This window comes from Paracoccaceae bacterium Fryx2 (assembly GCA_032334235.1).
Classification (GTDB): Bacteria; Pseudomonadota; Alphaproteobacteria; order Rhodobacterales; family Rhodobacteraceae; genus JAVSGI01.
The window spans coordinates 1,301,614-1,358,026 of record JAVSGI010000005.1; the positions used below are offsets into that span (position 1 = coordinate 1,301,614).

The following is a 56,413-nucleotide window of genomic DNA, read 5'->3' on the forward strand; positions in this document are numbered from 1 at the left end:
TCAACCACGTTGGCCGGTTTTAGGCCGCTGGGTTGGCGTATCTGGAATTGTTTTTCGCTCAGCCTTCTCCTTTGTCCTTGTTGTCGGCGATGGTTGTCGTTGGCGGTCTGCTCAGCGCCTCTTTGTTGGAGGCGGCCGCGCGCTGGCGGAAGCTTTCGGCATTCATCTCCAGGATCGCTGCGTGATGAACCAGCCGGTCGATGGCGGCGACGGTCATCGCCTTGTCCGGGAAGATCTGGTCCCAGCCGCTGAAGGGCTGGTTGGCGGCGATGGCGATGCTGCGGTATTCGTAGCGCCGGGCGATCAGTTCGAAGAGCACGCCGGTTTCGGCCTGATCCTTGTGGGCGTAGGTGATGTCGTCGAGGATGATCAGGTCGAACTTGTCGAGCTTGGCGAGCGCGGCTTCGAGCACCAGATCGCGGCGGGCGGCCTGAAGTCGCTGCACCAGATCGCTGGTGCGGGTATAGAACACGCGGTGTCCCCGCTCGATCAGGGCATGGCCTATCGCGCAGAGAATGTGCGTCTTGCCCGTGCCGGAATTGCCGATGGCGATCAGATTGCCGCCACCCTCCAGCCAGTCGCCGGCCGCCAAGGCCTCGATCCGGGCGCGCGGCAGGGTTGGCAGCGCCTTGAAGTCGAAGGTCGCCAGCGTCTTGCCAGCCGGTAGCTGTGCCTCGTTCATGTGGCGCTGAATGCGGCGCATGTCGCGTTCGGCCAGCTCGTATTCCGCGAGGACGGCCAGAAAGCGGGCAGCGGGCCAGCCTTCGGCATCGGCGCGGGTGGCAATCTCGGTCCAGAGTTTGTGGAAGCTGGGCAGGCGCAGCGCGGTCAGCATGCCGGGCAGCGTGTGGATGTCGATCTCGCGGGAGGTCATGCGCAGGCTCCCAGAAGGGCATCGAAGCTGTCGAGCGAGGGATGGGCGACGGCAACATCTCTCGGCAGCGCCGTTTGCCGCGGGTTCAGGCAGGATGCCAGAGGTCCGGGATCGGGCACCCGGCCCGCGTCCAATTCTGCTGCCAGCAGATGTGCCAGTTCCGCCTCGCAGGCCCGGTCGTGGGCGATGAACAGCAGGTCGACCATGCGGCGGCAGGCGTCGCGGCGGGGCAGATCGCGCTGCAGCACCTTCCAGGCCTCAGCGTATTCGGTTCGCGGGAACAGGCTGTCGCGGTAGATCGAACTCCACAGGGCTTGCGGTTTGCGCCGCAGCGCATGGATGACGTGATGGTAGTTGATGACATGCACGCGATGGCCATCGCCGCGACCTCGCGCCCTTGTATGGCTGACGACCAGGGTGCTGCCGAGAAAGGCCTCAAGGCGATCGTCGTAAAGGTGGACCCGCAAGCGCTGCCCGATCAGCTGCGACGGGGCGCTGTAGAAGATGCTCTTGACCAGAAAGCCGCTGGTGCGGGTGACCGGAACCACGGTCTCTGTAAAGTCGGTGGTGCGCCGGCGCGGCAGGGGCTTCAGATGCGCCCGTTCCACCTGCGTGGCCGCCGCCCGCTGCCGGTTGCGCCGTGCCACCAGAATGTCGATGAAGCGGCGGTAGTCCTCAATGCTGGCGAAGTCGCGGCTGCCGCGCAGGATCAGCGCCTGTTCGATGGCTTTCTTGAGGTGCCGGTTCTGGGATTCCACCGCGCCGTTCTCATGAGCTTCCCCGCGGTTGTTGCGACTGGCCTCCATGCCGTAATGGCCGACGAAGGCATTGTAGCGCGTGGTGATATCCTGGCGCTGGTCAGCCGTCAGGTTGCGGAAAGCGGCCGAGAGGCTGTCGGTGCGATGCTCCTGTGGTGCCCCGCCGAGCGACCAGAGCGCCTGCTGCAGGTTCTCGGCCAGGGCCGTGAAGCTCTCCCCGCCCAGGACCACCCCGACATGCTCCCACCGGCTGTAGACCATGACGAAGTGGTAGAGCAGATGCGGGAATAGCTGGCCCGCGATCGTCACCTCCAGCTCCTCGGCATGAGTGAAGTCGGACTGGGCCATGCGGCCCGGCTCCGGCGTCTGGCGGAAGATGATGTCGCGCTCGGGCCCGTTCAACGCCCGCCACTGCCGCACCCGCCGTTCCAGGGTGCGCCGGATGCCGGTCATCGGGGAAGGCCAGCGGGTGCAGGCCCTGAAGGTGGCGCAGCAGGGTGACGGCCTGCAAGGCGCTGTCCCTCTCCAGCAAGGGAAGGATGTCGCCCTCCCAAAAGCCTTCGAGGGGATCGGCCACCGTGCGCCCGTGAACGATCTTGCGGTTCGAGGGCAGCGTCGGATCGGCATCGAACCGTCGGGCCGTGCGCTCACTGAACCCGGCGCGGGCGGCCGACGTGCGCTGACTGTGATATCGGAGGTCGGACATGTATAATCTCAATTGCTGGTCGTTGATGGGTTTGTAGGCCAACCCGGATCCTCCGTTTGACGGCAGAGGAACCCGGCTTACCAACCCGCAGCGACCAGCACCTTCCCCGAAATCAATCAAGCCGGTGGGGCTGCCCTCCAGACGGGCATGCCCGTCTTCCGTTCAGCCCCACCGGCCAAGGTGGTTGTCGGCACCGGCCAAGATGGTTGTCGCGCAACACCACGGCGTCGATGCAGGCGTCCGGGCCCCGGTTGCTGGTCCGCACCATCAGTTCGTCATAGACATCGGTTTTCGAGAAATCGATCGTCTCGGCGCCGCCGGCCTCGGCCATCGCCAGCCGCTCGGGCACCTCGTCGATCGCGATCACCCGGCCTGCGCCCATCATCAGCGCACTGCGGATGGCGAACTGCCCGACGGGGCCGCAGCCCCAGACCGCGACGGTATCCCCGTCCTGGATCTGCGCGTTCTCGGCGGCCATGTAGCCGGTCGGAAAGATGTCGGACAGGAACAGCGCCTGCTCGTCGGTCAGGCTGTCGGGCACCTTGATCGGCCCGACATCGGCCATCGGCACGCGCAGGTATTCGGCCTGACCCCCGCTGTAGCCCCCGAGCATGTGGCTGAAGCCGAACAGGCCCGCAGGCGAATGGCCCATGGCCTTGATCGCCATTGCGGCGTTGGGGTTGGTCCGGTCGCAGGCCGAGAACAGGCCCTTCTGGCAGAACCAGCATTGCCCGCAACTGATCGTGAAGGGCACCACGACCCGGTCGCCGACCTTGAGGTTGGTGACCTCGGAGCCGACCTCCTCGACCACGCCCATGTTCTCGTGGCCGAGGATGTCGCCGCTTTCCATGGTCGGCTGGTAACCGTCGAACAGATGCAGGTCCGAGCCGCAGATGGCGCAGGCGGTGATCCGGATCACGGCATCGCGCGGGTGCTCGATCTTCGGATCGGGGACGGTATCGACGCGAACGTCGCCCTTCCCGTGCCAGCAAAGCGCGCGCATCTAGCGGTTCCCGCGGGGGTCGGGCGCATCGACGCGCGGCGCGCGCCGGGACTTTTGGCCGGTATGGAACATCGGTTTCATCCTTGTGATCAGTTGCTGCCGGGATGCGGCGGCGACCGGGTGGCGCTGCCACCACGATCGCCGTTGCCCGAAATCAGGTGTCCGACGACCTGTCGGCGGGCGTGGCGGGCCGCGGCGCGGCACCGGCTGCCGGCGCCTGATCTCCGGACGGGCGGGGTGTTGCAGGGGCCGGGGCCGCGGCCTTTTCCTGCGCCGCCGCGGCTGCCTTCGCCTCTTTCACCGCCTTGACCTCGACGAAGCGGTGCGTGATCGCATCAAGGTTCTGGTCGAACCATTCCGCCATCGCCTCCTCCTCGCGGAGTGACGCTTCCAGTCGGGGGCGCAGGTCGGGCTTGCCCGCCATGTCGGCCAGCACGAGCAGCGTGCGGTAGGTCGCGATTTCCAGATGCTCGGTCATCATGTCAGCAACCACGGCCTTCAGCACCGCATCGTCGCTGAAGCCCTGGATCGAGGACTGGCCGAACCCCATCACGCTCAGCAGCGCGTCCTTCACCATCGAGGTCGAGGCGCCACACGTCTCGAGGCCGGCCTCAAGCCTGCGCGCCTGTTCGCGGGTCTCGCGAACATGCTCGGACAGTCTGGCGTGCAGTTCGGGAAAATCGGTCAGCTGCTTGAGCTGCGGTTCCAGCACTGCGATCACCTGCTTTTCCAGCGCATGAGCGTTGCGAAGGCTGGTGACCAGCGTTTCATGGGCAACGGCCTTCAGGGCCGTCGGCGCGGGGATGGTGTCGGTGGGCATGGGACGATTCTCCATTGGGTTGTCCCAAGGAAACTGACAGATCGCCATTTCGTTCCGGATCATCTTCGGCAGTCGTTCCGGTTGTCCGGTTTTCGTTGACCGGGGTCCGTGCGCAAGGCCCGCGCTGCGCCAGAATGACCACATGTCGTTGAAACCGGCAGCAACCCTTCCCGAAACGATGTGAATGCCCTCGGGCGAGCCGGGGGCCAGCCTCCGGACCCCCGGGATATTCGGGCTAAGGTGAAAGCCGCAGCAGGGTCCAATTGCGCCGGGCGTCCGGGTGGAGCGGTGCCTTGCGGAAACGTCAGTCGGGAATCATGGCCGTGGCGTCGATTTCCACCAGCCAGTCCGGCCGGGCGAGCGCGGTCACCACCACGCCGGTCGAGACCGGATGCACGCCTTTGATGTATTCGCCCATGGTGCGATAGACCGCCTCGCGGTGGCGCACGTCGGTCAGGTAGACCACCACCTTGCAGAGGTGTTCCATCCGGCCGCCGGATTCCTCGATCAGCTGGCGGATGTTCTGCATGACCTTGTGGGTTTGTTCGACCGGATCGTGGCTGTTGATGTTCTGCGCGGTTTCGAGGTCCTGCGGGCACTGGCCGCGCAGGAAGATCATGGTGCCGCGTGCCACCACGGCCTGGCAGAGATCGTTGTCGAGCTTCTGCTCGGGGTAGGTGTCGCGCGTGTTGAACTTGCGGATGCGGGTGTGGGCCATGAAGTCTCTTTCTGGTCGTCGGAACGGGCGGAACAGGGCGGAAAGGCCGGGGGCTGCCTGCCCCCGGACCCCCGGGGATATTTGGAAACAGAAGAATGGATCATGGGATCATGCCCGCAATGTAGCGGGCGAAGTCGTAGTTCGGGCGTTCGAGGTGGCTGAGGGGGCCGGGTTCGGAAAGCCCGGCGCAGAGGCCGCGGTAGACCTTCTCGACGCAGCCCTTGTCTTCGACGTTGACCGCGTCAAGCAGGGCCTTGAGGCGGGCAAAGTGATCCTGCGCCCTGGGGTCGGTGACGAATTCGGGGGCAAGGCCGCCACCGAACACCACGTTGACGTGGCCGGGGCCGTCGGGCGTCAGGCAAAGGTACCAGAAATAGCCCGGGCTGAGGGTGATCAGGAGGGACGGGTAGACCGAGATCAGCCAGGTGGTGCGGCGCTCGTCGCCATCGAGTGTGGTGTTGGTCGGGTGGGCCAGCGTCAGGTCGAGCGCGTCGTTCTTCAGGATGAAGTGGTAGTTGAAGGCGGGCAGCCCTTCGGGACAGGTCATCTGCAAAAGATCGACATGGCCGCCGATGGTGCCCGCGTGGCAGACCGGCAGGTGGTAGCTTTCCATGAAATTCTCGGCCAGCACCTTCCAGTTGGTGGCCCAGCGGAAATCCTCGCGGAACGCCTCGACGTAAGCCTCCATGTGGTATTTGCCGACCAGCGCCGCGACCCCGGCCAGCTTGTCGTGCGGGCTGGCGGCATCAGGGTTCAGGGTGACCATGATCCAGCCCAGCCAGTCTTCGCAGCGCACCTGCGGCAGGGCGATCCGGTCCTTGCAGAAGCCGGTGTTCAGGGTCATCGCCGGGGCGCCGCGCAGGGTGCCGTCGAGGTTGTAGGTCCAGGCGTGGTAGGGGCACACGATGGCGCGGGTGTTGCCGCGACCGGACAGCAGGGTCGACATGCGGTGGCGGCAGACGTTCGACATGGCGCGCAGCGTGCCGTCGCGGTCGCGCAGCACGATGATGGGCTCGCCCGCGATCTCCATCGTCAGGTAGTCGCCGGGGCTGGGCAGGGCGTCGGCCCGCCCGGCGCAGAGCCAGTCTTTCGCGAAGATGTGCTGCAATTCCAGCGCGACGAAATCGGGCGAGGTGTAGACCGATTTAGGCATCGCGCGGGCCTGGTCGAACGGCAGGGCGACGTTGGCGCGCAGTTCGGCAAGCGGGGTCGGGTCGGGCGGGGTCAGGTCGGGTTTGTGCCGGGTAATGGGTCACTCCGCTGCCGATGCCGCACTTGCGCGGTGGACCGTGCCGAATCGCCGCGCACGGCGGGTCGGCCCCGTCAGCTTGTCGCAAACCCCGGCGGATTTCTGCAGAAATCCGCGTGCGAGGCATGGCACGACCGCGCAAGGATCACGCCAGCAGCCCCGCTGCCCCGAAGTGGCGCGGGAAGAAGGCGGCGGCGCAGGTGTGCACCGTCGCCAGCGCCTCGTCTCGGCTGTAGGGGCTGCGGATGGTCATCAGGTCCAGCCAGACGCCCTCGATGGTGACACGCAGCACACGGGAGGTGCGCGTCGGGTTGCCGGGGTAGCCGCCCTGCCCCATCAGGTCGGCGCAGATCGCCTCGATCCGGGCGTTGTAATCCTCGTCGTTCGATCCGCAGCGTTCCTGATAGAGCGGGCGGCTTTGCGCCTCGCCCCAGAAGGAACACCACGCCGACAGCCTGCCTTGCGTGCAGATTGCCGGGTTGAAATCGGCGCGCAGGAGGGCGTCGAGTTGCGCGGCCGGGTCTTTCGGCGCCGCCTCCAGTGCTGCCAGCCAGTTGTCGCGGTATTCCTGCGCCAGATAGAGCAGCGTTTCGGTCAGCAGCTTTTCCTTGGTCTGGAAATGGAAGTTCACCAGCCCGTGCGACAGCCCCGCCAGCCCCGCCACCTCGGTCAGGGTGGTGCGGGCGTAGCCGCGGGTGGCCAGCACCTCGATGGTCGCCTCGATCAGCTGGCTGCGGCGCGCCTCGCGCGACAGCTTGCGCGGCGCGGGGTCGGCCTTTGGCGGATCGGGGTCGAAATCGGGGGCGGTGTCGGGGTTTGTCACGGGGAATGCTCCGGCCACGGGCGGCGTGGGGTCATATCTAGGCAATTGCGCACCGGATGAAAGGGGCGGATGCGGCGGGACGATAGCCGCATTCTGATTGACAGGCCAGTCAATACGGGGTCATCCTGAGCCTGCCGGGGCCATTTCTGGCCATGACCGGCATGAACCCGGGGGCCGACGCCCCTGCCCGGATGCGCGGCATCCGAACCGAAAGCCTGACCGATGCGCAAACCGATCCGCGACCTGACGAAATCGAACGCCCATTACGCCCGGGCGGTGAAACGATTGCCGCTGGGGGTGGCGTCGAGCTTCCGCTACTGGGGCGAGGACCGCACGATCTATGTCGATCACGGCAAGGGTGCGCGGTTCTGGGACATCGACGGCAACGGCTATGTCGATTACCGGCTGGGCTATGGCCCGGCGATCCTCGGCTATGGCGACCCGCGCGTCGATGCGGCGGCGGTGCGCGGCATGAACGTCGGCGGCGTCTTCGCGCTGTCGACCGAGCGTGAACTGGTCGTGGCCGACCGGATCGCCAGGATGGTGCCGGGGATGGACCTCGTGCGCTTTTCCAACTCGGGCACCGAGGCGGTGATGGCGGCCCTGCGTCTTGCCCGGGCCCACACCGGGCGGGAAAGCTACCTGCTGATCGAGGGGTCGTATCACGGGCTGTTCGATGCCGCGATGTGGATGGTCAATCTGGCGGACTGGCAGCCGGGCGGTGCGGACGAGCCGCAGGTCGTCGCCTATTCCAGGGGCATCCCGCAAGACCTGAAGGCGCTGGCGCACCTGACGCCGATGAACGACCCGCAGCGGCTGGAGGATGCGTTCAGAAAGCACGGCAACACCCTTGCCGCCATGCTGATCGAGCCGATCCAGGGCAACTGCTGCGGCATCTCTGCCACCACCGAATTCGTCCGGCTGGCGCGCAGCCTGTGCGACAGCTACGGCGTGCTGCTGATCATCGACGAGGTCAAGACCGGCTTTCGCGTCGCGCGGGGCGGCGTGCAGTCGCTGCACGGGGTGGTGCCCGATGTCGCCTCCTTCGCCAAGGCGATGGCCAACGGCTACCCCATCGCCGCCATTGCCGGGCGCGAGGAGGTGATGCGCACCTTCCGCTTTGGCGGCGCGGCGCATGGCGGCACCTATACCGCGCATTCGGTCAGCCTTGCCGCCGCCGAGGAATGCCTGCGCATCCTCGACGAAACCCCGGCGCTGGAAACCATTGCCGCCTATGGCGAAAGCCTGAAGGCGGGGTTGTCGGCCATTCTGAAGAGGCGCGGCATCGTCCATTCCTTCACCGGGCATTCCAGCATGTTCGGCCTGTTCTTTGCCGAGCAGGCGCCCGACAATTACCGCGACTGGAAGCTTTCGGACTACACCTTCTACGACACCATGGCGCTGCACCTGCACGACCTTGGCATCATCTGCGAACCCGACAGCCGCGAGCCGTGGTTCATCTGCGAGGCGCATGACGCGGCCTGCCTGTCCGACACGCTGGCCGCGTTTGAAACGGCGGTGGACCTGACGCTGGAACAGGTGGCGGCGGCATGATTTACGACGCCGTGATCATCGGCGCGGGGCACAACGGGCTGGTGACGGCCTGCTACCTCGCCCGCGCCGGGATGCGGGTCTGCGTGGTGGAAAAGAACGACTGGATCGGCGGCGCGGCGGCGCGACGGTCAGCCGCGAGCTTCATCCGGGCTTCACCTACTCCAACTGCTCCTACGTCAGCAGCCTGTTCCGGCCCGAGATCATGCGCGATCTGGAATTGCCGAAACACGGCCTGCAGATCCTGCCCTACGAGGGCGGCGCGGTGCTGACGCAAGGTGGCGGCTATCTCGCGATGTTCCGCGACCACGACGCCAACCGCCGCGAATTCGCCCGCCATTCGGCGCGCGATGCCGAAAGCTACGACCGCTACGCGCGCGACATCCTGCGCCATTGCCGCTTCATCCGCCCGCTGCTGATGCGCACCCCGCCCGACCCGGCCAGCTTTCGCCCGCGCGATCTGGGCGAACTGGCCTTTCTGGGCCGCCAGTTGTTCGCCCTGTCGGAAAGCCAGATCTGCGAGATGATCCGGTTCTGGACCATGAGCATTTCCGACTATCTCGACGAGTATTTCGAGAACCCGGTGATCAAGGCCTATCTCGCGGTGTCGGCGATCATCGGCACCGCGCTGGGGCCGATGTCGCCGGGGTCGGCCTATGTGCTGCTGCACCACTACATGGGCGATGTCGATGGCAACGTCGGCGCCTGGGGCTTCGCGCGCGGCGGCATGGGGTCGGTGACGCAGGCGCTGGCGAAATCGCTGGCGGCGGCGGGGGGAGAGATTCGCGCAGGTCAGGGCGTCGAGCGGATTCTGGTCCGCGCAGGCCGGGCGGTGGGGGTGGTGCTGGAGGATGGCACCGAGGTTGCGGGCCGCCGGGTGATCTCCAACATGGATGTCAAGCGCACCTTCCTGAAACACGTCGATGCCGCCGAGTTGCCCGGCGACTTCCTGCGCCGGGTCAAGGCGTTCAAGATCCGGGGATCATCCGGCAAGCTGAACATCGCGCTTGATGGCCCGCCCGAGTTTCCCGCCCTGCCCGCAGGCGCGCCGATGCTGAAGGGCGACCTGCATTTCACCGACTCGATCGAGCGGATGGAGCGCGCCTATGACGACTGGAAAGACGGCCGTTTCAGCCGCGACCCTTTCCAGGACGTGATGATCCCGACGATGATCGACCCGACCATGGCGCCGCCCGGCAAGCACTTCATGTCATGCTTCGTGCAATACGCCCCGCCCCGGATCGGGGGTGAGGACTGGACGGATGCCGACCGCGACGCCTTCGGGCAGACCTGTCTCGACCAGATCGAGACCTACGCACCCGGATTTAAAAACAAGGTGTTGCACGTCGAAGTTCGCACGCCACGCGAACTTGAGGCCGAGGTCGGCCTGACCGAAGGCAACATCTTCCAGGGCGAACTGACCTTCGACCAGCTGCTGTTCAACCGCCCGGTGCCGGGATATGCCAACTATCGCAGCCCGATCCGCGACCTGTGGATCTGCGGGTCTTCCACCCATCCCGGCGGCGGGGTGATGGGCGCGCCGGGGCGCAATGCCGCCGCCGAGGTGCTGCGCGAGGCCCGCCTGCCCGCGAAGATGAGCGACGCTTATGCCGTGCTCTGACGCGATCATCATCGGCGGCGGCAGCAACGGGCTGGCCTGCGCCGCGCGGCTGGCCGGGTCGGGGCGCAAGGTCGTGGTGCTGGAGGCCGGTGCGGTGCCGGGTGGGGGTGCTGCCACGGTTGAATTCGCGCCGGGACCGCGTGTCGGGGCTGGCGCATCTGGTCATGAACCTCGATCCAAGGGTGACCGAGGGCATGGGGCTGGCGCGGCACGGGTTGGCGCTGGGGGCCGCGCTGCCGACCGTGGCGCTGGCAGCCGGGGAGCCGCTGACCATCCGGGGCGCGCAATTGTCGGGCGGGCCGGACGGGGCAGCATGGGCCGCGCTGCACGCCCGCCTGCTGGCCTTTGCCGGGGTGCTGGCCCCCTTCCGCGCCATGACACCGCCGCGCCTGGCACGTGGTGCGGGCAACGACTGGCTGCGGCTGGCGCGGGCGGGCTTCGGGCTGCGCGGGTTGGGCAAGACGGAGTTCCGCGAATTCCTGCGGATGATCCTGATCAACGTCGCCGACGTGCCGGAAGACGAGCTGACCGACGACCGCCTGCGCGGCGCGCTGGCGTTCGATGCTACGCTTGGGGCCTGGCTCGGGCCACGCTCGCCCAATTCGCTGATGCTGCTGCTGAACCGGCTTTCGGTCGGCGGGGGCGCGGTGCGGCTGCCGCAAGGCGGCATGGGGGCGGTGGCGCAGGCCATGGCGCGGTCGGCCGAGGCGGCGGGCGTCACTTTGCACTGCGGGGCAAAGGTGGCGCGGGTGCTGGTCGAGGGCGACCGCGCGGTGGGCGTGCAGCTTGACAGCGGCGAGGAGATCCGCGCGCGCACGGTGGTCAGCGCCATCAACCCCGCCACGACATTCCGGCAACTGGTGGGGCCTGCGCATCTCGATGCCGGGTTCTTCCGGCGCACGCAGCAGATCCGGTCGCGCGGCGGGGCGGCCAAGCTGCATCTCGCCTTGCGCGGCACGCCGGATTTCCGCGGCGCCGACCTGACGGCCCGTCTGGTGATCGCACCCTCGGTGCGCGCGGTGGAAACCGCCTTCAACGCGGTGAAATACGGCGAGGTGCCGACGGTGCCGGTGCTGGAGGCGGTGCTGCCTTCGGCGCACGACGCTGCGATGGCCCCCGACGGCCATCACGTCCTGTCGGCCATCGTGCAGTTCGCGCCGCACGCCCCCCGCGCCGGGCGCGATGCGGCGAGGGCGCAGATGCTGGAAAACACCCTGAGCGTGCTGGAGGCCCACGCCCCCGGCCTGCGCGGGCTGATCGCCCATGCCGAACTGCTGATGCCCCATGACGTCGAGGACCGCTTCGCCATGCCCGGCGGCAACTGGCATCATGGCGAGCTGGCGGTGGAACAGATGCTGTTCCTGCGTCCTCTGCCCGGGGCCGCGCAGTATGCCACCCCCCTGCCCGGCCTGTGGCTGGCGGGCGCGGGCTCGCACCCCGGCGGCGGCATCTCCGGCGCGGCGGGCTGGAACGCGGCGGAGCGGATGGCTGCTGGATTCCGCGCTGGGGTATGACGTGGCGGTGGCCGAAGTCACCGACAACATCGCGACGCTGAGCCTGCAGGGGCCGTGCAGCGCCACGGTGCTGGGGCTGGCAGGGTTCGATGTGTCGGCGCTGAAGCCCTTCCGCATGGCGCGGTTTGTGTTTCAGGGCGGCGAAATAACCATTTCGCGCACCGGCTTCACCGGCGATCTGGGGTATGAACTCTGGGCTAAACCTGATCAGGCGCTGCCGCTCTGGGATGCGCTGATGGACGCCGGGGCGCTTTATGGTATCCGGCCGATTGGCACCGACGCGCTGAACCTCGCGCGGATCGAGGCCGGGTTCCTGATCACCAACATGGATTTCATCCCGGCCGATCAGGCGGTGCGCGAGGACCGGGCACGCTCGCCGTTCGAACTGGGCCTTGACTGGATGATCGACTGGGACAAGGGGCATTTCACCGGCAGGCGCGCCCTGCTGGCCGAACGCGATACGGGCAGCAGCCGCTGGGCGCTGGTCGGGCTGGATGTCGCGGGCAACGTCGCGGCGGAGGGGGCGCTGATCTACCTCGACCGGCGGATCGAGGTTGGCCACATCACCGCCGCCGCCTGGTCGCCCGCCACCAAGCGCAACATCGCCATCGCCCATCTTCGCCGCCCGCATCAGACCAGCGGCAACCTTTGGGTCGAGATCTACGCGCTGCGAGAACTGCAATATGCCAAGCTGATGCTGCCGGTCAGCGTGACGCCGCGCCCGCTTCGGGCTGAAGCCGGTCGAGTTGGCGCTGCGGCATGGCTTCATCTTCCTGCGCTTCCTGCCGGGGCCGCAGCCTGCGCTGGCCGACTGGCTGGCGCCCTTCGACGCCGATTTCGCGGCCTACCGGACGACCGAGGTGCTGCCGGTGCAGACGGCAGGCTGGGGCACCACGCTGCCGGTCAACTGGAAATCGGTGCGCGACGTGGATAACGAGGGGTATCACGTCGCGATGGCGCATCCGGCGCTGCAAGACCTCTATGGCCGGACCTACCGCGACCTGACCTTTCCCGACGGGCTGTCGCAATCCATCGCGGAGATCGGAGATCAGCCGGGTCGGCGCTGGTCGGTGCGGCACTATCTGGCACTGGCCCCGGTGCAGGACTGGCTGCCGCCGCACCTGCGCCGGGCCTGGACGTATTACGGCCTGTTTCCCAACGCGGTTTTCGCCTTCACCCCCGAAAGCGTGCAGTTCTATCAGGAAGTCCCGGTCTCGCCGGGACTGACCCGCCTGACGGGCCGGATCTACCGCCGCCCGCACGAAAGCCGCGCGATGCGGGTGGCGCGCCATCTGGCCTGCCGGATCGACCGCGAAACCTCGGCCGAGGACCGGCAGCTTTCGATCTGGTCCAACGAGTCGATGAAGTCGCAGGCGTTCGACGCCTTCCACCTGTCGGATCTGGAATACGGCGTGCGGGCGCATCACGACCAGTTGCGCCGCATCCTGCCGGTGATGACGCTGGACCATGCGCCACCAGAGGTTGCAATGGCCGCCGCCAACGCGGAAATGCTTGGCAGAACCGGCCACCGATCCTAACCTTTCCATTGAAAGAACCGGAGGTAGTGCGATGAGACGACCCGACGTTCCACCCTGCTGGGCCTTGGCAGCGCGCTCGCCCTGCCGCATGTGCGCCCGTCCTGGGCGCAGGCGGGCACCGTCAACGTCTACAACTGGGCCGACTACATCGGAGAGACCACGCTGGCCGATTTCGAGGCGGCCACCGGTATTGGCGTGACCTACGACACCTATCCGTCTGCCGAGGAGATGCAGGCCAAGATGCTCGCAGGCTCGACCGGATACGACGTGGTGTTCACCGCGGGCATCAGCCAGCCGCAGATGATCACGGCCGGGGTCTACAGCAAGCTTGACCGGGCGCGGCTGACTGGCTGGGACAACCTCGACCCCGCGATCCTGGCCGTGATGGAAGGCTGGGACCCGGGCGTGCAATACGGCGTGCCCTACATGTGGGGCTCGGTCGGGTTCACCTACAATGTCGATCTGGTGAAGGAACGCATTCCCGACGCCGACCTGGCCAGCCTCGACCTGCTCTTCAAGCCGGAGAACGCAGCCAAGCTCGCCGATTGCGGCATCTCGATCCTCGACAGCCCGACCGACATCATGCTGGTGGTGCTGAAGTATCTGGGCCTTGATGGCGACACCACCGATGTGGCCGACTACGACAGGGTGATCGAGGCGTTCAGGCCGATCCGCGAGCATATCCGCACCTTCGACAATGCCAACTACCTGAACGCGATCCCGAATGGCGAGCTGTGCGTGGTCAACAGCTGGTCGGGCGATTATGCGGTGGCCAAGGCCCGCGCGGCCGAGGCGGGGATCGAGATGAACCTGGCCTACCATGTGCCAATGACCGGCGCGCCCGCCTGGTTCGACGTGATGGCGATTCCGACCGACGCGCCGAACAGGGACAATGCCTATGCCTTCATCGACTTCCTGCTGCGCCCCGAGGTGATTGCCGCCTGCACCGATTTCACCGGCTACGCCAATGCCAGCAAGGCCGCGAACGGGCTGGTCGATCCGGCGATCTTCAACGATCCGGCGGTTTACCCCGATGCGGAAACCACGGCACGGCTCTGGGCGCCCAAACCGATGAGCGACGCGCAGGAACGGGCGCTGACCCGGGCCTGGACCACGATCAAGTCCGGCTGAGCATGGACCCCGCTGCGCCGCAGCCCTTCATCCGGATCGAGGGGGTCAGCAAAGCCTTCGGCACCTTTCAGGCGGTGCGCAATGTCAGCCTGGAGATCGGCAAGGGCGAGATCTTCTCGCTGCTGGGCGGGTCGGGCTGCGGCAAGACCACCCTGTTGCGGATGCTGGCGGGGTTCGAGACGCCGACCGCCGGGCGCATCTTCATCGACGGGCAGGACATGGGCGGCGTGCCGCCCTGGGCGCGCCCGGTCCACATGATGTTCCAGAGCTATGCCCTGTTTCCGCACATGACGGTGGAGCAGAACGTGGGCTACGGCCTGAAGCACGAAGCGATGACGCCAGCGCAGCGCCGCGACCGGGTGCGCGAGATGCTGGACCTCGTGCAACTGGGCGAGTTGGCGGGGCGCAAGCCGCACCAGATCTCGGGCGGGCAGCGGCAGCGCGTGGCGCTGGCCCGGGCGCTGGCGCGGGCGCCGAAGCTGCTGCTGCTGGACGAGCCGCTGGCGGCACTCGACAAGAAGCTGCGCGAGCATACCCAGTTCGAGCTGATGAGCATCCAGGACCGGATGGGTGTGACCTTCATCGTGGTGACCCATGACCAGGAGGAGGCAATGACCCTGTCGCACCGCATCGCGGTGATGGACCGGGGCGAGGTGAAGCAGGTCGGCACCTCGACCGAGATCTACGAATACCCCGCCAGCCGCTTCGTGGCAGGGTTCATCGGGTCGATCACCTTCTTCGATGGCGTGGTGCAGGCGGTGGAGGGCGGGCAGGTGCGTGTGGACGTGCCCGCGATGGGCGGAGCGGTGCAGGCCCGCGCCGTGCCGGGGCTGGTGGCCGGGCAGCCGGTGACACTGGCGCTGCGCCCCGAAAAGATCAGCATTTCCCGCACGCCGCTGGAGGGCGGCAACGTGCTGGCCGGTGTGGTGAAGGATCTGGCCTATTTCGGCAAGGACTCGCTTTACCGTGTCACGCTGGCGTCCGGCGCGCTGGTGGCGGTCCATGCCGTGAACGCCCGGCGCGGCGGTGACGGCGACCGGGTGGCGGATTGGGAGGATGCGGTGTGGCTGCGGTTCGAGCCGGGCTCGGCCATCGTGCTGGCGGCGTGAGGACCGGCCTTCAGGCGCGGGCTCTGGCGGAGCGGGCGGAGCCTCCGGCGGGGATATTTGAGAACAGAAGAATGGGCGGGGATGAGAGGGCGCGCGCGGTGCCCGGCTGCGGCACCGGGCCGGACCGGCGGAGCCTCCGGCGGGGATGTTCTGGAAAGAAGAAGGGGTGGCTGCGGGGATGAGGGGAGGGTGCGGATGAGGATCGGGCGCAGGCTGGCGGACTGGTTCAACCGGCGCGGCTGGTCCGACATCGTGATCGGCGCGCCCTATCTGTGGCTCGTGCTGTTCTTCCTGATCCCATTCCTGATCGTGGTGGCGATGAGTTTCGCCACGCGCACCCCCACCGCGCCGCCGTTTTCGTTCGGCGGGGAGCATCCGCTGCTGAACACCGAAGGCTATGCCCGGCTGTTCAGCGACAGTCTTTACGCGCGGGCCTTCGGTATCTCGCTGGTGAATGCGGGGCTTGCGACGCTGTTCTGCCTGATGATCGGCTATCCGATGGCGCTGGCGCTGACGCGGATCGGCAAGGGCTGGCGCAACGTGCTGCTGATGCTGGTGATCCTGCCGTTCTGGACCTCGTTCCTGCTGCGGGTCTATGCCTGGATGGGGCTGATGGGGTCGAACAGCTGGTTCAACAAGCTGCTGACCGGGGCCTACAACGCGATGGTGCCGGCCGAATGGGCGCTGCGGTCGATCCCGATGATGAACAGCAGTTTCGCGGTCGTGCTGGTCACGGTCTATACCTACCTGCCCTTCATGATCCTGCCGCTTTACGCGAATCTGGAGAAGCTCGACCGCACTCTGGACGAGGCGGCGATGGATCTGGGGTCGCGGCCGTTCCGGGTGTTTCTGGACGTGACGCTGCCGCAGTCGGTGCCGGGGATCATCGCGGGTGGCCTTCTGGTGTTCATCCCGGCGGCGGGCGAGCTGATCATCCCCTCGCTGGTGGGCGATGCCGGGCGGCCGATGATCGGGCGGGTGATCTCGGACGAGTTCGCCTCGGCGCGCGACTGGCCGATGGCGTCGAGCGTGGCGGTGGCCTTGCTGGTGCTGATGGTGCTGCCGATGATGGCTTTTACCCATTTTCAGGGCAAGGCCGGGCGGGGGGGTGGGAGATGAACCGCCGCCCGGTGTTCCTGATTTCGGTGCTGTGTTTCGGCTTTGCCTTCTTCTACATCCCGATCCTGTCGATGATGGTCTATTCCTTCAACGCCTCGCGGCTGGCGACGGTCTGGGGCGGGTTCTCGACCAAGTGGTATGTGGCGCTGCTGGGCAACGACCAGGTGGTGCGCGCGGCGCTGCTGTCCTTGCAGATCGCGCTGGTGTCGGCCACGGCGGCGACGGTGCTGGGCACGCTGGCCGGGCTGGCGCTGGCGCGGTTTCGCCGTTTTCACGGGCGGGTGCTGTTTTCCGGGCTGGTCACCGCGCCGCTGATCATGCCCGAGGTGATCACCGGCATCTCGGCGCTGATGCTGTTCATCCTGATGGCGGAATGGATCGGCTGGCCGGGGCAGCGCGGTTTCACCACAATCACGCTGGCGCACATCACCTTTTCCATGGTGTTCGTGACGACCATCGTCCATTCGCGGCTGGTGCAGGCCGACCCCGCGATCGAGGAGGCGGCGATGGACCTTGGCGCGCGCCCCTGGCAGGTGCTGCGTGACATCACCCTGCCGGTGATCAGCCCCGCGATCCTGTCGGGGTGGCTTCTGGCCTTCACCATCAGTCTGGATGACGTGGTGATCACCCAGTTCACCACCGGGCCGGGCAACACCACGCTGCCGCTGCTGATCTGGTCGAAGGTCAAGCTGGGGGTGACGCCCGACATCAACGCGCTGGCCACGATCACGGTGGTGATCGTCGGCATCGGGGTGGCGCTGGCGGGCTGGCTGCTGCACCGGGCCGAGCGGCGGCGCGAGCGTGACATGCAGATGGCCTACCGGGCCAACCAATGAGGGACCGATGACCGACGACATGACACTGGCCCATCTGACGACCCCGCCCGGCGTGCCGGGGCCGGGGCGCTTGCGCTACGGCGCGGCTATGGCGCTGCACCGGCAGGGTAAGTTGTCGGATGCGGCGCTGGAGGTCTACCGGATCTGCGCGCCGCTGGATGGCGAAGATCCCGCCGCTTTGCTGGCGGCGCGCGGGCTGGGGGCCGAGATCCGGGCCGCTTGCGTGCCGGGGCCGGAAGCCGCGGTCCGGGCGCTGGTGGCCGAGGCCGACCGTTACATCGCCACCCTGCCCGGCCCCGGCGTGGCCGAGGTGCGCGCCGGGCTGGGGCGCTTTGGCGGCGGCGCGGTGCGGGTGCTGGGGCGCGGCAACGCGGTGGTGGACGCGCATCTGGGGTCGGCGCTGGCACCCCTGGCGCTCACCCATCCGGCGCTGGCCGCAGCCATCGCCGCCGCCGTGCCGCATCTGGACTGGGCGACGTTCGACGACTATCCGGCCGAGGATATCGGGGCAACCTTCCTTGCGGGCAATGCCTATTGCATCGTGGTGGGCGAGGCCGGGCCGATCGTGGCGGAAGGCTTCGACTTCGGGCTGTTTCTGGTGGCGCCGCATGTCTTCTACCGCGACCACCACCACAAGGCGCCCGAGCTTTACGCGCCGCTGACCGGCCCGCACGGCTGGCGCTTCCGCCCCGGCGACGCGCTGACCGTGAAGCCCGCGCATCAGCCGGTGTGGAACGAGCCCGACGCACCCCATGCCACCAAGGTCGGCGCGGTGCCGTTCCTGTGCCTCTATGGCTGGACGGCGGATGTGAAAGCGCCCGCCCGGGTTATTCCTTCCGGCGACTGGCCCGTGCTCGACGCGCTGCGGATGGGGCGTGAATGCTGGCCGATCTGATCCTGATCAACGCCGATATCCGCACGATGGATGCCGCCCGCCCCCGGGCGCAGGCGCTGGCGGTTGCGGGCGGGCGGATTCTGGCGCTGGGGACAACGCAGGCGATGCTGGACAGGGCAGCACCTGGGTGCAGCGTGATCGACGCGGGCGGGCGGCTGGTGCTGCCGGGGTTCCAGGACGCGCATGTGCATCTGCTGGACGGCGGCACCGACCTGATCGCCGCGGCCGCGCTGGGGGCGGCAGAGACGGTTGCCGACCTTCAGGCGCTGCTCGCGGCCCATGCGGCAGGGTCGGCCGACCCGCTGGTGACGGGCACCGGCTGGCGGCCGGGGCTGTTCGGCGACCACAACCTGACCCGGGCCGTGCTGGATGCGGCGGTGCCGGACCGGCCCTGCATTGTTTATGATTCCAGCTTCCACAACGCCTGCCTGAACTCGGCGGCGATTGCGCTGACCGGTCTGGGGCGCGACACGCCAGACCCGCCGAACGGCCATTTCGTGCGCGATGCGGCGGGCGAGACGACCGGGATGCTGCACGAGGATGCGATCTCCTGGGCCCGCCCGCACCTGCCCGAGGTGCCCGAGGCGACATGGGTGGCGGGGCTGATCGCCGGGCAGGCCCATGCCAACCGCCACGGCATCACCGGCATTCTCGACCCCCAGATCAAGGACCAGCACTTTGCGGCATACTCCGGATTGGACCGGGCGGGCGGGCTGACGCTGCGGGTGGCGGGGGCGGCGGCGGTCTGTCCGACCGATACCGCCGCCTCGGTGGTGGCGCGACTGTGCGCGCTCAGGGCGGCGGCGGGGGGCGATTTTTGCATCACCTCGGCCAAGGTGTTTCTCGATGGCGTGCTGGAGAACCGCACGGCGGCGATGATCGCGCCCTATGCCGATGCGGCGGGCGGCAATGCGCCGCTGATGTATCCGCCGGAAAAGATTGCCGAACTCTTTACCGCGCTGGATGCCGCGCGGTTCCAGATCCATGTCCATGTGATCGGTGACCGGGCGGCGCGGGCGGCGCTGGATGGGCTTGAGATCGCACGGGCTGCCAACGGCGCCTGGCCCGCGCTGCACCAGTTGGCGCATCTGCAGGTGGTGCACGCGGGCGATTTCGCCCGGATCGCGGCGCTGGGGGCGATGGCGAACACATTGCGACCACCAGCCGCAATGCGTGGTATCACGAGCAGGCGCGGGCCGAGCTTGCCCGGATGCGCGGGGCGGCGGGTGAGGCGGCGGCGCGGCTCGTGGGGCCGGCGTTCGTGACCAGCAACATCGCGCTCTGGGAACGGATGATCCCGGTGCTGGACATCGGCGAGCATTGCCCGACCCACCTGCGCGCCCGCAAGCCCGGCTGAGCAACCCGTTTCTTCTACGAAGAAACACCGCCCGGGGGCCGGGCGCAAATCTTCGTAGAAGATTTGGGCGATCAGGCCGCCTGAGGGGTCGCCGCCACCGCGGCCGGGGTCGCGGCGCGCGCAGGCGGGCGGTTGTCGCGCCAATGCTCCTGCACGAAAGCCAGCGCCAGTTGCAGGCCCAGCCCGCCGAAGATCAGCGCCGTATCGAGGCCCAGACCGGGTGGCGCCACGTCCTTGATCGCCTGCATCAGGAAGCACAGCACCGTGCCCAACGCGAACACCGGCAGCGAATGCCGCCCCAGCAGCACCAGCGGTCGCGCGAGCCACCCCGCCGCCGCCTGGCGCAGGCCCGGGACGCAGGTCACCAGATAGGCCAGCGCCAGGATATGCAGCAGGCGCGGCGCGCCAAGGTAGGTCTTGTCGAAGGAATGCAGCGAGAACGGCACGCCGTGCTGCGCGCCGACCCACATCGCATGGTTCAGCGGGGCCGCAAGGCCGGGCACCCATACCCAGAAGAACGACAGCACCAGCCATCCCAGCGCCAGCACCTGCAACCCGCGCGAAACCGGCACCAGCCGACGCCCCGCGCGCATCGCCAGCCCGGTCAGCAGGCCGACCACGAAGATCAGTTGCCATGCCAGAGGGTTGAAGAACCACCCCCCCGGCGTCGGGTAATTCGGCAGGTCCAGCCTGAACTGCCCCGAAAAAGCCCAGAGTGCCACCGAAAGTGCCAGCAGCAGCCGCGGCGCGCGCTGGCCAAGCAGAAGCATCAGCGGCGTTGCCAGCAGCAGCACGGCATACATCGGCAGGATGTTGGCATAGCCCAGCTGATGCGTCAGCAGCGGAATGCCGACCAGAAACCCCAACGGCTGTTCGAACAGCACGCCAAGCTGGTTTTCCCCCAGCAGTTGCGTCGCGCCGAACCACAGCGCCGCCCCGGCGGCGATGCCGATGGCGCAGACCGTCGTCATCAGATGCACCAGATACAGCGTCCATGCCCGGCCCCACAGCCTGCGCACCCCGCGCGCGACGGCACCCGCCTGGAAGTCGGGGCCATAGGCCAGCGCGGCGGCAAGGCCCGACATCAGAACAAACGCCTCGGCCGCGTCGGAAAAGCCGAAGTTCCGCGTGGTGACCGACTCGTAGATCGTGCCCGGCACATGGTTGATGAAGATCAACACCAGGGCCAGGCCGCGAAACAGGTCGAGCCGCGGGTCGCGGCCGATCGGGAGGGGCATGTGCATCGGTTCAGGCATGGATCGCGGCTTTCTGTGCGGCTGCGGGTTCAGCGGGCGCGGGCGGCTGGGCTGGTGAAGCATCCGCCACCTCGCCCGTCCATGCCGCCAGGATGCGCGCCTGCATCTGCATCACCGGGCTTTCCGCCAGATCGGTCGGCGTGGTGAACAGCGCCGACCGGCCGGGGCGCGAGGACCATGAGATCACCACCGGCGCCAGGATCATCGGCAGCGCCACCGGCAGAAGCCACGGAACCAGCCCCGGCGCAAAGTGCCAGGTCGCCCAAAGGCCGAGCAGGCCCGAGGTCACGATCCAGTGGCTGGCGGACCACGCCTCGGCCAGGCTCAACCGCCCGTCGCCGCGGTTGTTGGTGGGCCAGCCGCCATCGCGCCCCAGCAGCACCTGCATCACCGAGCGGGTCTGGAACATCATCAGGATCGGCGCGGTGATCGACGAGAACAGAAGCTCGACCAGCGTCGAGGTCATCGCACGCGGCGCCCCACCAAAACCGCGCGCCCTGCCCCGGATCGCGGCATCCAGCGCCACCAGCAGCTTCGGTGCCAGCAGCAGGCCGAACACCCCGATGGCAAGGCCGATCGCCTTCCACGTCTCGTCGCTGGGAAACACCGGGAACGGCCAGTAGGGCACCGGGAAATAATCGAGCGGCGGAGCGAACACCGGCGCGGCAATCGACGCCAGAAGGAAGCCCAGCCAGAACAGCGGCGCGATATAGGCGAGGATGCCCTGCAGGAACACGAAGCGGCTCCACGGCTTCAGCCCCGGCGCGCCGATGATGCGGGCGTGTTGCAGGTTGCCCTGGCACCAGCGGCGGTCGCGCTTGGCATGGTCGATCAGGTTTTCCGGACCTTCCTCGAAAGACCCGCCCAGATCGTCGTCCAGCCGCACCACCCAGCCCGCACGCGCCAGCAGCGCCGCCTCGACATAGTCATGGCTCATGACATGGCCGCCGAACGGCGGGCGGCCGGAAAGCTCCGGCAACCCGCAGCTTTCGGCAAAGGCGCGCACCCGCACGATGGCGTTGTGGCCCCAGAACGGGCCGGTATCGCCCTGCATCATGGCAAGGCCGCGCGCATAGACAGGCGAGAAGAAGGCGGCCGAAAACTGCATCGCACGGCCGAAGCGGGCCCGTGCACGCACCACCTTTGGCACGGTCTGCAACAGGCCCAGCCGGGGCTCGGCCTCCATCCGGCGGATCATTTCCAGGATGGTTTCGCCTTCCATCAGGCTGTCGGCATCGAGGATCAGCGCGTAGTCGTAGGCCGCGCCCGAGGTCTGCACGAAATCCTCGATGTTGCCCGCCTTGCGCCCGGTGTTCAGCACCCGGCGGCGGTAGAAGATCCGGCCCTGCCCGTCCCGTTCGCGCAGCAGGCGCAGGAACCACAGCTGTTCGCGCGCGGCGATGGCCGGATCGCGCGTGTCGGACAGGATCGCCACATGCACCTGTGCATCCGACCCGGCCGCGTCAAGCGCCGCCGCGACCGAGGCATCCATGGCGGCGATGCGCGAAAAGGTGGTCACCGGGTCTTCGTTGTAGACCGGCACCAGAATGGCGGTTCGGCCCCGGATCGGGCCGTCAAGCCGTCGGCGCGGCGGCTTTGGCCGTGTCATCAGCCCCAGAATGCCCTGCGCCGCCCCCCAGGCAAGCCAGAAGGTCGAGGCCAGGATCAGCACGCTGCGCACCACGTCGAACGCATCCAGCCCGTCGGACGCGCCGAACTGCAAGAACAGCAGACCCGCGCCCACAGCCGAGACGAGGCTGAGCAGGAAGCCGACGCTGCGTGCCAGCAGCACGCCCGCCCGATCTGCCGACGCGGTGGGCATGTGTCAGTTTCCTGCCCCGGCAGCCCGCAGCCCGGTCAGGCGCAACAGGAACGGCCGCAGCAACGGGCGCGGCTGCACCTCAAGCACCTGTTTGGGCATCGCAAGCGGCGCGTCCGGCGGCAGGCCGATGCTGCGCGTCACACGGTCAAGATCCGCTTCGATGGAGGTAGACAGGTTCGGCATCATGCGTTGATCCATTGATAAAGCCAGGTTTCCGTCAGCTTGCGCCCGTATCCGGCGACATGGGCCCCCAGTTCGACGGTCGCCCCCGAAGCGGCGGACACGTCCAGCACAAGACGCCAGATCGGGGTGCCTTCGATCTTTTCCAGCACCGTGGTGACGATTTGTCCGTTCTGAACGCTCGTGACCGGCGTAAGTTCCGCGTCTCCGGGCAGGGCGGCCAGCAGGCCATCCTTGAAGTCGATCACGAATTTGCGCATGTCGCCCCGGCTTTCGACGCCCGAGACACCGCCGACGCCCGAGCGCGTCTCGAATACATAGGCCATCGGTTCGCCCGCAACAGGTGGCAGGGCGCCCCAGCGCAACCGATAGGCGAATTCCCGCGAGTCGCCCGCCTTGGCCCCGATTTCGGGCACCCAGAAGGCCACGATGTTGTCATTGCCTTCCAGCCTCGTGGGTATTTCGACCAGCCGCACCGCGCCCTTGCCCCAGTCGCCGATCGGCTCCACCTCGAGCGAGGGGCGGTGCTCGTATCGGGCCCCGGTGTCCTGATAGCTGTCGAAGGCACGGTCGCGCTGGTGCAGCCCGAAGGAGCGCGGCGCGTGCTCGACGAAATACGACCCCGCCAGATGCGGCGGATTGTTCAGCGGCCGCCACAGGATGTCGCCATCGGCGCGGGTGATGCGCAGCCCGTCGCTGTCATGCACATTGGGACGGTAATCGTCGAACTCGGCCCGGTTCTTTTCGGAGAACAGGAACATCGAGGTCAACGGCGCCACACCGATCTGCGCCACGTCCGACCGGAAGAACAGCCGCGCCGTGATCTCCATCTCCGTCGCCGCCCCGGGGGTGATGACGAAACGGTAGGCACCGGTGACGCTGGGGCTTTCCATCGCGGCGCAGACCACCACCGACAGGCTGCCCGGCAGCGGCCTTTCCAGATAGAAGCGCGAGAAGCGCGGAAATTCCTCGGGTTGCGACGAGGCGGTGTTCAGCGCCAGCCCGCGGGCGGAAATGCCGTAGGCGTTGCCCTGCCCCAGCGCGCGGAAATAGCTGGCACCCAGAAAGGCCACCAGCTCGTCAAAGATGTCGAGCCGGTTCATCGGCATGTGCAGCCGGAAGCCCGCGACACCCGGCAGTTCCTGATGGAGAGGCACGCGCTCGGCCAGACTGTTCAGGTATTCGAAGTCGTCGGTCGAGAAGTGCATCTCGGTGGCGAGGCCGTCGACCACCTCATATAGGGTCACAGGCTCGCCGAACAGCCAACCCATGTGGAAGGCATGTATCCGGAACGGCTGTTCGCTGTCCGACCAGCGGGCATTGTCGGGGCGGAACCGGATCAGGCGGTAGTCGTCATAATTCAGGTCGGTGTGGAATCCGGGCGGCAGCACCGGCTGGGGGTGCGGCTCTGCCGCGCGGGCGCGCATCTCGGCGCTGAGCAGGTCGAACGAGAATTGCTGCGGCGCGGCATCAACCGGCGCTGCCTCCTGGGCGCGCACGGCAAAGGGCAGACTGGCCGCCGCCGCAAGGGCTGCGACCGAAGACGCCATTGAAAGAAGGGCACGCCGGGTCATCGGGGCGGTGCCGGATCGAAGAGTGGTCATGGAGACTTAACATTCCAATGGCTTGCGCAGCAAGCCTGAGAGATTCGTGCCAGCGCTGAATATCGCTGCAAGCCGGGCAGTTTCAAGAAGACAGAATGTCCAGAAGCGGGCATCGGCTTGTTCTTGCTGCAAGCAGATGCGCGAAAAGCCTCCGTTTCAGGCATTCAGCCCTTCGCACTTGCAGAAATAGGATGCGCCGTCATGCGCCGCAAGCCGCATTCCACAGGCAGACCGCACACGCATGGCAGGGTTGCACCGGCAGCAAGCCTGACCTCAGGTCTGGCTGACCAGTTCCGCCGCGATCCAGTCGCGGAAAGATACCAGCGGCTGCACCCCGGCCCGGGCCTTGGGCCAGACCAGATAATAGCTGCCCACGCTCTGGCTGCGGCTTTGATGGGCGATCACCAGCCGCCCTTCGGCCACGTCCTGCCCGATCAGGAAGTCGGGCAGCAGCGCCACCCCAAGCCCGTGCACCGCCGCCTGCGTCATGGTGGCGAACTGGTCGAACAACATGCCCTGCGGCATCGCCGTCACCACTCCCTGCGCCGCCATCCAGCGTTGCCAGGCATAGGCGCGGGTTTCCAGATGCAGCAGCGGATAGGCCAGCAGATCGGCCGCCCGCGCCACCGGCCCGGCCAGCAGGCCGGGGGCGGCCACCGGCACCACCACCTCGGCCATCAGCGGCAGATACTCCACCCCCGGCCAGTCCTGCCGCCCGTAGTGAATCGCGGCATGGAACGGCTCGGCGTCGAAATCGAACGGGCGCAGGCGGGTCGACAGGTTCACCGTCACCTCGGGGTGCCGGGCGGCAAAGCGCGCCAGACGCGGCGCCAGCCAGTGCATCCCGAAGGCGGGCAGGATCGCGAGGTTCAGGCTGCCGCCGCGCGGATTGGCCCGCAGCGTCAGCGAGGCCTGCGCCAGCTGCTGCAGACAGTGGCGCACCTGCCGGGCATAGTCCTGCGCGGCCGGGGTCAGGACCAGCCGCTTGCGCTCGCGCAGCAGCAGTTGCACCTGCATCTGCCCCTCCAGCGCCTGCAACTGCCGGCTGATGGCGCTTTGGGTCAGCGACAACTCTTCCGCCACCGCCGAGGCGCTGCCCAGCCGGTCCAGCGCCTCCAGCGCCAGCAGCGAGGGGATCGAGGGCAGATAGCGGCGCGGCGCGATCATGACTTTTACTCATGTTTACAGAACAGGATTTCGATACAGCATTGCTGCGTTTCCTGCAATAAGCCCGCAATCCCCACCGGCGGGACATGAGTTTCCCGCCCGAACCTGACCCCTTTTCGCCCCCCCACCGCTGTGCCACTCTGGCACCGGGGCGCGGACCGCCCGCCAGACAGGAGCCCGCCATGACCGAGCAGAAAAGCCCGCTGAAGCCGAAAGACGCCCCCGACCTCGGCCGCTTCGACTGGGAAGACCCGTTCCGGCTGAACGACCAGCTTTCCGACGAGGAACGAATGCTGCGCGACGCAGCCCGCACCTATGCGCAGGAAAAGCTTCAGCCGAGGGTGGTCGATGCCTACCGCGAGGAAAGCACCGACCCCGCGATCTTCCGCGAGATGGGCGAGATGGGCCTGCTGGGCGTCACCATTCCTGAAGAATACGGCGGGCTGGGCGGGTCTTACGTCGCATACGGCCTCGTCGCGCGCGAGGTGGAACGGGTCGACAGCGGCTACCGCAGCATGATGTCGGTGCAATCCAGCCTCGTGATGTATCCGATCTACGCCTACGGCTCGGAAGCGCAGCGCCAGAAGTATCTGCCCGGCCTTGCGGCGGGCACCCTGATCGGCTGCTTCGGGCTGACCGAACCCGAGGCAGGGTCCGACCCCTCGGGCATGAAGACCACCGCGAAAAAGACAGCCGACGGCTATGTGCTGAACGGCGCCAAGATGTGGATCTCCAACTCCCCCATCGCCGATGTCTTCGTGGTCTGGGCCAAATCCGAGGCGCATGGCGGCAAGATCCGCGGCTTCGTGCTGGAAAAGGGCATGGCGGGGCTTTCGGCGCCCAAGATCGGTGGCAAGCTTTCCCTGCGCGCCTCGATCACCGGCGAGATCGTGATGAAGGATGTCGAGGTCGGCGCAGACGCCCTGCTGCCGAACGTCGAAGGGCTGAAAGGCCCGTTCGGCTGCCTGAACCGCGCCCGCTACGGCATCGCCTGGGGCGTGATGGGGGCCGCCGAGTTCTGCCTGCACGCCGCGCGCGACTACGGCCTTGACCGCAAGCAGTTCAACCGGCCGCTGGCCCAGACCCAGCTTTACCAGTTGAAACTGGCCAACATGATGACCGAGATCAGCCTTGGCCTGCAAGCCGCCCTGCGCGTCGGCCGCCTGCTCGACGAGGCGAACGCCGCTCCCGAGATGATCTCGATCATCAAGCGCAACAACTGCGGCAAGGCACTGGACGCCGCCCGCTGGGCCCGCGACATGCACGGCGGCAACGGCATCCAGGAGGGCTACCAGATCATGCGCCACATGGTGAACCTGGAAACCGTGAACACCTACGAGGGCACCCACGACGTCCACGCCCTGATCCTCGGCCGCGCTATCACCGGCCTGCAAGCCTTCTTCTGATTTCATCTTGGCGCAAATATCCCCGCCGGAGGCACCCGGCCGATCCGCCAGAGCCTCCGGCGGGGATATTTGAACCAAGATGAAAGCCGGACAACTCGAAGAGTATTCCCAATGGACCGCGCTGCCATCGTGCATGAAAACTTCCTGCGCCGGGTGGCTGCGCGGGATCTGCCGCCGGGCCGCCCACCCGCCGGGCCGCTGACCGGGCCTCAGGCCGTGGGCCTCTTCCGCGCCGCCTGTCTCAGCCGCGCGCTGGACCGGACCAGCCGGGCGATGCAGAAGGCGGGTCAGGGGTTCTATACCATCGGCTCTTCGGGGCATGAGGGCATGGCGGCGGTGGCCGCGGCGCTGCGCCCGGATGACATGGCCTTCCTGCACTACCGCGACGCCGCCTTCCAGATCGCGCGTGCCGATCAGGTGCCGGGGCAGAGCATCCTGTGGGACATGCTGCTGTCTTTCGCGGCCTCGTCCGAAGACCCGATTTCGGGCGGGCGACACAAGGTGCTGGGGTCGCGCGCGCTGATGATCCCGCCGCAGACCTCGACCATCGCCAGCCACCTGCCCAAGGCGGTCGGGGCGGCCTATGCCATCGGCCTGGCCCGCCGCCGCCCGCCCGAACACCGGCTGCTGGCCGATGACGGGCTGGTAATGTGTTCGTTCGGCGATGCCTCGGCCAACCATTCCACCGCGCAGGGGGCGTTCAACACCGCGGGCTGGACCAGCTACCAGTCGATCCCGCTGCCGCTCTTGTTCGTGTGCGAAGACAACGGCATCGGCATTTCGACCAGGACGCCGAAGGGCTGGATCGCCGCCAACTTCTCGGCCCGCCCGGGCCTTGAATATTTCGCCTGCGACGGGCTCGACCTCTACGACACCTACCGCGTGGCGCAGGAGGCTGCCGCCTACGTCCGCCACCGCCGCAAGCCCGCCTTCCTGCACATCCGCACGCTCAGGCTTTACGGCCATGCCGGGGCCGACGTTCCCACCACCTACCTGCCCCGCGAGGAGGTCGAGGCCGAGGAGGCCAACGACCCCCTGCTGCATTTCGTGCGCCTGCTGGATCAGGCGGGCGCGCTGGCGCCCGAGGCGGCGCTGGCGGTCTATGCCGACACCTGCGAGCGGGTTACCCGCGTCGCGGCCGAGGCCGTCACCCGGCCAAGGCTGCGCACCGCCGCCGACGTGATGGCGAGCCTGATCCCGCCGCCCCGCCCCTGCGCGCCGACCAACGGCCCCTCGCCCGAGACGCGCGCCGCCGCCTTCGGCAGCGATGCAAGGCAGATGGACGAGCCTCAGCCGATGAGCCGGATCATCAACTGGGCGCTGACCGACCTGATGCTGACCCATGGCGAGATTGTCCTGATGGGCGAGGATGTAGGCCGCAAGGGTGGCGTCTATGGCGTGACGCAGAAGCTGTCCGCGCGCTTCGGCCCCGACCGGATGATCGACACGCTGCTGGATGAACAGTCGATCCTCGGCCTTGCGATCGGACTGGGTCAGAACGGCTTCCTGCCTATGCCGGAAATCCAGTTCCTCGCCTATCTGCACAATGCCGAAGACCAGATCAGGGGCGAGGCGGCGACGCTGCCGTTCTTTTCCAACGGCCAGTTCAGCAACCCCATGGTGCTGCGCATTGCGGGGCTGGGCTATCAGAAAGGCTTCGGCGGGCATTTCCACAACGACAACTCGGTGGCGGTGCTGCGCGACATTCCGGGGCTGATCCTGGCCATCCCCTCGAACGGCGCCGATGCCGCGATGATGCTGCGCGAATGCGTGCGGCTGGCGCGCGAGGAGCAGCGGCTGGTGGTGTTTCTGGAACCCATCGCGCTTTATCCGATGCGCGACCTGCACGCGGAAAAGGACGGCGCGTGGATGTGCCGCTACCCCGCGCCCGATCGCAGCATCCCGCTGGGCGAGGTGGGGGTGACGGGCGACGGCACCGATCTTGCCATCGTCAGCTTTGCCAACGGCCATTACCTCAGCCAGCAGGCGCTGCCGAAGCTGGAGGCTCACGGTGTCGCGACCCGCCTGATCGACCTGCGCTGGATTTCGCCGCTGCCCGTGGCGTCGCTGCTGCAGGCGCTGGAAGGCTGCCGCCATGTGCTGATCGTCGATGAAACCCGCCGCTCGGGCGGTGTGGCCGAGGCGCTGATGGCGCTGCTGGCCGAAACCACGGACGTGCCGGTGGCGCGGCTGACGGCGGAAGACAGCTTCATCGCCACCGGCCCCGCCTATGCCGCCACGATGCCGTCGGCAGAGGGCATCCTGGCCGCCGCGCTGGCGCTGACCGGGGCTGCGGCATGACGACGGCGGTGGTGATCTGCCCGGGACGGGGCACCTACGGCAAGGCGGAACTGGGCTATCTGGCGCGGCACTGTGCCGACCGGGCGCTGCTGGCGCAGTTTGATGCGCGCCGCAGCGCGCTGGGGCAGGAAACGCTGACGGCGCTGGATGGCGCCAACAGCTATTCCGTGGCGCGGCACACACGGGGCGACAATGCCTCGGCCCTGATCTACGCCGCGACGCTGGGCGATTTTCGCGCCATCGCGGCGGGGGTCGAGGTGGTGGCGGTCACCGGCAATTCGATGGGCTGGTATTCGGCGCTGGCGTGTGCCGGCGCGCTGACGGCAGAGGCCGGGTTCGAGGTGGTCAACACCATGGGCACGCTGATGCAGACGCATCTGATCGGCGGGCAGCTGATCTACCCCTTCGTCGGGGACGACTGGCAGCCCGATCCGGCCCGCAAGGCGGCGCTGCTGCGGCTGGTGGCCGAGATCGGCGCGCGGGCGGGCCATGTGCTGGGCCTGTCGATCGACCTTGGCGGGATGCTGGTGCTGGCAGGCAACGAGGCGGGCCTTGCGGCGTTCGAGGCCGCCGTGCCGCCGCTGCAGGGCCGCTTTCCGCTGCGGCTGGCCAATCATGCGGGCTTTCACAGCGCCCTGCAGGCGCCTGTCGCGGCTTTGGGGCGGGCGGCCCTGTCGCCCGGGCTGTTCCGCCAGCCCAAGCTGCCGCTGATCGACGGGCGGGGTGCCATCTGGGCGCCGGGGGCCACCGACACCGCCGCGCTTTGGGACTACACGCTGGGCCATCAGGTGGTGGAACCCTACGACTTCACCGCCGCGATCCGCATTGCCGCCCGCGAGTTCGCGCCCGATCTGTTCATCGTCACCGGCCCCGGCACCACGCTGGGCGGGGCGGTTGCGCAATCGCTGATCCTGGCAAACTGGCGCGGCATGGGTGCGAAGGCCGATTTTCAGCGGCTGCAGGCCGAGGCGCCGCTGCTGGTCGCGATGGGGATGGCAGATCAGCGGCCCTTGGCGACGGGCTGAGCCTGTCCATTCATCTTTGCGCAAATATCCCCGCCGGAGGCTCCGGCGGATCGGCCGGGAGCCTCCGGCGGGGATATTTCTAAACAGAAGAAGGTGATGGCGGCGGGGCCTATTCCGCGACGTGCAGGCTGGGCGAGGGGCGGGGAGCGGTGCGTTCAAGGTCATCCAGGCGGGCACCAAGGGCGGCGATCTCGCTGGCCCGGGCGGCGATGCCCTCGGCCAGCACATGCGGCGCCGGTTCCTCGGGTTCCTCTTCCTTCTTGCCGACGAAACGGCCGAAAATCTTGCCCAGCAGCCAGGCGAGATCGTCCATGATCAGGAAGAACGACGGCACGATCACCAGGCTGAGAACGGTGGAAACGATGATGCCGCCGATCACCGCCGTGGCCATCGGCGCGCGGAAGGCGCCGCCCTCCCCCACGCCCAGCGCGGAAGGCAGCATCCCCGCCGACATGGCGATGGAGGTCATCACGATGGGCCGGGCGCGCTTGTGGCCGGCCTCCATCACCGCCTCGAAACGCTCCATGCCCTGACGGCGCATTTCCACCGCGAAATCGATCAGCAGGATGGCGTTCTTGGTCACGATGCCCATCAGCATCAGGATGCCGATCAACACCGGCATCGACACCGCGTTGTTGGTCAGGATCAGGGCGGCGGCCACCCCGCCGATCGCCAGCGGCAGCGAGAACAGGATGGTGAAGGGCTGGATCACCGACTTGAACAGCACGATCAGCACCGTCAGCACCAGCATCAGGCCCATGACCATCGCATTGCCGAAGCTGGCGGTCAGTTCGGCCTGCACCTCGGCATCGCCCGCTTCCTGGATGCGGACCGAGGCCGGCAGTTCGACGCTTTCGGCAATCTCGCGGAAGCGTGCCGACGAGGTGCCCAGCGCCACGCCGACCGGCAGATTGGCCCCGATGGTGGCGCGGCGTTCGCGGTTCAGCCGGTCGACCATCGAGGGGCCCTCGGCAATCCTGATGTCGGCCACCGCGCTCAGCGGCACGGTCTGGCCGCTTGCGGTGGTGACTTTCAGCGCGGCAATCCGGCCGATGTCGCTGCGGGCGGCATCGGTCAGGCGCACCCGGACCGGGATCAGCCGGTTGTCGATCGACAGTTTCGCCAGCGCCCCGTCGGTGTCGCCGATGGTGGCGACGCGCACGGTTTCGGCGATCTGCGCCGTGGTGACGCCCAGCCTTGCCGCCTCGGCGGGGCGCGGGGTGATCTGCACCTCGGGGCGGGGCAGCGCGCCTTCCGAGGCGACCTCGGCCAGCAGCGGGTCGGCGCGCAGGGCGGCCTCCAGCCGCGCCACCGCCACGTTCAGGTCTTCCTCGTTGGTGGACAGCACCGAGAAAGAGATGTCGCGCTCGCCCCGGTCGTTCAGCTTGAAGGCGCGCACGTCGGGGATGCCGCGCAGGTTGGCGAAGATTTCGGCCTCGATCTGGTTCTGCGGCCGGGTGCGGCCGGTGCGCTCGACCTCGGGGACCAGACCGCCCACCAGCGGAATGGCCTTGCCGATATCGGCCAGCCGGTTGACCAGCGAATGGTCGAGCTTGTCCAGCAGCACCGTCACCGTGGCGCGCCGCACGTCCAGGTCGCCGGTGGGCGACGACCCGCCCAGCACGAAGACATGCGCCACACCTGCGACATCCTCGATCTGGTCCACCATCGCCAGCGTGGTGCGGTCGGTTTCGGCCAGGGTCGAGCCCGGCGGCAATTCGACGTTGATCGAGATGCGCGACACGTCTTCCGGCGGGATGAAGCTGCCCGGAATCCGCACCATGAAGAACACCGACACCGCCAGCACGCCGATCGCCGCCAGCAGCGTCAGGTAGCGCAGGCGCAGGCTGCGGCGCACGAAGCCAAGATAGCCGCGCATGAGGAAGCCGTCGCGCTGGTGTTCCTCCTCGGCGTCCTTGGGTCGCATCAGGTAGGCGGCCATCATCGGCGTGATCAGCCGCGCCACCAGCAGCGAGAAGATCACCGCGATGGCCACCGTCAGGCCGAACTGGCGGAAATACTGCCCCGGAATCCCCGGCATGAACGACACCGGCACGAAGACCGCGACAATGGTCAGGGTGGTGGCAATCACCGCCAGACCGATCTCGTCCGCGGCCTCGATGGCGGCGCGGTAGGGGGTCTTGCCCATCCTGATATGTCGCGCGATGTTTTCTATCTCGACAATCGCATCATCGACCAGAATCCCCGTGGCCAGCGTGATGGCAAGGAAGCTGACGAGGTTCAGCGAGAACCCAAGCAGGTCCATCGCCCAGAAGGTCGGGATCGCCGACAGGGGCAGCGCCACGGCAGCGATCAGCGTCGCGCGCCAGTTCTTGAGGAAGGCCAGCACCACCAGCACCGCCAGCAGCGCGCCCTCCATCAGGGTATGCAGCGCCGCCTCGTAGTTGCCGTAGGTGTAGAAAACCGTGTCATCGACCAGCGTGATCGCAACCTCGGGGTTCTGCGCGCGCAACCTGTCCAGAGTAGCGTTGACGGTTTCGGCCACGCTGACCTCCGATGCGCCCTTGGCCCGGAAGATCGCGAAGGTCACCACCTGCTGTCCGTCATAGCGCGCGAAGGATCGCAGTTCCTCGTGCGTGTCGGACACGCGGCCCAGGTCCGACAGGCGCACGGTCTGGCCGGTGGGCAGGGCAATCGTGGTGGCCGCCAGCCGTTCGACCGTTGCCGCGTCGCCCAGCGTGCGGATCGCCTGTTCGCCGGTGCCAAGCTCGCTGCGCCCGGCGCCGAGATCGGTGTTGGTGGCGCGCAGCTGCGCATTCACCACCGCAGCGGTGACGCCGTGGCTGTCAAGCTTGACCGGATCAAGTTCGACCCGGATCTCGCGGTCGGCCCCGCCATAGCGGTCGATACGGCCGATGCCGGGGCGGCCCTGAAGCGCGCGGGTGATGGTGTCATCGACATACCACGACAGTTCTTCCATCGACAGGCTGGGGGCCGAGACGGCGAAGTTCATGATCGCCTGACCCTCGACATCGATGCGCGTCACGATCGGGGCGTCGACCGAGCCGGGCAGGTCGCCCCGCACGCGGTCGATGGCGTCCTTGACATCCTGCACCGCCTTGTCGGTCGGAATCTCCATGCGGAATTCGATGGCGGTTTGCGATACCCCGTCGGTCACCGTGGACATGACGTTCTTGACGCCCGTCAGGCCCGCCACGGCATCCTCGATTTCCTTGGTGACCTGGCTTTCCATTTCGGCAGGGGCCGCGCCAGACTGGGTGACCGTCACCGCAACCAGTGGCACGTCGATGTTGGGAAAGCGGGTGATCGGCAGGCTGTTGAACGCCTGCCAGCCCAGCACCAGCAGCATGACGAACGCCAGTATCGGCGCGATGGGATTGCGGATCGACCAGGCGGAGAAGTTCATCGCGCGACCCTCAGTTGGTGCCGGGGGCCGCGGGGGCCGCCTCGACCGGATTGATCCGGTCGCCGTCGCGCACGAAGGCCGCCGCCTTGGTCACCACCCGGTCGCCCGCCGTCAGCCCCCAGATGATGCCCACCATCCCGCCATCGCGGATGCCAAGCCCGACCGGCGTGCGGCTGATGCGGCCTTCGGACACGCGCATCACGGTGGCGCCGCCCTCGTTCGAGCCGACGGCGGTCAGCGGCACCGCCAGCGTTTCCGCCTCGGCCACCAGGATTTCCGCCGACAGGAACATGCCGGTCCGCACCCGGTCGGGCGCGTCGATGCTTATGCGAACCCGGCCCTGCCGGGTGGCGGTGTTCACCGAGGGCTCGACCAGCCGCACCTTGCCGGTGATCGCCGCTGCCCCGTCGACCGGGCGCATCTGCACCGCCTGCCCCACCGCGACCCGCGTCAGATCCTGTTCCGCGACATCGGCCTGCATTTCCAGCGCGCCGTCGCGGATCAGGGTGAACATCGGCTGCGCCCCCGCCGCCGAGGCAATCGCCCCCAGCATCGCGCTCCGCCCCACCACAAGCCCCGCGACCGGGCTTTTCACCTCGGTCCGCGCCAGTTGCAGGTCGATGTTGGCAATCTGCGCCTCGACCAGAGCCAGTTGTGCCTGCGCGGCCACCCGGCCCTGTTCGGCCACGCTGACCCGCGCCAGCGCCGAGGTTGCCGTGGCCGACGCCGTTTCGGCCGCCGCCTGGCTGATGCTGCCCTGCGCGCGCAGCGTGGCGTTGCGCTGGTTCACCCGCTGCGCCTCGTCCGAGGCGGAGCGGGCTTCGATCATCTGCGCCTCGGCCTGACTGATGCCCGCCAGCGCGCCGGCGCGCGAGGCCAGCAGCTGGGTTTTCTGCAGATCCAGCGTCGCGGCCGACAGCCGGGCCAGCACCTGCCCCTGCGCCACCACGTCACCGACATCGGCGCCCAGCGCGTCGATCGCCTGGCCCTCGATCTGCGGCTGCACGAACACCTCCTCGACCGCGGCAACAAAGCCCGAGGCCAGAACCCGGTCGCGCAGCATCTGCCGCCCCACCGCCGAGACGGTGATCGCGGGCAGCGACGGTTCTGCGACCGGCGCGGGGGCGGGCTCCTGCGCGGATAGCGGCAGGGCGGGCAGGGCGGCCAGCGCGAGCGTCACCGCAAGCATGTGACAGGCATGGGAAAGGCGGTTCATGTCACGCTCCGGTGCGATGGGTCAGAATGTCTTCGATGGTCCGGTCGACAGTTTGCAGGATCAGGTCGTTCAGCGCACCCTGATCGCGCGCCGGGTCGGGCATCTGCATCACCGCCGCCTTGATCAGCAGCAGGATCAGCCGGGCCTGCGCGTCAAAGCGGCGGTCCGCCTCGGCCGGGGCAATCCCGGTCAGGTGGCCGAAGAGCCGTGTCAGATACGTGACGATCACCGATTCCATATGCGCCAGCGCCGCCCCGATCTCGGGTTTGCGCGCCGCGGCCGCGGTGATCTCGGCCCAGAGCGGACGGTCATCGGGACTGCAATGCGCGGTATCGCCCTCAAGCCGTTCGCTGAGCGTGCGGCGCAACGCCGCCAGCGGGTCGTCCGCACCGAGGACGAGCGAGAAATCACGTTCGACCTCGGCCAGATCGCGCGCGACCAGTGCCTGCACGATTGCCGCCTTGGACGGAAAATAGCGGTAGAAATTGCCCACGCTCATCCCGGCGGCCAGCGCCAGATCCTGCATCGACGCGCCGTCAAAGCCCTTCTGCAGAAAAGCCGTGCGCACCCGGCCAAGGATCTCGGCCCCGCGCAGGTCGGCGGAAGGGGCAAACAGAAGCGCGGAACCGGTTTGCAGGGGCATGAACTGACCCGAATGAATGAACGTTCATTCCAGATAGAACGTTCCCTCCATCCGGTCAAGATGCAGCCGCAGCAAGGCCTGTGCTGCAAGGCCCGCCGCCCTGTGCATTGGCGCAGGCCGCCCGTTGCCGCGCTATCCGATCAGGTTCGGCGGCACCCGCCCCTCCTGCGCCGCGATCAGGTTCTCGACCGCCATCAGCCCCATCGCCTCGCGCACTTCCAGCGCCGCTGTGCCGAGATGCGGCAGCAGCGTCACGTTCTCCATCGCGCAAAGGGCAGCGGGCACACGGGGTTCGAACTCGTAGACATCCAGCCCCGCCCCGGCGATGCGCCCTTCCGTCAGGGCGTCGATCAGCGCCGCTTCGTCCACCACATCGCCACGCGAGATGTTGACAAGGATGCCGTGCGGCTGCATCTGCGCCAGTGCGCCCGCGCCGATCAGATGGCGGGTCGGGCCGCCGGGCACGGCGACCACCACCACATCGGCGGCCAGCGCCTCGGCCATCGGCACCTGCCGGGCGGGCAGGCCCGGGTCGACCTCGCTCCGGTTGTGGAACACCACCTCCATGCCGAAGCCGAAATGGCAGCGCCGCGCGATCGCCTGCCCGATGCGCCCCATGCCGATCACGCCCAGCCGCTTGCCCGTGAGATGCATCCCCAGCATCTGCGTCGGGTGCCAGCCCTGCCAGCGTCCGGCGCGCAGCAGCCGTTCGCCCTCGCCCGCCCGCCGCGCCGTCATCAGCATCAGCGTCAGCGCGATGTCGGCGGTGGCATCGGTCACGGCCCCCGGCGTGTTGGTCACCATCACCCCCGCCGCCCGCGCCGCCGCCACGTCGATGTGGTTGTAGCCCACCCCGAAATTCGCCAGCACGCGGGCGCGGGGCGCAGGCGTTTCGGCAAAGACCGCCGCGGTGAACAGATCGCCCAGCGTCGGCAGCACCGCATCGAAATCGCGCAGCGCCGAGGTCAGTTCGGCCGCGGTCAGCGGTGACGTGTCATCGCGCAGCGTCACGTCGAAATGCCGTGCGGCCGCGCGCAGCACGGTTTCGGGCAAGGGCCGGGTGATCAGCAGCGACCGCATCAGAACAGCCTCCCGCCCGGCGGCACATCATGACCCGGCCCGATCAGCACGACCTCGCCCGCCGCATCGGGCACCCCCAGCACCAGCACCTCCGACAGCACCTTGCCGATCTGGCGCGGCGGAAAGTTCACCACCGCCAGCACTTGCCGCCCCACCAGTTCCTCGGGCGTGTAGTGCACGGTGATCTGCGCCGACGAGCGTTTCTCGCCGATCTCCGGCCCGAAATCGACCCAGAGCTTGTATGCCGGTTTGCGCGCCTCGGGGAAGGGTTCGGCGCGGGTGATGCGCCCGACCCGGATATCGACCTTCTGGAAATCGTCGAAGGTGATCATTTGCCCAGCTCCCGCCCGCGATCGGCCGCCGCCTTGACCGCCCGGCGCAGCAGCGGCGGGAAGCCGGTCTCCGGGTCCATCAGCACCGCCAGCGCCGCCGCCGTGGTGCCGCCCGGGGAGGTGACGTTGACGCGCAACTGGGCCGCCGTTTCCGGCGCGCGATGCGCCAACTCGCCCGCCCCGGTCACCGTGGCGCGCGCCAGTTGCATGGCCAACACGGCTGGCAGCCCCTCGGCTTCGCCTGCCGCCGCCAGCGTCTCGATCAGATGAAACACATAGGCGGGGCCCGAGCCCGACACGGCAGTGACAGCATCCATCTGATGCTCGCCCTCCAGCCGCACCACCTGCCCCACCGCCGACAGCAGCGCCTCGGCCAGCGCGAGGTCATCCCCGGTCGCCACCGCATTTCCGGCGATCGCCGTGATGCCCCGCGCCACGGCGGCGGGCGTGTTGGGCATCGCCCGGATGATCGGCGTGCCCGCGCCAAGCACCTGTTCATAATAGGCAATCGTCGTACCCGCCGCGACCGACAGGAACAGTGTCGCCCCCCCGCCCAGCGCCGCCAGCCCCGGCAGCGCCTCGGCCATCATCTGCGGCTTGACCGCGATCAGCACGATGGCCGGGGCCTCGGGCATCCCCGCGTTCAGATGCAGCCCCTGCGCCGCCAGTCCCTGCACCCATGCCGAAGGGTGCGGGTCCAGCACCCAGACCGCCGCGGCCGGAACCCCCTGCCCCAGCCAGCCTTCCAGCATGGCCGACCCCATCTTGCCGCAGCCCAGCAGCACCAGGCCGTTCCGGCTTACCCTGTCCAGATCCATCGCATCCCCCGTCCGCGTCCGGGGCAAAGGTTATGCGCGCCCGTAAGCCTCTGCAATCGCAACCTTCATCGCATCGGCGGGTGTGTGTTCCGCCCAGGCGACCATCTGGAATGCCGGATAGAACCGCTCGGCCGCCATCACCGCGCTGGCGATCAGCGCGTCGATCTGTTCCGGCCCCGCGATCTGCCCGCCGGTCAGAAGCAGCCCGTAGCGCCAGACCATCAGCTTCTGCTCGGTCCAGTAGGTGAAGGCCCCGGTCCACACCATGTCGTTGCAGCGGTTGAGCACATCGTAAAGCTCGCCCATCCGGGATTCGGGCGGTTCCATCTCGAAGGTGCAGATCAGCCGCAGCGTCTCGTCCTGCGCCGACCAGGCCAGCGTCAGCGAATAGGTCCGCCACTGCCCCTCGACCGCCATGGCGATCTGGTCGTCGGTGACCCGGTCGAACTCCCAGTCATGGTGCTCCGCCAGCGTCTCGACGATGTCGATGGGGTGGATGTCATCCCCTGACAGGTAATCTTCGGAAAGCGACATGGCCCGGCCTCACTATTGTGCCTCACGCGGGGAGATACCCACAAGAGGCTGGGTGTCTGGCAAGGATCAGCGTTTGCCCGACGCCACCCTTACTAGATATGGTGTGACCAAAGCGGAAGTGTGTAAAGCGATTTCTTGCGAAGTTCTCTGTGGACAAGTGTGGGTGTATGTAGCGTGACAGCAGATCTTGCAGTGTTTGACACCAGATGTTGCAGCAGAGGGGTTTTCGGTCTGGCGCGCTGATCTATCCGTTCAGGGTCCATCGGACAAGCCGTTCCGGCCCTGACGCCGGGCGCGGATTCCGGGCGGGAAGATCTGCCAGGGAAAGCCGTTCCACTCGGCACCCTCCAGCACCCGGCCGTGCGCCTTCGGCCGAACGCCGCCCCACTGTTTGAAGAAGAACGCGGCGCCGTCCCGTTCGCAGGCCAGGCGCAGTTCGGTTGCCCAGGCGGCTTCCATCGGCCGCGCACCGGGGCCGCTTTCGCCGCCCACGATCGCCCAGGCGATGCCCCGCAGATCGACCGCCCCGATCGGCCCGAGCAGCGGCTCGAACGAGATGAATCGGGCGTCCGAGGCGATCTGGCGAAGGTGCCCGATGCGGCCCTTGTGGGCGGCATCCTCGACCGAAACGCCCAGCCAGATATGGCCCGGCACCCGGCCGCCTCCATAGCGGGTGCGCAGATAGGCCAGCATCAGCGAGCTGCGCTTTGTCAGCACCTGATAGACATGATGGTCGGCCGCCTCCATCGCGTCGAACACCCGGTCGATGTAGGCGCGATCGACATCCTTGTGGAACAGGTCGCTCATCGAATTGACGAAGATCATCCGCGGCGCCTTCCATTGCCCGGGCTGCTTCAGGCGTCCGGGCCAGAGCCGAAGGTCGAAGCCGAACTCGTAGGGATGGCCCGCCACCCCGCGCCAGCGTTCGGCAAAGCGTGCGGCATAGCAGTTGTCGCAGCCGGGACCGATTCTGGTGCAACCGGCGATCGGGTTCCAGGTGGCATCGGTCCATTCGATCCTGGTCGTCTGAGCCATGGGCAATCCTCGGGACTGGTCAGGTTGAGGTCTGGTCGGCCTGATCGGCGGGGTTCAGGCGCAGGTTTCCTGGCCGTTTGAAGCCGGATTAAAACCGCATTGAACCGGCCTTTCCGCCCCGTTCACGCCGCGATCCCGGCGGCCGTCTCGAACAGGTCGTCGACCTCGGCGTCCGACAGGTCCAGCAACCAGCCGAAGAAGGCGATGTTCTGGCTTTCGCGCAGCCAGTCGCCTGCGCTGTCGATGATGATGCGTTCGGGCCAGGGGGCGGTGGCGCGGTACGCGAGGACTTCGGCCCAGCGGGCTTCGCCCAGGGCGAGGATGCCCTGCATTCGGCTGCAGCGCATTGCGGCGCGGCGGGCGGCGAGGGCGGCCGTGGCGCGGGTCTCGACGGTGATCAGTTGGGAGAGGTCGATGTTCATTCGTCGTGGTCTCCGATGGCGCCGGGTTCGGCGTCCGTTTCGGCGGGTGCGTCATGCGCGGGCAGCGCCACCGGGCCGTCTTCGGTCAGCAGCAGCGGGGCGGGGAAGCGGGTGGCGTGCGGCGCGTCGGCCCCGTGCGGCAGGATCAGGGTCAGGTGCAGCACGCCGCCGGTCCGGGTGATGTCGGAGCCGAGCCAGGCGCAGGCGACGGCGGCGCGCGGCAGGGTGGCGCCCTCGGGGATGCCCGCGAGGTCGAACGCCTCGCCGTTGATCGTCAGGGTGTCGCCCGCACGGTGCAGGGTCAGGGTCGCGTCGTGGCGGCAGGGGGTCAGGGTGATGTGCATGTCAGGCTTTCCAGCGGCCGATGAAGGTTGCGGTGAGGGTGATGTCGGTCCCGGCATAGGCGGTCGTGCGCACCAGGGACACGAAGCCCCCTGAGGTGGGGCCGGGCGCAGAGACGCCCTGATGCCAGCAGGTGTTGGTCGAGGCGCTGAAGGTGCTGACCGCGCGGGCCGGGGCGGCGTGGAAGGTCACTGGCAACGTGCCAAGGTCGATCCCGCCCGAGATGAAGCACGCGCCCGACGCGGTGTTGACCGGCCCCTTGCCGGTCAGGGTCTTGGTCGCGATCATCGTGCCGTCGGCCCATTTGGTGTAGGTGCCGTTGGCGCTCGACCCGCTTTCGATGATCGCCCCGGATGGCACGCCGCCGCTGTCGGCCACGGTGCCGACGATGTTGCCCTGGTGGCAAAGCTCGGTCCAGTTCATCGCGCCGGTGTCGGTCGTGCGGTTGCCGACCTGCACCCGCTGCGCTGCCTTGGTTGCCCCCGACATGCGGGCGGCGATCACCAGATGCCCGCCTTCGGCCCCGGCCTCCGATCCGCCTGGCCGGGCGACGATCGCGCCGCCGAAATAGCTGAGGCTGGTCGGATATCCGATGGCCCCGGCCTCTACGAACCGCCAGAACCCGGACCGCAGCTCTGCGGTGAAGTCGGTGATCGGCGGGCCGTAGTCGGACCCGAGGCCGAAGTCGCCGACCTTCAGCACCCGCCCGGCCGTGGCATCGACAGCGGTTGCGGTGACCTTGCCCGGAATCTCGACCGCGAGCCAGGCGGTGCCGGTGCACAGGATCACCGCACTGCGCCCGGCGGCAAGGGTCAGGGTGGCCGCGCCGTCGATCAGCTCTGCCCCAGCGGGGTCGATGGTGATGACGCCCGCGCCCGCGTTGCGCAGCGCGAAGCTGAAGCCCGCACCGGCCGTCGCGGCGGCGGGCAGCGCCAGCGTCCATGTGCCGGATGCGTCGATCAGGCGGCCACGGTCGGCCAGCGTGACGGTGGTGGCGGCAGTGCGGGCGACATGGGCACCGAAGGCCGCCCCCAGCGTGGCCAGCGCCGTGGCGGGGGTGCCGTCTGCCCCCATCAAGCCCGAGAGGTAGGCGCGCAGGTCCGACAGGGCGGCCTTGAACTGCGCCTCGGTGACGGTGCTGCCGGTGAAGGCGGCGGTGGCGGGAAGGCTGGGCATGTCAGGCGCTCCACATCGGGTTCGGGTCGGTCGTCCACATCAAGGTCGGGTCGGAAATCCACATCTGCGCGATCAGGCTGCCGACCGCGCTGGCCACCCACGGCCCCGCCGCCAGCCCGACCCCGCGCACCCGGATCAGGGTGCGGGTGGTGTAGAGGAGCGCCACCACATGGTGTGCTGCACTGGTGTCGGCGGTGCGGGTCCAACTGACGGTCGGGTCGGCCACGTTGTCGCCCTCGGCCATCTCGATCTGATAGACCTCGGCCCCGGCCGCCGGTTGCCAGGCGATGAAGGCCCGCGTCGGATCGCCCGCCACCCGGCGCGCGATCAGGCCGCGCAGCACCGGCTGCACCACGCGGCGCGGCAGGCTGCTGATGCGCAGCGGCGGCGCGGTCTGGCCGGTCTCGGCGGTGTGGACCGAGGGGTCTTCGATAACCGCCTCGATCTCGACCTCGTAAAGCCCGCGCGGGCGGACCGAAGCCACCTTTGCCAGCGCCGCCCAGGTCTGGCCCGCGCCGAACACCACATGGCTGCGCTCGCGATCCGACCCGGTGTAGGGCGCCCTGTCGGGGGCCTCGGCCAGGATCACGCTGCGGGCATCCGGCCCCGGCGTCACCTGCCACGGCCCGCTGACCCCGCCGCCCTTGGTGCGCAGCCCGATGTAATGCGCGCCCGGCCCGAAGCTCACCGGCTCGGACAGCACCAGCTTGCGGCTGCCCGCATCCCAGGCCACCGCCTCGGCCTGCGCGCCCCAGCCCGGGGTGTCGTGCTGCAGCGCGATCAGGTCGCCCAGCGAGGGGATGAAGCCCTCCATCTCGGTCGCAAACCGCGCGATCCGGCGGCGGTAGCGGTTGGCGGCGGCGTGGTAGAGCCCTTCGCGCAGCACCTGCGCCCGGTCGGTGACGCCGAACAGGTCCATCTTCGCCGGGGTGGTGCCGGCACTGCCCGGCAGGCGGGCGGTGACCCGGCGCGGCGACCAGCTCACCTGGTCGAAATAGCTGACCGACAGCGCGTCGGCGGTCTGCTCTGACGGCAGCAGGTAATCGACCGAGAATGACCCGCGCTTGATGTTGCGCATCGAATAGAGCGCCACCGGCAGGCTGGCCGGGCCGTCGCGCACCACCCGCAGCATGCCGCCCTGCATGAAGATCCGCGCCCGCCCGGCGGCGGCGATCTTTGACACCGCCTCCCACCAGCTGCCCGCCTGGTCAAACCGGGCGTTGAAGCTGTCGCCCCGTGCGCCCCAAAGCGCATCGAGCGCCAGCAGGGCGGCAAGGTCCAGCCGGGTGTCGGGCAGCCCCGCGCCGTAATCGGCATTGCGGGCGGCGTCGGCAATCGCCCAGGCGATGCTGCGCGAGGCGACCGGCGCCGACCAGGCGGTGCCGTTCCAGACCGGGATCTTGCGGGTCGCCAGCACCCCGATCCGCCGCGAGGCCTGCTGCGACAGGTTGTTGGTCGCCCGCATCCTGAGCGCGATCAGCGTCACCGGCCCGAAGTCCTGCGTCTCGCGCAGGTAGGCGCGCAGGCCCGACCACATCACCTGATGCCCCTCGTTCGAGGTGGCCGACTTCACGTCGCGCCGAAATGCCCGCACCCGGTAGCGCCCCGGGGTGGGCAGCGTGTAACGCAGCGTCTTGCCCAGCGGCGTGGCCGAACGGTCGGTGATGGTCGGCAGTCCGAGCGTGATCCATGGCCCGACCGGGTCGCCGTTGCCGTCGACCTGCCGGGCCTGAAAGTTCAGATCGACCGACATGTCGGCCAGGCCGCTGGAGCTGGTGGAGTAGAGCCCGAGCGGGAACACGAGGTCGATCGACAGCCTGCGCGCCATGCTGTCGACGTCCGAGGCGACGAAGCCTTCGATCCCGCCCGCCACGCCCGAGATGTGGGTGTCGCCGCTGCCCGAACCGGCCGCGGCTACGACCGTGAACGTGTCCACCGTCGGCACGGTGGCGATGGCATAGATCATGGACGGCGCCCCGCCGCTGGTGACCTCCAGCCGCACCGCCTGCCCCACCGCCCGGCCATGCGCGGTTTCCGTAACGGTGATCACGGTGCCGGAGCGGGCGTAGCTGCCCGAGGTGCGCCCCGCCAGTTCCTGCCCCGAAACCTCGACCGAGGTCACCACCGAGGTCGGGAACAGCGTGACCTGCGCGCCCGGCGGCACGATCTCGGTCTCGATCTCGGCGAAGGCGGATATCGGGGTGTCCTCGATCCGGATCTCCTCGATGTCGAACTCCCCGACCCCGAGGCAGAGGAGCTGGTAGAGATACTGCTCGTTGTCGGCATATTCGGCATAGGGCTGGGCGGCAAAATCCGGCCAGGCCAGCAGGCGGCCGTATTGCACCGGAATCGCCTGTTCGATGCGGGCAAGGTTGCCCTGCGCCCCGATGGTATAGGTCGGCGACGGCCCCGCGATGGTCGGCGGTTTCGGCATCGGCAGCAGCGCGTTGACCACCGCCTGCCCGACCATCATGATGCCCATCGTGGTCGCCTGACCAAGCAGGGTGGTGCCGACAAGCGCAGTCGTGGTGCCGAGCAGGGTTGCCGCCGCCCAGGGCGCAAACGCCATCATCGCCAGACTCAGGATCATCCGCAGCGGGTTGCTGCCGCCACCGCCGCCATCGCTGGGCCCGCGCGGCAGCACGCAGAACATCAGCCGGTCCCCGCTGCGCAGCCGCCGCCGCCAGCCCGCGCGCAGCAGCGGCCGCCCGTTCAGCAGCGCAAGCACCGGCCTGCCCCCGGCCGGGGCCAGCGTGCGGATCCGCACCGGGCGGCGCAGCTCGCGGGCCTCGCGGCTGCCGAGCGGATCGAACGGGTTCGTGACCGTGATGCAATGCGCCCTCATCCCGCCACCCGCCGGTAATAGCCCGCGACCCGGTAGCCCATCGCCGCCAGCGCCCCCAGGGGTGTGAAGATCCCGCCCGAGCCTTCCACCGAATGCAGCACGCCCGGCCCCTCCGGCGGGGTGATCCAGACGCCGACATGGCAGGGGTGCGCCCCCTTGGCCATCAGCACCGCATCCCCCTCCATCGGCACCGCCACCGCAGCCCAGGCCGCGCGCTCGGGGCTGCCATCCAGCATCCGTCGCGTGGCGCGGGCATTGGCCCCGTCGATCGGCACCAGCGGCACCCGCACGCCGTATTGCTCGCGCCAGATCCGCGCCGCGAAATGCCAGCAGGTCTCGGCCCGCGTCCATTCCGCCCCGATGTATTCGGCCGCCCAATGCGTCATGGCTGCAACCCCGGGAAGGTTTCCAGATCATAGTCCAGCTTTGGAAACCTCAGGTTCAGCAGGTTCGGAAACCCGGCCGTGCCGCGGATGCGGAACGGCGTGGCGCTGACCGTGATCAGCGTCATCTCCAGCGGCGGGTCGGTCTCGGGGCCGTCGTCCAGCGTGTCGGACAGGTAGGCGCGGTAGATCACGCTGATCGGCTCGGGCCGACTGACCGCCAGATCGATCTGCGCCAGGATGTCCCGCCCGACATTGTCGATCTCGATCACGCATTGCGGCGTGCCGGTCGCAGTCTGGTCGGGCGGCACGATGTCGAAGGCATAGGCGACAAAGGTCGCGACCGCGCCCGCATCCCGCGCCGCCCCGGCCTCGATCCGCGCATCAAGGGCGGCAAAGTCCCGCACCACCCGGATCGGCGCCGTGAACGCCGGGTGCCAAAGCTCCAGCGTGTGGTAGATCACCTGATCCACCGGCGCCGAGGCATAGGCTTCGGCAAGGGCGGCCGACAGCGCGGGATCAGGCATGGCGCACGATCCTCCGGATCAGGGTGGCGATGAAGGACCGGCGCCAGGCGCTGCCGAAACGGCTGGCAGGGACGGTGGCCAGCGGTGTGGGGTGCGTCCGCCGGATCGCCTCTGCCATCCGCTCCTCGACAGCAGTCTGGACGGCCGCAAGATCCCCCGGGGGCACGCCCGCGTCGTCGCCGACGGTGATGTCGATCAGCCGCTGCCCTTCGCGGAAGCTTTCGGTGACGTGCAGCCGCAGTCCCGGCGCGCAGGTGATGTTGACGGTGACTTCAGCCATTGCGCACCTCCATCGACGCCGAGACGTCCCAGTTCAGCCCGGCCCCGGCGGTGGCCTTGAACGGCCCCTTGAACCGCGCATCCACAAAGCGGAAGCCGCCGCCGACCGCGACCGGCATGATCACCCAGGCGGCCCCGCCCGCAGCACCAAGCGCGTTGCCCGCGGCATCGGTCCGCACGAATAGGTCAAAGCCGGTCACCACGCGGGCCTGCATCTCGCAGACCGCCAGAGCCGCGCTGCCCGCGCCGACATAGCTGAGTGTGGCCGCATCCTGCAGCGCCGCGATGCGCAGGACCGGATCGGACGCCCCGGCCCCGGCCGGTGCCAGAATGGTCACCCGCCACCAGCCGTTGCCGCGATCCTCGACGGTGCAGCCGGTCAGCCCCGACTGGCCGCCGATCGCACCCGTGGCGAGGTTGACGCCGGCCCAGCACAGCGTGCCGCTGCGGTCCAGCAGCCCCAGCCGCACCTGCGACCGGCCCGCCGCCCGCATCGTGGCCCGGCCAAGGATCGTGCTGCCATCCAGCGCGCCCGGGTCCAGCGCGCGCTGGGCCCGGTGCTGGCCGGTGCTGCCATCCTCGACGATCCGGTCGGCCAGTGCGTCATCCGGGCCGACCAGCGCATCGGCCGTGACCGTGGCCCCGGTCAGCGCCCAGCCGGTCAGGCTGTCGCTGTCGCCCGCGAGGCTCCACGCCTCGTCGCCCCACCAGGCGCGGAACGCCGCCATCTCGGCATCGGTGAAGATGAACTGCACATCGACATGGTCATTGCGGGCGAAGGTCACGCGGCGCACGCGCGGCGCGCCGGTCTCCATGTCGGTGCGGCGCGCCTGATCCACCGGCGACAGGCCGAAGCCGGGCATCGACGGGGTCGGCAGGGTGTCGGGCCAGCGGCGCATCACGACCCCTGCCGCGACAGGCCGAACGACCCGGCAATCGCGCCGTTCAGCGGCCCGACCCCGCGCCCGACGTTCGAGGCCAGCATCCCCTCGACCTGTTCCACGATGATATCGATCATCCGGTCATTGCCCTCCATGCGTTCGGTGGATTGCGCCCGGGTGCCGGGCGGCGTCTGGATGTTGACGATCACGTCGCCCCCACCCGCCCGGCCGCCACGCGACAGTCCCGGTAAACCGCCCGTCGTCTCGCCGCCCGCGTCCTCGCCCAGAAGGCTGCCGTCGCCGCCGACCACCCCGCCCCGGGCAAAGGCGATCGGGGCGCGGTCCAGCAGGGGCGAGCGCATCTTCGGCAGCCCCACCCCCAGCGCGCCCGAGGCCGCGCGCTGCAACGGCAGCAGCACCTCGCCCGCAGGCCCCATCGCCCGCACGCCAAGCCCCTGCGGCCCGCGCCGCAGCGGGATGATCGCCTCCGGCCCCGCCTCGCCCATCACGCCGGTGCGCCCGCCCGACATCGCGAAGGGTGTCGGCCGGTCGACCACCGTGTCGGCATGTGCCGCAAGGCCGGGGGCATCGGGCACGCCGCCGACGGCAAACGGCATGGGCAGCCCGAAGCTTCCGGTACCGGATGACGCGGGGCTGCCGGTCAGCGCCCCGAAAATGCCATCGAACAGCGGCGCAATGAAGCTCGTGGTCAGCTTGTCGGCGAACATCGTGGCCAGCTTCTGCTGCACGAAAGAGGCGAAGTCGCCGAACGCCGCCTTGCCGGATTTCGTGCCCGCCAGGAAGGCCGCGAAGGGCGACTTGAAGCCCTCGGCCATGGTCTGGCCCAGCGACGTGCCCGCCGCGCCGATCTCCTTGACCAGCCCGCCCGCCATGGCGCGCATCTCTTCCATCGCCTTCCCTGCGGCGGGCGCGACCTTCTCGACCTGCGGGATCAACTCGGCGATCGCGCCTGCGGCCTTGCGCTTGGCGGCCCCGATCGCTTCGGCCCCCTCGGCCGTCGTCATCAGCCCGAGCCTGACCTTCTCGTTGATCGCCGCCACCGCCAGATCCAGCTCGGCCAGCGCCGCCTTCGCCTCGGCCTGCAACGAGGCAAGGCTCTCCCGCGCCGCCCCCGCGCCGCCACCGCCGGATGCCTTCGGCGGCGTGATGTGAAACGTGTTGTCCTCGGGGTTCGGCGTGCGGGCGTTCATGAAGTCCCGGGGGTCGCCGCCCCGGCCGCTGTAAACCTTGGCGTCGGCGGCGTTGCCCTGGCTGATCGCCCGCAGTCTCGCCTCGCCCGCCGCCGCATCGCGCACCTTGCCCCACCAGCCCGCCGCGTCCCGCAGCAGGGCGCCAAGCCGCGAGGCCGGACCCAGGGCCTCGGCAATGCCCGCCGCGATGTTGACCCCGGCCAGCCCCTCGGCCGCGCCGAAAGCCCGCAGGATCTCGGTCTTCAGACCCTCGCTGACCCCCAGCGCCTCGACCTTCGCCTCCAGAACCTCGCGTTCCGCGCGAAGCTGCTCGCGCGCCACGACGGCGCTGTCCTTGCCGTGGATGGCGATCAGGCGGCGCACTTCGGCCTGCTGCTCCAGACTGGCCAGCAGCGCATTCGCGTCGCCGATGTTCTGGCCCTGGTCGATCAGCCTGGCCAGCCCGGCCTGCGCCTGGGCGATGTAGGGGTCGATGAAGTCGGCCTTGAACGCCCGTTCCCGCGCGCCCTGGAACCGCTGGAGCCCGAGGATCATCGCGTCGAGCTTGGAGAGGTACGCCTGTTCATCCGGCGAGATGCCGCCGGATGCTTCCGCGATGGCTCGCATCTTCAGCCGCAATTCCTCGGCCGCCGCGATCTGCGCATGGAGCGAGTCCGCGGCTTCCAGATCGTCCATCGCGCCGATCAGGCGGTTCACTTCTGCCCAGACCCCGGCCACCTGGGTGTCGAGATCGAAGAGGTCGGCCACCGCGCTCTGGTCGCTGAAGGTCAGCCAGCCGCCATCCGTCAGTTCCGCCGACAGCGCAGCCGCCGCCGCCCGGCTGTCCTCCACCACGCGCTGCGCTTCCACCGCCTGCATGGCGCGCAGCAGCTCGCGGGCTTTCGCGGCCTGGGTGCCGAACTCGGCCGACATGTCGGCGGTGGGTGCCCGGGCACGCTCGGTCGCCTTGGCATAGGCATCGACGCCCTTTTCCAGACGCTCCAGCGCATCCTCCAGCGAGACCGCCTCTTCCCCCGCGCCCATCAGCCACTGGATCATTGCGGCCCCGGCGGCGATCCCGCCGATGGTGACCAGGCTTACCGGGTTCAGCATGCCCATGAAGGCCGCCCCCAGCGCCTTGACCGCCCCGGCCGCCCCCATCGGGCCGATCACCTGGCTGATCTGCATCCCCTGCTGCATTGCCAGCATCAGGGGGTTTTGCCCCGCGGCCAGCATGACGGCGATGTCGTTGAACTGGTACCCGAGGTTGGCGACCTGCGACCCGGCCAGCGTCGACGCCCTGCCGATGCCCGTGATATCGGTCTGCAGGGCTCGCACCGCCGGAGTCACCTTCGTCACGTCCGACAGCGCCGGTGCCAGCCCGCCCGCCTCGCCCGTCGCCTCCACGGCCGCGGCGCCAAGCGCGCGGACCCCGGCGCTGGTCTCCTTCAGCGCGGCGCGGGCCTGGTCGGCCTCCACCATCAGTTTCATCGAAGCGGCAAAGGCGTTCATCGGTCATCCCTCAAAGACAGTGCAGCGCACCGTCGTGATCCGTCCGGCCGGGGTCGGCCGTGGCGGGGCTGCGGCGGTCGAGCCAGGCCCGCACCTCTGCCGGGCTGCCCGCCGTGGCGACGCGGATCGCCGACAGCAGCCGGGCATCCTCGGCCCGCTCGATACGGGCGTGGCCCGCCGCCAGCGCCGCCAGTTGCGCCAGTGTCAGATCAAGGCATTCGGCGAGGCTGTGTCCGCTGCGGACGAGTCCGGCGAAGGCGGTGCCCCACTCCATTCCAGCATCCGCGCGGCCATGCCTGCGCCCATCTCGCGGGTGACGGGCAGCAGGCGGTGCGCGAAAAAATCGAGGTTGACCTCGAACACCGCCGCCGCAAGGCGCACCATGTCGTCGGGATAAAGCTCGTCGAGCCAGTCGCGGTCAGTCCCGGTGGCGATCGCCACTGCCTCGCAGACCGAAGGGCCATGCGCCGTGATAGCACCCATGTAGTCCGAGGTGACGATCAGCGCCATGAAGGGCTCGGCCGCCCGCGCGAAGCCCGGCAGCTGCCGCATCTTCAGCGGCAGGACGGTGATGGTGCGCCCGGCCACGGCGACCTCGCGCGGGATCGGCGCGAAGACCTCGAGCGTGTCGGTTGCGGTTCCTGCCATGCCCGTCACCGCGCCACGATCATGAATTCGGGGTTGCCCGACACGCTGGGCAGCGCGCGCAGGTCGGTCTGGATCAGGACGGAGCCGTCATCGTCGATCGCCTGCGGGTTGGTGCGCTGCACGCGCCCGGCATGCACCGTGATCAGGTTGCCCGCGCCGACCCCGTGGGTGAACGACATCGCCGCCAGCGTGTTGGCATTGATGGCATCGCGCCAGATGATCTCGTCGGCCGCCGAAAGCTCGACCGCCATCTTGCCGGTCACCGAGCGGTCGGTGATCGCGATCCGCTCGCCGCGCAGCATTTTGCGGTGCGCCAGCTTGTTGCCGATGTCCCAGGAGATGCCCTTGGACGCAAGAAAGGCCCCGCCCGACACGACGCCGCCGGTAACCGAGGCCCCCAGCCAGATATCGCCGGAGTTCGCGTCGGTCACCACCTGCGGCTGGATGAAGGCGGCAAGGTTGATGGCGGGGATCGAGGCGGCAAGGGCCTGGGCGTCGAAGGCCCAGAACTCGAACTCGGCGGTCGGGATGGCATAGGCATCGAGGGTGAGCTTCACCGTCCCGCGCCCGCCCTTGGCCAGATAGCGCACGCCGTCGCGGAAGAACCGGAAGGTCATGCCCTCGAAGCCGTCATTCACCGGCGCGTAGGTGACCGAGGCTCCCGCCACGATGGTTTCGGAAAAGCCGCAGGCGCGCAGCAGCTTGCCCCAGGCGGGCGGGGTGCCCGCTGCGCCGGACCCGGCAAGCTCCACCTTGAAGGTCAGCTTGGCGCGCCGGGTCGCGGGCAGCTCTTCCGAATTGCCCATCCAGGGCATCACCAGATTGCGCGGCACGTTGTCCGCCTCGATCAGGAACTGCGGCGGATCGACCAGCAGGATCGCGTCACTCTCGCCGAAGATGGTCACAGGCGTGCCGTAGGGGGCCTCGAGCCTGCACAGCAGGGCAGAGCGGCGGGTGTAGCGTTCAGACATCACAGGGCCTCCTTCGGGTCGGTTTCAACAGGGGGTTCAACCGGGGTTGAAGGTGGCATGAGCCGCGTCAGCACGCCGGTCACGGGATCGAGCAGCCAGCTGCCCCCCGAGGTCGGCACGGGATGCGGGACCGGCGACACGGGCGCCGCCTTTGTCTGGGGGGATTTCATGATGGGGTGATCCTCAGCTGATCGGCGATGGAAAAGGTGATCTCGTAGGCAAAGACGCCGTCGGTGGAGCGAAGGAGTGCGGCCCGGCGGAACACCACCACCCCGACCCGGCCGCCCAGCTCCCACCCGGCCAGCGCCTGGACGATGTCCTCGATCAGCCCGTCGAGCCGCGCCAGCGCCCGGGCGCCCGAGGCATCCTGCGTGCGCAGCGTCAGGATCACCGCGAACAGCCGGTCGATCGACTGGACGTAGGCCCCGGTCTGCGTCAGGTGCTTGCCACCCGCGATGCCGGTCGGGATGACATGGGCGGCGGGTGTCACCTGCGGCGCCTTGCCGGTCGCGGTCAGCGCCGCGAACTCGGCCGCACCCGCGACCCGGTTGCCCAGATCCGCCACCCGGGCCTTCAGCCGCGCGATGATCACATCGGCGTCCATCAGATGAAGCCCTTCATGTTCTCGGCGGTGAAGGGACGCTCGCGGTCGGTCATCCGGGCGCCGGTGCCCCCGGCCCCGGCAGGGGCAACGCCCGCGACCGAAAGCCGGACGGTGCCCTTGCCGATGGCGTCGAGCGTCTTCATCGCCTGGCGGTAATCCTCGGCGATCTTGTCGTTCGGGGTGCCGATGTGCAGGTTCCAGATCGCCACCTGAGCCGCGAGCATCGCGACCAGCCCCGGCACTTCGGCCAGGGGCAGGACGTAGCGCGCTTCGAGATAGAGGTTGATCAGCTCGTCCGCATCCGCCAGGGCGCGCGCCACCACTGAACCGCCCCGGGTTTACCGGAGGGTGGTTTGTTCAATGACTACGCGACCATATCGAGTGAGTTCAGGTTTGCATAGAACGCCTCCTCTGCTTCTGCGGGTGGGATGTATGTAGCGCGTCAACCAGCATGTCCGTGACCGTCAACCACGTTGGCCGGTTTTAGGCCGCTGGGTTGGCGTATCTGGAATTGTTTTTCGCTCAGCCTTCTCCTTTGTCCTTGTTGTCGGCGATGGTTGTCGTTGGCGGTCTGCTCAGCGCCTCTTTGTTGGAGGCGGCCGCGCGCTGGCGGAAGCTTTCGGCATTCATCTCCAGGATCGCTGCGTGATGAACCAGCCGGTCGATGGCCGCGACGGTCATCGCCTTGTCCGGGAAGATCTGGTCCCAGCCGCTGAAGGGCTGGTTGGCGGCGATGGCGATGCTGCGGCATTCGTAGCGCCGGGCGATCAGCTCGAAGAGCACGCCTGTCTCGGCCTGATCCTTGTGGGCGTAGGTGATGTCGTCGAGGATGATCAGGTCGAACTTGTCGAGCTTGGCGAGCGCGGCTTCGAGCACCAGATCGCGGCGGGCGGCCTGAAGTCGCTGCACCAGATCGCTGGTGCGGGTATAGAACACGCGGTGTCCCCGCTCGATCAGGGCATGGCCTATCGCGCAGAGAATGTGCGTTTTGCCCGTGCCGGAATTGCCGATGGCGATCAGGTTGCCGCCGCCCTCCAGCCAGTCGCCGGCCGCCAGAGCTTCCACCCGGGCACGCGGCAGGGTTGGCAGCGCCTTGAAGTCGAAGGTCGCCAGCGTCTTGCCAGCCGGTAGCTGTGCCTCGTTCATGTGGCGCTGAATGCGGCGCATGTCGCGCTCGGCCAGTTCGTATTCCGCGAGGACAGCCAGAAAGCGGGCGGCGGGCCAGCCTTCGGTGTCGGCACGGGTGGCGATGTCGGCCCAAAGCTTGTGGAAGCTGGGCAGGCGCAGCGCGGTCAGCATGCCGGGCAGCGTGTGGATGTCGATCTCGCGGGAGGTCATGCGCAGGCTCCCAGAAGGGCATCGAAGCTGTCGAGCGAGGGATGGGCGACGGCAACATCTCTCGGCAGCGCCGTTTGCCGCGGGTTCAAGCAGGATGCCAGAGGTCCGGGATCGGGCACCCGGCCCGCGTCCAATTCTGCTGCCAGCAGATGCGCCAGCTCCGCCTCGCAGGCCTGGTCGTGGGCGATGAACAGCAGGTCGACCATGCGGCGGCAGGCGTCGCGGCGGGGCAGATCGCGCTGCAGCACCTGCCAGGCTGCAGCGTATTCGGTCCGCGGGAACAGGCTGTCGCGGTAGATCGAACTCCACAGGGCTTGCGGTTTGCGCCGCAGGGCATGGATGACGTGATGGTAGTTGATGACATGCACGCGATGGCCGTCGCCGCGACCACGCGCCCTTGTATGGCTGACGACCAGGGTGCTGCCGAGAAAGGCCTCAAGGCGATCGTCGTAAAGGTGGACCCGCAAGCGCTGCCCGATCAGCTGCGACGGGGCGCTGTAGAAGATGCTCTTGACCAGAAAGCCGCTGGTGCGGGTGACGGGCACCACGATCTCGGTGAAGTCGGTGGTGCGCCGGCGCGGCAGGGGCTTCAGATGCGCCCGTTCCACCTGCGTGGCCGCCGCCCGCTGCCGGTTGCGCCGTGCCACCAGAATGTCGATGAAGCGGCGGTAGTCCTCGATGCTGGCGAAGTCGCGGCTGCCGCGCAGGATCAGCGCCTGTTCGATGGCCTTCTTCAGGTGCCGGTTCTGGGATTCCACCGCGCCGTTCTCATGAGCTTCCCCGCGGTTGTTGCGACTGGCCTCCATGCCGTAATGGCCGACGAAGGCATTGTAGCGCGTGGTGATATCCTGGCGCTGGTCAGCCGTCAGGTTGCGGAAAGCGGCCGAGAGGCTGTCGGTGCGATGCTCCTGTGGTGCCCCGCCGAGCGACCAGAGCGCCTGCTGCAGGTTCTCGGCCAGGGCCGTGAAGCTCTCCCCGCCCAGGACCACCCCGACATGCTCCCACCGGCTGTAGACCATGACGAAGTGGTAGAGCAGATGCGGGAATAGCTGGCCCGCGATCGTCACCTCCAGCTCCTCGGCATGAGTGAAGTCGGACTGGGCCATGCGGCCCGGCTCCGGCGTCTGGCGGAAGATGATGTCGCGCTCGGGCCCGTTCAACGCCCGCCACTGCCGCACCCGCCGTTCCAGGGTGCGCCGGATCCGGTCATCGGGGAAGGCCAGCGGATGCAGGCCCTGAAGGTGGCGCAGCAGGGTGACGGCCTGCAAGGCGCTGTCCCTCTCCAGCAAGGGAAGGATGTCGCCCTCCCAAAAGCCTTCGAGGGGATCGGCCACCGTGCGCCCGTGAACGATCTTGCGGTTCGAGGGCAGCGTCGGATTGGCATCGAACCGTCGGGCCGTGCGCTCACTGAACCCGGCGCGGGCGGCCGACGTGCGCTGACTGTGCTTCTGGAGGTCGGACATGTATAATCTCAATTGCTGGTCGTTGATGGGTTTGTAGGCCAACCCGGATCCTCCGTTTGACGGCAGAGGAACCCGGCTTACCAACCCGCAGCGACCAGCACCTTCCCCGAAATCAATCAGGCCGGTGCGGCTGCCCTCCAGACGGGCATGCCCGTCTTCCGTTCAGCCCCACCGGCCAAGGTGGTTGTCGGCACCGGCCAAGATGGTTGTCGCTGAACAGATGTATCCGATTGGGCCAAGCAGGCGGCGGTTGTTATACCAATCGATCCATTTCAGCGTTTCCCATTCGACCTCGCGCATTGATTTCCAGGGGCCGATCTGGTTGATGACCTCTGTCTTGAACAGGCCGATGACGCATTCAGCCAAGGCGTTGTCATAGGCATCGCCAACTGTTCCAACGGAAAGGTCGATCTCGGCCTTGGCCAGGCGTTCGGTGTATTTGATCGACAGGTATTGTGATCCGCGGTCCGAATGGTGGACCAAGCTCTTGTTATCCGGCGTCTTTCTTTGCCAGATCGCTTGCTCCAGCGCGTCGAGCACAAACTGGGTCTTCATCGATGTCGAGACGCGCCAACCGACAATACGACGTGCAAAGACGTCGATGACGAAGGCCACGTAGACGGTGCCGGACCATGTGGGCACATAGGTGAAATCTGAAACCCACAGCTTGTTCGGCCGATCCGCCATGAACAGCCGGTTCACCTTGTCGTCCGGGCAAGGCAGAGACGTGTCAGGATTGGTCGTGATGACCTTCTTGCCACGGACCACGCCCCTGATGCCCAGATGGCGCATCAATCGTTCCACGGTGCAGCGGGCGGCGTCTTCACCCTGCCGTCGCAAAACATGCCAGATCTTCCGCGCGCCATAGAGCTTGCGGTTGGCATCCCAGGCCGCGTCGATCTTGAGGCTCAGGGCGGCATCCGATTTGGCCCGGGCCGAGGCCCGGTCAGGATCACGCATGATCGCCCGCCGGTCATAAAAGGTGGAAGGGGCAAACTGCAGTGCCCTGCAGATCGGCTCGACCCCGAATGCCTCTCGGCTTTCCTCAATGAAAGCAGTCATTTGCGAAACGGGCGGTCGAGCTCCGCCTGGGCAAAATACGCTGAAGCTTTGCGCAGAATCTCGTTCGCTTGCCGCAGTTCCCGGTTCTCGCGCTCAAGCTCTTTGATCCGCGCGATCTCAGCGCTGGTAGGTCCCGGCCGTTCGCCACCATCGCGCTGGACCTGTCGCATCCAGACGCGAAGGCTGTCCGTCGAACAGCCCAATTTACCTGCAATCGCCGTCAGCGCCGCAGCCTCGCTCTGATAATCATCGCGGTGTTCCATCGCCAGCCGCACCGCACGCTCGCGGAACTCAGGTGAATACGGCTTCGAGGTCTTCTTCTTTGAGGTCTGTTCCATAACGGGCAATTCTCCGAGAGTTTTGCCCTCCGGTAAACCCGGGGCGGTTCACTTCGACTGCGGCGAGGATCTGCTCCTCGGTCGCGCCAGCTTCCAGACCGAGCAGTTCGGCCAGTCGTTGCATCAGGTTCATTGTCGGTTCCTGTTCGAAGTTGAGGGAGGTAAGGCCAATCAGGTTCGGGCGGTTCACGAGGCTCGCGTTGGCGATCCGCAGGATGTTCTTGGCCGCGTCATGGATGATGACGGGCGACAGGCCGCGGTACGCCCGGCCGGTGACCAGCGCCGCGCCTTCGGCATTCCATTCGACGCGGCCCCAGATCCCGTCCTCGCGGGCCTGCATCTCGACGATCCAGCCCATGGCGTCGGCCCGCTCGCCGCGCGGTGCGGCAAGGAAGGTCGCGTGGTTGACGTCGATCTCGAGCCGGTCAGCCTGCGCGAAGCTCGCCGCGATGACCCCGGCAGCCTCGCCCAGGCGGTACGGCCCGCGACTGTCGGCGGTGCGTACCAGGCCATCGGCCGGGGCGGGCAGCAGGTGGATCCAGTCCGGCGCCGACGTCACGTCGGCGGGCAGCGGGATCGCAGCCATCAGGGCGGTGAAGGGGGCGGTGGGGCGTTTGTTCATGCCGACAGAATCACCCGCCTGCCCCAATAAAAAAACCCGCAACGGTGTGCGGGTGGCAGGGCCGGATCAGGGGATTTGCAGGAAAGGACGCGATTGCAGCCTGCCCCTCTCGGCCCTTGCGGTCAATCCCCGCCGGAGGCCGCGCGGTCGAGCCATTCGCCGACGATGTCGATGATCCCGGTCCGGTCCGCGTCGGACAGCCCGAGGAACGGCCGCGCCGGGATGGTGCCCCAGGGGATAGAACCGCCACGCGCCGTCGTCCCGAAGGCACCCTTCGCCGCCCCGAACTGCATCACCGCCGCCTGGATCGCGCTCAAGCCGACCTCGACGAAGTCCGGGCCATAGTCATGCGCGATGTTCGACGACATCGCCCCGGTCAGG

The 56,413-nt window shown here is 68.2% G+C and carries 53 protein-coding genes, 1 pseudogene and 1 other annotated feature (1 of these 55 cut by a window edge); of the genes and pseudogenes, 15 read left to right on the plus strand and 39 right to left on the minus strand.

All coding sequences use genetic code 11. The annotated features are described in order from the left end of the window. Positions 1–58: 58 nt before the first annotated feature. From istB (RNZ50_15430) to RNZ50_15460, 7 genes and pseudogenes are all read right to left on the minus strand, one after another. Positions 59–874, minus strand: a complete 816-nt coding sequence (istB, locus tag RNZ50_15430; GenBank protein ID MDT8856385.1) for an IS21-like element helper ATPase IstB — start codon at positions 872–874, stop codon at positions 59–61. Continuing rightward, positions 871–2,085 carry an IS21 family transposase gene (gene istA / locus RNZ50_15435; protein ID MDT8856386.1) on the minus strand — a complete coding sequence of 405 codons (1,215 nt, stop codon included), beginning with the start codon at positions 2,083–2,085 and terminating at the stop codon, positions 871–873. The genes istB (RNZ50_15430) and istA (RNZ50_15435) overlap by 4 nt, the downstream gene beginning before the upstream one ends. A 473-nt stretch (positions 2,086–2,558) precedes the next feature. Further along, positions 2,559–3,341: pseudogene (locus RNZ50_15440) on the minus strand (alcohol dehydrogenase catalytic domain-containing protein). 154 nt (positions 3,342–3,495) lie between these two features. Continuing rightward, on the minus strand, positions 3,496–4,176 hold the full coding sequence (locus tag RNZ50_15445; protein MDT8856387.1) for a ferritin-like domain-containing protein: 681 nt from the start codon (positions 4,174–4,176) through the stop codon (positions 3,496–3,498). A gap of 289 nt (positions 4,177–4,465) precedes the next feature. Further along, on the minus strand, positions 4,466–4,879 hold the full coding sequence (locus RNZ50_15450; GenBank protein MDT8856388.1) for a RidA family protein: 414 nt from the start codon (positions 4,877–4,879) through the stop codon (positions 4,466–4,468). Positions 4,880–4,979: 100 nt separating this feature from the next. Then, positions 4,980–6,032 carry a Rieske 2Fe-2S domain-containing protein gene (locus tag RNZ50_15455; protein MDT8856389.1) on the minus strand — a complete coding sequence of 351 codons (1,053 nt, stop codon included), beginning with the start codon at positions 6,030–6,032 and terminating at the stop codon, positions 4,980–4,982. A gap of 241 nt (positions 6,033–6,273) precedes the next feature. Continuing rightward, a complete protein-coding gene (locus RNZ50_15460; GenBank protein ID MDT8856390.1) occupies positions 6,274–6,951 on the minus strand; it encodes a TetR/AcrR family transcriptional regulator in 678 nt (225 codons plus the stop codon). Between the two features lie 222 nt (positions 6,952–7,173). Between RNZ50_15460 and RNZ50_15465 the strand changes: the two genes are divergently transcribed. The 12 genes from RNZ50_15465 to RNZ50_15520 all read left to right on the plus strand — a co-directional run bounded on the left by RNZ50_15465 (position 7,174) and on the right by RNZ50_15520 (position 19,530). Then, positions 7,174–8,505, plus strand: a complete 1,332-nt coding sequence (locus RNZ50_15465; GenBank protein ID MDT8856391.1) for an aminotransferase class III-fold pyridoxal phosphate-dependent enzyme — start codon at positions 7,174–7,176, stop codon at positions 8,503–8,505. Then, positions 8,502–8,774 carry an FAD-dependent oxidoreductase gene (locus RNZ50_15470; GenBank protein MDT8856392.1) on the plus strand — a complete coding sequence of 91 codons (273 nt, stop codon included), beginning with the start codon at positions 8,502–8,504 and terminating at the stop codon, positions 8,772–8,774. Before RNZ50_15465 ends, RNZ50_15470 begins: the two co-directional genes overlap by 4 nt. Then, entirely contained in the window at positions 8,708–10,123 is a 1,416-nt protein-coding gene (locus RNZ50_15475) for an NAD(P)/FAD-dependent oxidoreductase (GenBank protein MDT8856393.1), read from the plus strand. The genes RNZ50_15470 and RNZ50_15475 overlap by 67 nt, the downstream gene beginning before the upstream one ends. 119 nt (positions 10,124–10,242) lie before the next feature. Continuing rightward, entirely contained in the window at positions 10,243–11,637 is a 1,395-nt protein-coding gene (locus RNZ50_15480; GenBank protein MDT8856394.1) for an NAD(P)/FAD-dependent oxidoreductase, read from the plus strand. Positions 11,638–11,644: 7 nt separating this feature from the next. After that, a complete protein-coding gene (locus tag RNZ50_15485; GenBank protein MDT8856395.1) occupies positions 11,645–12,571 on the plus strand; it encodes a glycine cleavage T C-terminal barrel domain-containing protein in 927 nt (308 codons plus the stop codon). Beyond that, positions 12,507–13,175 carry an RHO alpha subunit C-terminal catalytic domain-containing protein gene (locus tag RNZ50_15490; protein ID MDT8856396.1) on the plus strand — a complete coding sequence of 223 codons (669 nt, stop codon included), beginning with the start codon at positions 12,507–12,509 and terminating at the stop codon, positions 13,173–13,175. Before RNZ50_15485 ends, RNZ50_15490 begins: the two co-directional genes overlap by 65 nt. A gap of 90 nt (positions 13,176–13,265) precedes the next feature. Next, complete coding sequence (locus RNZ50_15495; protein MDT8856397.1) at positions 13,266–14,306, plus strand: polyamine ABC transporter substrate-binding protein; 1,041 nt, start codon at positions 13,266–13,268, stop codon at positions 14,304–14,306. A 2-nt stretch (positions 14,307–14,308) separates the two neighbouring features. Then, on the plus strand, positions 14,309–15,415 hold the full coding sequence (locus tag RNZ50_15500; protein MDT8856398.1) for an ABC transporter ATP-binding protein: 1,107 nt from the start codon (positions 14,309–14,311) through the stop codon (positions 15,413–15,415). 195 nt (positions 15,416–15,610) lie between these two features. Further along, on the plus strand, positions 15,611–16,534 hold the full coding sequence (locus tag RNZ50_15505) for an ABC transporter permease (protein MDT8856399.1): 924 nt from the start codon (positions 15,611–15,613) through the stop codon (positions 16,532–16,534). After that, positions 16,531–17,370 carry an ABC transporter permease subunit gene (locus RNZ50_15510; protein MDT8856400.1) on the plus strand — a complete coding sequence of 280 codons (840 nt, stop codon included), beginning with the start codon at positions 16,531–16,533 and terminating at the stop codon, positions 17,368–17,370. The genes RNZ50_15505 and RNZ50_15510 overlap by 4 nt, the downstream gene beginning before the upstream one ends. Before the next feature lie 7 nt (positions 17,371–17,377). Next, positions 17,378–18,265, plus strand: a complete 888-nt coding sequence (locus tag RNZ50_15515) for a dimethylsulfonioproprionate lyase family protein (protein MDT8856401.1) — start codon at positions 17,378–17,380, stop codon at positions 18,263–18,265. Continuing rightward, positions 18,250–19,530 (plus strand): amidohydrolase family protein, encoded by a 1,281-nt coding sequence (locus tag RNZ50_15520; protein MDT8856402.1) that lies wholly within the window; start codon positions 18,250–18,252, stop codon positions 19,528–19,530. Before RNZ50_15515 ends, RNZ50_15520 begins: the two co-directional genes overlap by 16 nt. Positions 19,531–19,693: 163 nt before the next feature. On the opposite strand, the gene RNZ50_15525 is transcribed toward RNZ50_15520, so the two are convergent. The 5 genes from RNZ50_15525 to RNZ50_15545 form a co-directional block, all read right to left on the minus strand. After that, positions 19,694–20,860, minus strand: coding sequence for an OpgC domain-containing protein (locus RNZ50_15525; protein MDT8856403.1), 1,167 nt, complete (start codon positions 20,858–20,860; stop codon positions 19,694–19,696). A 10-nt stretch (positions 20,861–20,870) separates the two neighbouring features. Next, positions 20,871–22,700: a glucans biosynthesis glucosyltransferase MdoH gene (gene mdoH / locus RNZ50_15530; GenBank protein ID MDT8856404.1), complete on the minus strand. Its 1,830-nt coding sequence runs from the start codon at positions 22,698–22,700 to the stop codon at positions 20,871–20,873. Positions 22,701–22,703: 3 nt separating this feature from the next. Then, complete coding sequence (locus RNZ50_15535) at positions 22,704–22,886, minus strand: hypothetical protein (protein MDT8856405.1); 183 nt, start codon at positions 22,884–22,886, stop codon at positions 22,704–22,706. After that, complete coding sequence (locus RNZ50_15540; protein ID MDT8856406.1) at positions 22,883–24,484, minus strand: glucan biosynthesis protein G; 1,602 nt, start codon at positions 24,482–24,484, stop codon at positions 22,883–22,885. Before RNZ50_15540 ends, RNZ50_15535 begins: the two co-directional genes overlap by 4 nt. A 273-nt stretch (positions 24,485–24,757) precedes the next feature. Beyond that, entirely contained in the window at positions 24,758–25,651 is an 894-nt protein-coding gene (locus RNZ50_15545; protein ID MDT8856407.1) for a LysR family transcriptional regulator, read from the minus strand. Positions 25,652–25,833: 182 nt separating this feature from the next. Between RNZ50_15545 and RNZ50_15550 the strand changes: the two genes are divergently transcribed. The 3 genes from RNZ50_15550 to RNZ50_15560 all read left to right on the plus strand — a co-directional run bounded on the left by RNZ50_15550 (position 25,834) and on the right by RNZ50_15560 (position 30,383). Further along, complete coding sequence (locus RNZ50_15550; GenBank protein MDT8856408.1) at positions 25,834–27,057, plus strand: acyl-CoA dehydrogenase; 1,224 nt, start codon at positions 25,834–25,836, stop codon at positions 27,055–27,057. A gap of 111 nt (positions 27,058–27,168) precedes the next feature. Beyond that, on the plus strand, positions 27,169–29,358 hold the full coding sequence (locus RNZ50_15555) for a thiamine pyrophosphate-dependent enzyme (GenBank protein MDT8856409.1): 2,190 nt from the start codon (positions 27,169–27,171) through the stop codon (positions 29,356–29,358). Next, positions 29,355–30,383: an ACP S-malonyltransferase gene (locus tag RNZ50_15560; GenBank protein MDT8856410.1), complete on the plus strand. Its 1,029-nt coding sequence runs from the start codon at positions 29,355–29,357 to the stop codon at positions 30,381–30,383. The genes RNZ50_15555 and RNZ50_15560 overlap by 4 nt, the downstream gene beginning before the upstream one ends. 109 nt (positions 30,384–30,492) lie before the next feature. Here the strand turns inward: RNZ50_15560 and RNZ50_15565 are convergent, their stop codons facing one another. The 27 genes from RNZ50_15565 to RNZ50_15695 form a co-directional block, all read right to left on the minus strand. Further along, positions 30,493–33,771: an efflux RND transporter permease subunit gene (locus RNZ50_15565; protein MDT8856411.1), complete on the minus strand. Its 3,279-nt coding sequence runs from the start codon at positions 33,769–33,771 to the stop codon at positions 30,493–30,495. A 10-nt stretch (positions 33,772–33,781) separates the two neighbouring features. Next, positions 33,782–34,987 (minus strand): efflux RND transporter periplasmic adaptor subunit, encoded by a 1,206-nt coding sequence (locus tag RNZ50_15570; protein MDT8856412.1) that lies wholly within the window; start codon positions 34,985–34,987, stop codon positions 33,782–33,784. Between the two features lies 1 nt (position 34,988). Further along, positions 34,989–35,630: a TetR/AcrR family transcriptional regulator gene (locus RNZ50_15575; protein ID MDT8856413.1), complete on the minus strand. Its 642-nt coding sequence runs from the start codon at positions 35,628–35,630 to the stop codon at positions 34,989–34,991. 132 nt (positions 35,631–35,762) lie between these two features. Beyond that, positions 35,763–36,710, minus strand: a complete 948-nt coding sequence (locus RNZ50_15580) for a D-glycerate dehydrogenase (protein ID MDT8856414.1) — start codon at positions 36,708–36,710, stop codon at positions 35,763–35,765. Continuing rightward, the gene (locus tag RNZ50_15585; protein ID MDT8856415.1) at positions 36,710–37,042 is read right to left on the minus strand and encodes a tRNA-binding protein; all 333 of its coding nucleotides are present in this window, start codon (positions 37,040–37,042) and stop codon (positions 36,710–36,712) included. Before RNZ50_15585 ends, RNZ50_15580 begins: the two co-directional genes overlap by 1 nt. Further along, positions 37,039–37,860: a pyrroline-5-carboxylate reductase gene (gene proC, locus RNZ50_15590; GenBank protein MDT8856416.1), complete on the minus strand. Its 822-nt coding sequence runs from the start codon at positions 37,858–37,860 to the stop codon at positions 37,039–37,041. The genes RNZ50_15585 and proC overlap by 4 nt, the downstream gene beginning before the upstream one ends. 30 nt (positions 37,861–37,890) lie before the next feature. Then, entirely contained in the window at positions 37,891–38,394 is a 504-nt protein-coding gene (locus RNZ50_15595; GenBank protein ID MDT8856417.1) for a YbjN domain-containing protein, read from the minus strand. A 252-nt stretch (positions 38,395–38,646) separates the two neighbouring features. Beyond that, on the minus strand, positions 38,647–39,429 hold the full coding sequence (locus RNZ50_15600; protein ID MDT8856418.1) for a phage Gp37/Gp68 family protein: 783 nt from the start codon (positions 39,427–39,429) through the stop codon (positions 38,647–38,649). A 122-nt stretch (positions 39,430–39,551) separates the two neighbouring features. Further along, a complete protein-coding gene (locus tag RNZ50_15605) occupies positions 39,552–39,851 on the minus strand; it encodes a hypothetical protein (GenBank protein ID MDT8856419.1) in 300 nt (99 codons plus the stop codon). Next, positions 39,848–40,195 (minus strand): hypothetical protein, encoded by a 348-nt coding sequence (locus RNZ50_15610; protein ID MDT8856420.1) that lies wholly within the window; start codon positions 40,193–40,195, stop codon positions 39,848–39,850. The genes RNZ50_15605 and RNZ50_15610 overlap by 4 nt, the downstream gene beginning before the upstream one ends. 1 nt (position 40,196) lies before the next feature. Continuing rightward, positions 40,197–41,369, minus strand: a complete 1,173-nt coding sequence (locus RNZ50_15615) for a hypothetical protein (protein ID MDT8856421.1) — start codon at positions 41,367–41,369, stop codon at positions 40,197–40,199. 1 nt (position 41,370) lies between these two features. Then, entirely contained in the window at positions 41,371–44,214 is a 2,844-nt protein-coding gene (locus RNZ50_15620) for a phage tail protein (GenBank protein ID MDT8856422.1), read from the minus strand. Beyond that, positions 44,211–44,600 carry a hypothetical protein gene (locus RNZ50_15625; protein MDT8856423.1) on the minus strand — a complete coding sequence of 130 codons (390 nt, stop codon included), beginning with the start codon at positions 44,598–44,600 and terminating at the stop codon, positions 44,211–44,213. Before RNZ50_15625 ends, RNZ50_15620 begins: the two co-directional genes overlap by 4 nt. Next, positions 44,597–45,124: a DUF1833 family protein gene (locus tag RNZ50_15630; protein ID MDT8856424.1), complete on the minus strand. Its 528-nt coding sequence runs from the start codon at positions 45,122–45,124 to the stop codon at positions 44,597–44,599. Before RNZ50_15630 ends, RNZ50_15625 begins: the two co-directional genes overlap by 4 nt. Further along, complete coding sequence (locus RNZ50_15635; GenBank protein MDT8856425.1) at positions 45,117–45,404, minus strand: hypothetical protein; 288 nt, start codon at positions 45,402–45,404, stop codon at positions 45,117–45,119. Before RNZ50_15635 ends, RNZ50_15630 begins: the two co-directional genes overlap by 8 nt. Continuing rightward, positions 45,397–46,302, minus strand: coding sequence for a hypothetical protein (locus RNZ50_15640; GenBank protein MDT8856426.1), 906 nt, complete (start codon positions 46,300–46,302; stop codon positions 45,397–45,399). Before RNZ50_15640 ends, RNZ50_15635 begins: the two co-directional genes overlap by 8 nt. After that, the gene (locus tag RNZ50_15645; protein ID MDT8856427.1) at positions 46,302–48,986 is read right to left on the minus strand and encodes a phage tail length tape measure family protein; all 2,685 of its coding nucleotides are present in this window, start codon (positions 48,984–48,986) and stop codon (positions 46,302–46,304) included. Before RNZ50_15645 ends, RNZ50_15640 begins: the two co-directional genes overlap by 1 nt. Before the next feature lie 10 nt (positions 48,987–48,996). Next, on the minus strand, positions 48,997–49,260 hold the full coding sequence (locus tag RNZ50_15650) for a hypothetical protein (GenBank protein ID MDT8856428.1): 264 nt from the start codon (positions 49,258–49,260) through the stop codon (positions 48,997–48,999). Then, positions 49,191–49,634 (minus strand): hypothetical protein, encoded by a 444-nt coding sequence (locus RNZ50_15655; GenBank protein ID MDT8856429.1) that lies wholly within the window; start codon positions 49,632–49,634, stop codon positions 49,191–49,193. Before RNZ50_15655 ends, RNZ50_15650 begins: the two co-directional genes overlap by 70 nt. A 5-nt stretch (positions 49,635–49,639) precedes the next feature. Then, positions 49,640–50,605 (minus strand): phage tail tube protein, encoded by a 966-nt coding sequence (locus tag RNZ50_15660; protein ID MDT8856430.1) that lies wholly within the window; start codon positions 50,603–50,605, stop codon positions 49,640–49,642. A gap of 166 nt (positions 50,606–50,771) precedes the next feature. After that, the gene (locus tag RNZ50_15665) at positions 50,772–51,209 is read right to left on the minus strand and encodes a hypothetical protein (protein MDT8856431.1); all 438 of its coding nucleotides are present in this window, start codon (positions 51,207–51,209) and stop codon (positions 50,772–50,774) included. After that, entirely contained in the window at positions 51,209–51,529 is a 321-nt protein-coding gene (locus RNZ50_15670) for a DUF1320 domain-containing protein (protein ID MDT8856432.1), read from the minus strand. Before RNZ50_15670 ends, RNZ50_15665 begins: the two co-directional genes overlap by 1 nt. 202 nt (positions 51,530–51,731) lie before the next feature. Then, on the minus strand, positions 51,732–52,547 hold the full coding sequence (gene istB / locus RNZ50_15675) for an IS21-like element helper ATPase IstB (protein ID MDT8856433.1): 816 nt from the start codon (positions 52,545–52,547) through the stop codon (positions 51,732–51,734). Beyond that, a complete protein-coding gene (istA, locus tag RNZ50_15680; protein MDT8856434.1) occupies positions 52,544–54,052 on the minus strand; it encodes an IS21 family transposase in 1,509 nt (502 codons plus the stop codon). Before istA (RNZ50_15680) ends, istB (RNZ50_15675) begins: the two co-directional genes overlap by 4 nt. 120 nt (positions 54,053–54,172) lie before the next feature. Continuing rightward, positions 54,173–55,410, minus strand: a protein-coding gene (locus tag RNZ50_15685) for an IS3 family transposase (GenBank protein MDT8856435.1) whose coding sequence is annotated in 2 segments (ribosomal slippage) — positions 54,173–55,107 and positions 55,107–55,410 — 1,239 coding nt in all. Because the reading frame shifts where the segments join, the coding sequence is not laid out codon by codon here. Next, positions 54,998–55,114: a sequence feature (AL1L pseudoknot), on the minus strand. (Overlaps the previous gene by 117 nt.) Continuing rightward, on the minus strand, positions 55,364–56,032 hold the full coding sequence (locus RNZ50_15690; GenBank protein MDT8856436.1) for a phage protease: 669 nt from the start codon (positions 56,030–56,032) through the stop codon (positions 55,364–55,366). The genes RNZ50_15685 and RNZ50_15690 overlap by 47 nt, the downstream gene beginning before the upstream one ends. Before the next feature lie 122 nt (positions 56,033–56,154). After that, positions 56,155–56,413, minus strand: partial view of a phage virion morphogenesis protein gene (locus RNZ50_15695; GenBank protein ID MDT8856437.1) — the 3' portion only. It continues 233 nt past the right edge of the window; the window shows 259 of its 492 coding nt (coding positions 234–492); the start codon falls outside the window, past its right edge; its stop codon occupies positions 56,155–56,157.

What these genes read in the sequence shown, in the direction of transcription:
- istB (MDT8856385.1), bottom strand. Translation starts at nt 874, where the DNA reads ATGACCTCCCGCGAGATCGACATCCACACGCTGCCCGGCATGCTGACC.
- istA (MDT8856386.1), bottom strand. Translation starts at nt 2,085, where the DNA reads ATGACCGGCATCCGGCGCACCCTGGAACGGCGGGTGCGGCAGTGGCGG.
- RNZ50_15445 (MDT8856387.1), bottom strand. Translation starts at nt 4,176, where the DNA reads ATGGAGAATCGTCCCATGCCCACCGACACCATCCCCGCGCCGACGGCC.
- RNZ50_15450 (MDT8856388.1), bottom strand. Translation starts at nt 4,879, where the DNA reads ATGGCCCACACCCGCATCCGCAAGTTCAACACGCGCGACACCTACCCC.
- RNZ50_15455 (MDT8856389.1), bottom strand. Translation starts at nt 6,032, where the DNA reads ATGCCTAAATCGGTCTACACCTCGCCCGATTTCGTCGCGCTGGAATTG.
- RNZ50_15465 (MDT8856391.1), top strand. Translation starts at nt 7,174, where the DNA reads ATGCGCAAACCGATCCGCGACCTGACGAAATCGAACGCCCATTACGCC.
- RNZ50_15470 (MDT8856392.1), top strand. Translation starts at nt 8,502, where the DNA reads ATGATTTACGACGCCGTGATCATCGGCGCGGGGCACAACGGGCTGGTG.
- RNZ50_15475 (MDT8856393.1), top strand. Translation starts at nt 8,708, where the DNA reads ATGCGCGATCTGGAATTGCCGAAACACGGCCTGCAGATCCTGCCCTAC.
- RNZ50_15500 (MDT8856398.1), top strand. Translation starts at nt 14,309, where the DNA reads ATGGACCCCGCTGCGCCGCAGCCCTTCATCCGGATCGAGGGGGTCAGC.
- RNZ50_15505 (MDT8856399.1), top strand. Translation starts at nt 15,611, where the DNA reads ATGAGGATCGGGCGCAGGCTGGCGGACTGGTTCAACCGGCGCGGCTGG.
- RNZ50_15510 (MDT8856400.1), top strand. Translation starts at nt 16,531, where the DNA reads ATGAACCGCCGCCCGGTGTTCCTGATTTCGGTGCTGTGTTTCGGCTTT.
- RNZ50_15515 (MDT8856401.1), top strand. Translation starts at nt 17,378, where the DNA reads ATGACCGACGACATGACACTGGCCCATCTGACGACCCCGCCCGGCGTG.
- RNZ50_15520 (MDT8856402.1), top strand. Translation starts at nt 18,250, where the DNA reads ATGCTGGCCGATCTGATCCTGATCAACGCCGATATCCGCACGATGGAT.
- RNZ50_15525 (MDT8856403.1), bottom strand. Translation starts at nt 20,860, where the DNA reads ATGCCCCTCCCGATCGGCCGCGACCCGCGGCTCGACCTGTTTCGCGGC.
- mdoH (MDT8856404.1), bottom strand. Translation starts at nt 22,700, where the DNA reads ATGCCCACCGCGTCGGCAGATCGGGCGGGCGTGCTGCTGGCACGCAGC.
- RNZ50_15535 (MDT8856405.1), bottom strand. Translation starts at nt 22,886, where the DNA reads ATGATGCCGAACCTGTCTACCTCCATCGAAGCGGATCTTGACCGTGTG.
- RNZ50_15540 (MDT8856406.1), bottom strand. Translation starts at nt 24,484, where the DNA reads ATGACCACTCTTCGATCCGGCACCGCCCCGATGACCCGGCGTGCCCTT.
- RNZ50_15545 (MDT8856407.1), bottom strand. Translation starts at nt 25,651, where the DNA reads ATGATCGCGCCGCGCCGCTATCTGCCCTCGATCCCCTCGCTGCTGGCG.
- RNZ50_15550 (MDT8856408.1), top strand. Translation starts at nt 25,834, where the DNA reads ATGACCGAGCAGAAAAGCCCGCTGAAGCCGAAAGACGCCCCCGACCTC.
- RNZ50_15555 (MDT8856409.1), top strand. Translation starts at nt 27,169, where the DNA reads ATGGACCGCGCTGCCATCGTGCATGAAAACTTCCTGCGCCGGGTGGCT.
- RNZ50_15560 (MDT8856410.1), top strand. Translation starts at nt 29,355, where the DNA reads ATGACGACGGCGGTGGTGATCTGCCCGGGACGGGGCACCTACGGCAAG.
- RNZ50_15565 (MDT8856411.1), bottom strand. Translation starts at nt 33,771, where the DNA reads ATGAACTTCTCCGCCTGGTCGATCCGCAATCCCATCGCGCCGATACTG.
- RNZ50_15570 (MDT8856412.1), bottom strand. Translation starts at nt 34,987, where the DNA reads ATGAACCGCCTTTCCCATGCCTGTCACATGCTTGCGGTGACGCTCGCG.
- RNZ50_15575 (MDT8856413.1), bottom strand. Translation starts at nt 35,630, where the DNA reads ATGCCCCTGCAAACCGGTTCCGCGCTTCTGTTTGCCCCTTCCGCCGAC.
- RNZ50_15580 (MDT8856414.1), bottom strand. Translation starts at nt 36,710, where the DNA reads ATGCGGTCGCTGCTGATCACCCGGCCCTTGCCCGAAACCGTGCTGCGC.
- RNZ50_15585 (MDT8856415.1), bottom strand. Translation starts at nt 37,042, where the DNA reads ATGATCACCTTCGACGATTTCCAGAAGGTCGATATCCGGGTCGGGCGC.
- proC (MDT8856416.1), bottom strand. Translation starts at nt 37,860, where the DNA reads ATGGATCTGGACAGGGTAAGCCGGAACGGCCTGGTGCTGCTGGGCTGC.
- RNZ50_15595 (MDT8856417.1), bottom strand. Translation starts at nt 38,394, where the DNA reads ATGTCGCTTTCCGAAGATTACCTGTCAGGGGATGACATCCACCCCATC.
- RNZ50_15600 (MDT8856418.1), bottom strand. Translation starts at nt 39,429, where the DNA reads ATGGCTCAGACGACCAGGATCGAATGGACCGATGCCACCTGGAACCCG.
- RNZ50_15605 (MDT8856419.1), bottom strand. Translation starts at nt 39,851, where the DNA reads ATGAACATCGACCTCTCCCAACTGATCACCGTCGAGACCCGCGCCACG.
- RNZ50_15610 (MDT8856420.1), bottom strand. Translation starts at nt 40,195, where the DNA reads ATGCACATCACCCTGACCCCCTGCCGCCACGACGCGACCCTGACCCTG.
- RNZ50_15615 (MDT8856421.1), bottom strand. Translation starts at nt 41,369, where the DNA reads ATGCCCAGCCTTCCCGCCACCGCCGCCTTCACCGGCAGCACCGTCACC.
- RNZ50_15620 (MDT8856422.1), bottom strand. Translation starts at nt 44,214, where the DNA reads ATGAGGGCGCATTGCATCACGGTCACGAACCCGTTCGATCCGCTCGGC.
- RNZ50_15625 (MDT8856423.1), bottom strand. Translation starts at nt 44,600, where the DNA reads ATGACGCATTGGGCGGCCGAATACATCGGGGCGGAATGGACGCGGGCC.
- RNZ50_15630 (MDT8856424.1), bottom strand. Translation starts at nt 45,124, where the DNA reads ATGCCTGATCCCGCGCTGTCGGCCGCCCTTGCCGAAGCCTATGCCTCG.
- RNZ50_15635 (MDT8856425.1), bottom strand. Translation starts at nt 45,404, where the DNA reads ATGGCTGAAGTCACCGTCAACATCACCTGCGCGCCGGGACTGCGGCTG.
- RNZ50_15640 (MDT8856426.1), bottom strand. Translation starts at nt 46,302, where the DNA reads ATGCGCCGCTGGCCCGACACCCTGCCGACCCCGTCGATGCCCGGCTTC.
- RNZ50_15645 (MDT8856427.1), bottom strand. Translation starts at nt 48,986, where the DNA reads ATGAACGCCTTTGCCGCTTCGATGAAACTGATGGTGGAGGCCGACCAG.
- RNZ50_15650 (MDT8856428.1), bottom strand. Translation starts at nt 49,260, where the DNA reads ATGGAGTGGGGCACCGCCTTCGCCGGACTCGTCCGCAGCGGACACAGC.
- RNZ50_15655 (MDT8856429.1), bottom strand. Translation starts at nt 49,634, where the DNA reads ATGGCAGGAACCGCAACCGACACGCTCGAGGTCTTCGCGCCGATCCCG.
- RNZ50_15660 (MDT8856430.1), bottom strand. Translation starts at nt 50,605, where the DNA reads ATGTCTGAACGCTACACCCGCCGCTCTGCCCTGCTGTGCAGGCTCGAG.
- RNZ50_15665 (MDT8856431.1), bottom strand. Translation starts at nt 51,209, where the DNA reads ATGGACGCCGATGTGATCATCGCGCGGCTGAAGGCCCGGGTGGCGGAT.
- istB (MDT8856433.1), bottom strand. Translation starts at nt 52,547, where the DNA reads ATGACCTCCCGCGAGATCGACATCCACACGCTGCCCGGCATGCTGACC.
- RNZ50_15690 (MDT8856436.1), bottom strand. Translation starts at nt 56,032, where the DNA reads ATGAACAAACGCCCCACCGCCCCCTTCACCGCCCTGATGGCTGCGATC.